The organism is Pseudogemmobacter sp. W21_MBD1_M6, from assembly GCF_052119585.1.
Classification (GTDB): Bacteria; Pseudomonadota; Alphaproteobacteria; order Rhodobacterales; family Rhodobacteraceae; genus JBGQOJ01.
In genome coordinates, this window is record NZ_JBGQOJ010000008.1 from 1 (window position 1) to 57,325 (window position 57,325).

52 protein-coding genes and 2 pseudogenes (1 of these 54 cut by a window edge) are annotated in these 57,325 nt (G+C 58.2%); 23 read left to right on the top strand and 31 right to left on the bottom strand.

What is annotated here, in order from left to right:
* The 4 genes from ACEN2R_RS10165 to ACEN2R_RS10180 form a co-directional block, all read left to right on the top strand.
* Positions 1 to 333, top strand: a 333-nt coding sequence (locus ACEN2R_RS10165; protein ID WP_442041827.1) for an integrase core domain-containing protein, incomplete at its 5' end; no start/stop codon positions are given.
* Between the two features lie 138 nt (positions 334 to 471).
* Positions 472 to 678: a hypothetical protein gene (locus tag ACEN2R_RS10170; protein WP_442041829.1), complete on the top strand. Its 207-nt coding sequence runs from the start codon at positions 472 to 474 to the stop codon at positions 676 to 678.
* 190 nt (positions 679 to 868) lie between these two features.
* Entirely contained in the window at positions 869 to 1,216 is a 348-nt protein-coding gene (locus ACEN2R_RS10175) for a hypothetical protein (RefSeq protein ID WP_442041831.1), read from the top strand.
* Entirely contained in the window at positions 1,141 to 1,662 is a 522-nt protein-coding gene (locus ACEN2R_RS10180) for an ABC transporter substrate-binding protein (protein ID WP_442041833.1), read from the top strand. The genes ACEN2R_RS10175 and ACEN2R_RS10180 overlap by 76 nt, the downstream gene beginning before the upstream one ends.
* Before the next feature lie 115 nt (positions 1,663 to 1,777).
* Here the strand turns inward: ACEN2R_RS10180 and ACEN2R_RS10185 are convergent, their stop codons facing one another.
* Complete coding sequence (locus tag ACEN2R_RS10185; protein WP_442041835.1) at positions 1,778 to 3,220, bottom strand: NCS1 family nucleobase:cation symporter-1; 1,443 nt, start codon at positions 3,218 to 3,220, stop codon at positions 1,778 to 1,780.
* A gap of 171 nt (positions 3,221 to 3,391) precedes the next feature.
* Between ACEN2R_RS10185 and ACEN2R_RS10190 the strand changes: the two genes are divergently transcribed.
* Positions 3,392 to 4,048, top strand: a complete 657-nt coding sequence (locus ACEN2R_RS10190) for a GntR family transcriptional regulator (protein WP_442041837.1) — start codon at positions 3,392 to 3,394, stop codon at positions 4,046 to 4,048.
* 125 nt (positions 4,049 to 4,173) lie between these two features.
* Here ACEN2R_RS10190 and ACEN2R_RS10195 read toward each other — a convergent pair whose 3' ends face one another.
* The 4 genes from ACEN2R_RS10195 to ACEN2R_RS10210 form a co-directional block, all read right to left on the bottom strand.
* Positions 4,174 to 5,031: a metal ABC transporter permease gene (locus tag ACEN2R_RS10195; protein WP_442041839.1), complete on the bottom strand. Its 858-nt coding sequence runs from the start codon at positions 5,029 to 5,031 to the stop codon at positions 4,174 to 4,176.
* Entirely contained in the window at positions 5,031 to 5,915 is an 885-nt protein-coding gene (locus tag ACEN2R_RS10200) for a metal ABC transporter permease (protein ID WP_442041841.1), read from the bottom strand. The genes ACEN2R_RS10195 and ACEN2R_RS10200 overlap by 1 nt, the downstream gene beginning before the upstream one ends.
* On the bottom strand, positions 5,912 to 6,796 hold the full coding sequence (locus tag ACEN2R_RS10205; protein WP_442041843.1) for a manganese/iron ABC transporter ATP-binding protein: 885 nt from the start codon (positions 6,794 to 6,796) through the stop codon (positions 5,912 to 5,914). Before ACEN2R_RS10205 ends, ACEN2R_RS10200 begins: the two co-directional genes overlap by 4 nt.
* A gap of 93 nt (positions 6,797 to 6,889) precedes the next feature.
* Positions 6,890 to 7,792 (bottom strand): metal ABC transporter substrate-binding protein, encoded by a 903-nt coding sequence (locus tag ACEN2R_RS10210; protein ID WP_442041845.1) that lies wholly within the window; start codon positions 7,790 to 7,792, stop codon positions 6,890 to 6,892.
* A 131-nt stretch (positions 7,793 to 7,923) separates the two neighbouring features.
* Between ACEN2R_RS10210 and ACEN2R_RS10215 the strand changes: the two genes are divergently transcribed.
* Positions 7,924 to 8,346 carry a Fur family transcriptional regulator gene (locus tag ACEN2R_RS10215; RefSeq protein WP_442041847.1) on the top strand — a complete coding sequence of 141 codons (423 nt, stop codon included), beginning with the start codon at positions 7,924 to 7,926 and terminating at the stop codon, positions 8,344 to 8,346.
* Positions 8,347 to 8,589: 243 nt separating this feature from the next.
* Here the strand turns inward: ACEN2R_RS10215 and ACEN2R_RS10220 are convergent.
* The 3 genes and pseudogenes from ACEN2R_RS10220 to ACEN2R_RS10230 all read right to left on the bottom strand — a co-directional run bounded on the left by ACEN2R_RS10220 (position 8,590) and on the right by ACEN2R_RS10230 (position 11,672).
* A pseudogene (locus ACEN2R_RS10220) lies at positions 8,590 to 9,187 on the bottom strand (LysE family translocator).
* 493 nt (positions 9,188 to 9,680) lie between these two features.
* Complete coding sequence (locus ACEN2R_RS10225) at positions 9,681 to 10,493, bottom strand: SDR family oxidoreductase (protein WP_442041849.1); 813 nt, start codon at positions 10,491 to 10,493, stop codon at positions 9,681 to 9,683.
* Positions 10,494 to 10,508: 15 nt separating this feature from the next.
* Positions 10,509 to 11,672, bottom strand: a complete 1,164-nt coding sequence (locus tag ACEN2R_RS10230) for a phytanoyl-CoA dioxygenase family protein (RefSeq protein ID WP_442041851.1) — start codon at positions 11,670 to 11,672, stop codon at positions 10,509 to 10,511.
* A 90-nt stretch (positions 11,673 to 11,762) separates the two neighbouring features.
* Between ACEN2R_RS10230 and ACEN2R_RS10235 the strand changes: the two genes are divergently transcribed.
* The 3 genes from ACEN2R_RS10235 (at position 11,763) to ACEN2R_RS10245 (ending at position 14,001) form a co-directional block, all read left to right on the top strand.
* The gene (locus ACEN2R_RS10235; RefSeq protein WP_442041853.1) at positions 11,763 to 12,779 is read left to right on the top strand and encodes a LacI family DNA-binding transcriptional regulator; all 1,017 of its coding nucleotides are present in this window, start codon (positions 11,763 to 11,765) and stop codon (positions 12,777 to 12,779) included.
* A 331-nt stretch (positions 12,780 to 13,110) separates the two neighbouring features.
* Positions 13,111 to 13,656, top strand: a complete 546-nt coding sequence (locus ACEN2R_RS10240; RefSeq protein ID WP_442041855.1) for a YaeQ family protein — start codon at positions 13,111 to 13,113, stop codon at positions 13,654 to 13,656.
* Between the two features lie 81 nt (positions 13,657 to 13,737).
* Complete coding sequence (locus ACEN2R_RS10245) at positions 13,738 to 14,001, top strand: IS1096 element passenger TnpR family protein (protein ID WP_442041856.1); 264 nt, start codon at positions 13,738 to 13,740, stop codon at positions 13,999 to 14,001.
* Between the two features lie 58 nt (positions 14,002 to 14,059).
* Here ACEN2R_RS10245 and ACEN2R_RS10250 read toward each other — a convergent pair whose 3' ends face one another.
* From ACEN2R_RS10250 to ACEN2R_RS10265, 4 genes are read right to left on the bottom strand one after another with little or no spacing between them, the layout of a single operon-like run.
* Complete coding sequence (locus ACEN2R_RS10250; protein ID WP_442041857.1) at positions 14,060 to 14,359, bottom strand: AtuA-related protein; 300 nt, start codon at positions 14,357 to 14,359, stop codon at positions 14,060 to 14,062.
* Complete coding sequence (locus ACEN2R_RS10255; protein ID WP_442041859.1) at positions 14,346 to 15,692, bottom strand: acyclic terpene utilization AtuA family protein; 1,347 nt, start codon at positions 15,690 to 15,692, stop codon at positions 14,346 to 14,348. The genes ACEN2R_RS10250 and ACEN2R_RS10255 overlap by 14 nt, the downstream gene beginning before the upstream one ends.
* On the bottom strand, positions 15,689 to 17,548 hold the full coding sequence (locus ACEN2R_RS10260; RefSeq protein ID WP_442041861.1) for a TRAP transporter permease: 1,860 nt from the start codon (positions 17,546 to 17,548) through the stop codon (positions 15,689 to 15,691). The genes ACEN2R_RS10255 and ACEN2R_RS10260 overlap by 4 nt, the downstream gene beginning before the upstream one ends.
* Positions 17,549 to 17,552: 4 nt before the next feature.
* Positions 17,553 to 18,521, bottom strand: coding sequence for a TAXI family TRAP transporter solute-binding subunit (locus tag ACEN2R_RS10265; protein ID WP_442041863.1), 969 nt, complete (start codon positions 18,519 to 18,521; stop codon positions 17,553 to 17,555).
* Positions 18,522 to 18,642: 121 nt separating this feature from the next.
* On the opposite strand from ACEN2R_RS10265, the gene ACEN2R_RS10270 reads away from it, so the two are divergent.
* A complete protein-coding gene (locus ACEN2R_RS10270) occupies positions 18,643 to 19,545 on the top strand; it encodes a LysR substrate-binding domain-containing protein (protein WP_442041865.1) in 903 nt (300 codons plus the stop codon).
* 64 nt (positions 19,546 to 19,609) lie between these two features.
* On the opposite strand, the gene ACEN2R_RS10275 is transcribed toward ACEN2R_RS10270, so the two are convergent.
* Positions 19,610 to 20,083 (bottom strand): hypothetical protein, encoded by a 474-nt coding sequence (locus ACEN2R_RS10275; RefSeq protein ID WP_442041867.1) that lies wholly within the window; start codon positions 20,081 to 20,083, stop codon positions 19,610 to 19,612.
* A gap of 181 nt (positions 20,084 to 20,264) precedes the next feature.
* A complete protein-coding gene (locus tag ACEN2R_RS10280) occupies positions 20,265 to 21,527 on the bottom strand; it encodes an MgtC/SapB family protein (RefSeq protein WP_442041869.1) in 1,263 nt (420 codons plus the stop codon).
* A 217-nt stretch (positions 21,528 to 21,744) separates the two neighbouring features.
* Between ACEN2R_RS10280 and ACEN2R_RS10285 the strand changes: the two genes are divergently transcribed.
* Positions 21,745 to 22,581: a CHAD domain-containing protein gene (locus tag ACEN2R_RS10285; protein WP_442041871.1), complete on the top strand. Its 837-nt coding sequence runs from the start codon at positions 21,745 to 21,747 to the stop codon at positions 22,579 to 22,581.
* Between the two features lie 94 nt (positions 22,582 to 22,675).
* Here the strand turns inward: ACEN2R_RS10285 and ACEN2R_RS10290 are convergent, their stop codons facing one another.
* The 6 genes from ACEN2R_RS10290 to ACEN2R_RS10315 all read right to left on the bottom strand — a co-directional run bounded on the left by ACEN2R_RS10290 (position 22,676) and on the right by ACEN2R_RS10315 (position 30,608).
* Positions 22,676 to 26,032: an error-prone DNA polymerase gene (locus ACEN2R_RS10290; RefSeq protein WP_442041873.1), complete on the bottom strand. Its 3,357-nt coding sequence runs from the start codon at positions 26,030 to 26,032 to the stop codon at positions 22,676 to 22,678.
* A complete protein-coding gene (locus ACEN2R_RS10295) occupies positions 26,029 to 27,528 on the bottom strand; it encodes a Y-family DNA polymerase (RefSeq protein ID WP_442041875.1) in 1,500 nt (499 codons plus the stop codon). Before ACEN2R_RS10295 ends, ACEN2R_RS10290 begins: the two co-directional genes overlap by 4 nt.
* Positions 27,470 to 28,042, bottom strand: coding sequence for an ImuA family protein (locus ACEN2R_RS10300; RefSeq protein ID WP_442041877.1), 573 nt, complete (start codon positions 28,040 to 28,042; stop codon positions 27,470 to 27,472). Before ACEN2R_RS10300 ends, ACEN2R_RS10295 begins: the two co-directional genes overlap by 59 nt.
* Positions 28,032 to 28,709, bottom strand: coding sequence for an SOS response-associated peptidase (locus ACEN2R_RS10305; protein WP_442041879.1), 678 nt, complete (start codon positions 28,707 to 28,709; stop codon positions 28,032 to 28,034). The genes ACEN2R_RS10300 and ACEN2R_RS10305 overlap by 11 nt, the downstream gene beginning before the upstream one ends.
* Before the next feature lie 127 nt (positions 28,710 to 28,836).
* A complete protein-coding gene (locus tag ACEN2R_RS10310; protein WP_442041881.1) occupies positions 28,837 to 30,210 on the bottom strand; it encodes a DegQ family serine endoprotease in 1,374 nt (457 codons plus the stop codon).
* 92 nt (positions 30,211 to 30,302) lie between these two features.
* Positions 30,303 to 30,608, bottom strand: a complete 306-nt coding sequence (locus ACEN2R_RS10315) for a hypothetical protein (RefSeq protein WP_442041883.1) — start codon at positions 30,606 to 30,608, stop codon at positions 30,303 to 30,305.
* A 373-nt stretch (positions 30,609 to 30,981) separates the two neighbouring features.
* Here ACEN2R_RS10315 and ACEN2R_RS10320 point away from each other — a divergent pair, with 373 nt between their 5' ends.
* Together ACEN2R_RS10320 and ACEN2R_RS10325 are read left to right on the top strand one after the other, a co-directional pair.
* On the top strand, positions 30,982 to 31,380 hold the full coding sequence (locus ACEN2R_RS10320) for a hypothetical protein (protein ID WP_442041885.1): 399 nt from the start codon (positions 30,982 to 30,984) through the stop codon (positions 31,378 to 31,380).
* A 384-nt stretch (positions 31,381 to 31,764) separates the two neighbouring features.
* Positions 31,765 to 33,828 carry a hypothetical protein gene (locus ACEN2R_RS10325; protein ID WP_442041887.1) on the top strand — a complete coding sequence of 688 codons (2,064 nt, stop codon included), beginning with the start codon at positions 31,765 to 31,767 and terminating at the stop codon, positions 33,826 to 33,828.
* Between the two features lie 18 nt (positions 33,829 to 33,846).
* On the opposite strand, the gene ACEN2R_RS10330 is transcribed toward ACEN2R_RS10325, so the two are convergent.
* Positions 33,847 to 34,758: an MBL fold metallo-hydrolase gene (locus tag ACEN2R_RS10330; protein ID WP_442041889.1), complete on the bottom strand. Its 912-nt coding sequence runs from the start codon at positions 34,756 to 34,758 to the stop codon at positions 33,847 to 33,849.
* Between the two features lie 423 nt (positions 34,759 to 35,181).
* Here ACEN2R_RS10330 and ACEN2R_RS10335 point away from each other — a divergent pair, with 423 nt between their 5' ends.
* The 6 genes from ACEN2R_RS10335 (at position 35,182) to ACEN2R_RS10360 (ending at position 42,832) form a co-directional block, all read left to right on the top strand.
* Positions 35,182 to 36,297: a polysaccharide biosynthesis/export family protein gene (locus tag ACEN2R_RS10335; protein ID WP_442041891.1), complete on the top strand. Its 1,116-nt coding sequence runs from the start codon at positions 35,182 to 35,184 to the stop codon at positions 36,295 to 36,297.
* Positions 36,298 to 36,309: 12 nt separating this feature from the next.
* On the top strand, positions 36,310 to 36,753 hold the full coding sequence (locus ACEN2R_RS10340) for an arsenate reductase/protein-tyrosine-phosphatase family protein (RefSeq protein WP_442041893.1): 444 nt from the start codon (positions 36,310 to 36,312) through the stop codon (positions 36,751 to 36,753).
* Between the two features lies 1 nt (position 36,754).
* On the top strand, positions 36,755 to 38,944 hold the full coding sequence (locus ACEN2R_RS10345) for a polysaccharide biosynthesis tyrosine autokinase (RefSeq protein ID WP_442041895.1): 2,190 nt from the start codon (positions 36,755 to 36,757) through the stop codon (positions 38,942 to 38,944).
* A 5-nt stretch (positions 38,945 to 38,949) separates the two neighbouring features.
* Complete coding sequence (gene nusG, locus ACEN2R_RS10350; protein ID WP_442041897.1) at positions 38,950 to 39,480, top strand: transcription termination/antitermination protein NusG; 531 nt, start codon at positions 38,950 to 38,952, stop codon at positions 39,478 to 39,480.
* 358 nt (positions 39,481 to 39,838) lie between these two features.
* Entirely contained in the window at positions 39,839 to 42,199 is a 2,361-nt protein-coding gene (locus ACEN2R_RS10355) for a calcium-binding protein (RefSeq protein WP_442041899.1), read from the top strand.
* Between the two features lie 36 nt (positions 42,200 to 42,235).
* The gene (locus tag ACEN2R_RS10360) at positions 42,236 to 42,832 is read left to right on the top strand and encodes a hypothetical protein (RefSeq protein WP_442041901.1); all 597 of its coding nucleotides are present in this window, start codon (positions 42,236 to 42,238) and stop codon (positions 42,830 to 42,832) included.
* A gap of 260 nt (positions 42,833 to 43,092) precedes the next feature.
* Here the strand turns inward: ACEN2R_RS10360 and ACEN2R_RS10365 are convergent, their stop codons facing one another.
* Complete coding sequence (locus tag ACEN2R_RS10365; protein ID WP_442041903.1) at positions 43,093 to 44,193, bottom strand: class I SAM-dependent methyltransferase; 1,101 nt, start codon at positions 44,191 to 44,193, stop codon at positions 43,093 to 43,095.
* Positions 44,194 to 44,438: 245 nt separating this feature from the next.
* Between ACEN2R_RS10365 and ACEN2R_RS10370 the strand changes: the two genes are divergently transcribed.
* Positions 44,439 to 45,257: an NAD-dependent epimerase/dehydratase family protein gene (locus ACEN2R_RS10370; protein WP_442041905.1), complete on the top strand. Its 819-nt coding sequence runs from the start codon at positions 44,439 to 44,441 to the stop codon at positions 45,255 to 45,257.
* 27 nt (positions 45,258 to 45,284) lie between these two features.
* On the top strand, positions 45,285 to 46,421 hold the full coding sequence (locus tag ACEN2R_RS10375; protein ID WP_442041907.1) for a glycosyltransferase family 2 protein: 1,137 nt from the start codon (positions 45,285 to 45,287) through the stop codon (positions 46,419 to 46,421).
* Here the strand turns inward: ACEN2R_RS10375 and ACEN2R_RS10380 are convergent.
* The 9 genes and pseudogenes from ACEN2R_RS10380 to ACEN2R_RS10420 all read right to left on the bottom strand — a co-directional run.
* Positions 46,353 to 46,670, bottom strand: a pseudogene (locus ACEN2R_RS10380) (GtrA family protein); the annotation flags it as partial. The gene ACEN2R_RS10375 and the pseudogene ACEN2R_RS10380 sit on opposite strands and share 69 nt — an antisense overlap.
* Positions 46,657 to 47,496, bottom strand: a complete 840-nt coding sequence (locus ACEN2R_RS10385) for a glycosyltransferase family 2 protein (protein ID WP_442041909.1) — start codon at positions 47,494 to 47,496, stop codon at positions 46,657 to 46,659. The pseudogene ACEN2R_RS10380 and the gene ACEN2R_RS10385, both read right to left, overlap by 14 nt.
* A gap of 4 nt (positions 47,497 to 47,500) precedes the next feature.
* Positions 47,501 to 48,271, bottom strand: coding sequence for a cephalosporin hydroxylase family protein (locus tag ACEN2R_RS10390; protein WP_442041911.1), 771 nt, complete (start codon positions 48,269 to 48,271; stop codon positions 47,501 to 47,503).
* A complete protein-coding gene (locus ACEN2R_RS10395; protein WP_442041912.1) occupies positions 48,268 to 49,104 on the bottom strand; it encodes an NAD-dependent epimerase/dehydratase family protein in 837 nt (278 codons plus the stop codon). The genes ACEN2R_RS10390 and ACEN2R_RS10395 overlap by 4 nt, the downstream gene beginning before the upstream one ends.
* Positions 49,104 to 50,330 carry a methyltransferase domain-containing protein gene (locus ACEN2R_RS10400; RefSeq protein WP_442041914.1) on the bottom strand — a complete coding sequence of 409 codons (1,227 nt, stop codon included), beginning with the start codon at positions 50,328 to 50,330 and terminating at the stop codon, positions 49,104 to 49,106. Before ACEN2R_RS10400 ends, ACEN2R_RS10395 begins: the two co-directional genes overlap by 1 nt.
* A complete protein-coding gene (locus tag ACEN2R_RS10405; protein ID WP_442041916.1) occupies positions 50,327 to 50,869 on the bottom strand; it encodes a dTDP-4-dehydrorhamnose 3,5-epimerase family protein in 543 nt (180 codons plus the stop codon). Before ACEN2R_RS10405 ends, ACEN2R_RS10400 begins: the two co-directional genes overlap by 4 nt.
* Positions 50,866 to 51,987 (bottom strand): CDP-glucose 4,6-dehydratase, encoded by a 1,122-nt coding sequence (rfbG, locus tag ACEN2R_RS10410; protein WP_442041918.1) that lies wholly within the window; start codon positions 51,985 to 51,987, stop codon positions 50,866 to 50,868. The genes ACEN2R_RS10405 and rfbG overlap by 4 nt, the downstream gene beginning before the upstream one ends.
* Positions 51,948 to 52,715 carry a glucose-1-phosphate cytidylyltransferase gene (rfbF, locus tag ACEN2R_RS10415; protein WP_442041920.1) on the bottom strand — a complete coding sequence of 256 codons (768 nt, stop codon included), beginning with the start codon at positions 52,713 to 52,715 and terminating at the stop codon, positions 51,948 to 51,950. The genes rfbG and rfbF overlap by 40 nt, the downstream gene beginning before the upstream one ends.
* A 374-nt stretch (positions 52,716 to 53,089) precedes the next feature.
* On the bottom strand, positions 53,090 to 54,928 hold the full coding sequence (locus ACEN2R_RS10420) for a hypothetical protein (protein ID WP_442041922.1): 1,839 nt from the start codon (positions 54,926 to 54,928) through the stop codon (positions 53,090 to 53,092).
* A gap of 268 nt (positions 54,929 to 55,196) precedes the next feature.
* Between ACEN2R_RS10420 and ACEN2R_RS10425 the strand changes: the two genes are divergently transcribed.
* Together ACEN2R_RS10425 and ACEN2R_RS10430 are read left to right on the top strand one after the other, a co-directional pair.
* Positions 55,197 to 56,849, top strand: coding sequence for a glycosyltransferase family 39 protein (locus ACEN2R_RS10425; RefSeq protein ID WP_442041924.1), 1,653 nt, complete (start codon positions 55,197 to 55,199; stop codon positions 56,847 to 56,849).
* Positions 56,850 to 57,143: 294 nt separating this feature from the next.
* Positions 57,144 to 57,325, top strand: the start of a protein-coding gene (locus tag ACEN2R_RS10430) for a cryptochrome/photolyase family protein (RefSeq protein ID WP_442041926.1). Its footprint extends 1,399 nt past the window's final position; only the first 182 of its 1,581 coding nucleotides appear in the window; the start codon lies at positions 57,144 to 57,146; its stop codon lies beyond the right edge, outside the window.

The window sequence follows — 57,325 nt, forward strand, 5'->3', positions numbered from 1 at the left end:
GGCGGATTGATCCATCACTCGGACCGCGGCGGGCAATATTTGTCCATTCGATACACCGAGCGTTTGGCCGAAGCTGGCATCGAACCATCGGTCGGCAGCGTTGGTGACAGCTACGACAACGCCCTCGCGGAAACCATGAACGGTCTCTACAAAACCGAGCTGGTTCACCGCCAGGGCCCATGGCGCAACATGCAGGATCTGGAAATGGCCACCTTCGGCTGGGTCGACTGGTTCAACAACCGGCGCCTGCTTGGACCCATCGGAAACATCCCGCCAGCAGAGGCCGAAGACAATTACTATGCACAGCGCGACGTGTTCGATATGGTCGCGTGAAATGAAGCTATAGGTCTCCGATAAACTCGGAGCGATTCAGATTGTTATTTCTGCGAGAAGCCTTTGAGGAATTATCGCCGTATTTTTTTCGCCTAAAGGCTCGATTAGGTTCTGTTTCGCCGTGTGACGGATCGCCTTGTGCGTGCCTTTTCCGTTGACACCAGTCGCCAGCGTATGGACTCGACCACGCTGCGTTTGGCCATGCGCAGTTTGACGTGGCTCGGGATCGTCGTTGAGACCATTTCGAAACTCGCGCGCGAACTTGCGCGGTTTCATCCCGCGCTGCATGCGCTGATCGATGGCTATATCATCCGGATATGCGTTGCTGGTTCAGGTTCTGCATGAGCAGTTCGAGGTTACGGAAGAAGAGGAGGGCGATATGCCCCCGGCAATTGCCACCCCGCGCAAACCAGGGGATATGCCTTGCGACGGCATCAGTACCCGGCCGATCCGGATGCCAGTTACAATGCGCACAGGGGTTTGGGCTATATGGCGCAGATCGTTGAAACCTACGCCGAGGATGATGACCCTGCGCATGAAACGGCCCCCTCTGTCGCCCGATCTGATCACCCATGTGGCGGTTCACAAGATGACGGTGCATGACGGACACTGGCTGCCAGATGCACTGGACGATCTTGCTGATCGTTCGCTCGCGCCGAAAGTGTTGTTGGCCGATTCCCACTATGGCTCGGCTGACAACATGACCTTGGCCCAAAGGTGTAGCATCGATCTGACGGCACCGGCACGGACGGCCAAAGGCGGCTCTTCTGGGCGCCTGACCCTCGATGAGGTCGGTCTGGTGCTGGAGTGTCCCAGCGGTCTCGCACCGGCCTCAACGGCAGCGTTGATTTCACGCTCGAGGTCAGCACATGGGAAGGCGTGAACTCTGTTCTTCTGGATCGTCCCCAGCGCGCGTTCCGCTATGCCGATTATGGCGTTCCAGACCAGCATACGACCTTCCTTGGGGGCAATGGCAAATGGCTTGCGCAGAACCCCGAGACCGCCCTCGCCTTTGTGCAGGCCGCGCAGCGCGGCTATGATTTTGCGACCCGTAACCCCCAAGAGGCCGCAGAGATTCTGATTGCAGAAACGGCAGGCATGCTGACGAATCCCGATCTGGTACGGGCCTCGATGGCGGCCTTGGTCGATGGCGGCTATCTGCAAGACCCCGACGAACCTGTCGGCCTGATCGACGACGCAATGTTCGCCAACATCACCGGGTTTCTGTTTGAGGCCGGTATCATGCGCGGCGAAGACGGCAGACCGCTTGATGTCATGCCCGATGTGTCGAACTGGTTTACCAACGCGTATCTGGCGCAGGCAGACTGAAGATTGACGCGGAATGACAGGTGGCATTGATGTGCCATCTATCATGTCTCTTGGCGCGGTTTCAGGGGCCGCTTCTGGCCGGCGAAGCCGCAAGGCTCCACCGGCCAAACCATTGTTAAACCTTCACGTGGTTCTTCGCCAACACGTGATAGATAGCGCCGCCAAGGAGTGCGCCAATCACCCAGTTGAAGCCGGACAATATTGCGAACCACGGAATCCAGACGGTCGCGACAGAGAAGATCGCCGCGACGCCGAACGCCTTGACCGCGACGCTGTTCCAGCCGTTGTCATAGTGATAAATCCCGCTCTCCATATTGTAGAGATCAGCTTCGTTTAGCTGCTCTTTACGGTGGGCATAGTAGTCGACGATCATGATGCCGAAGATTGGTGCGAGCACCGCGCCAAGCGTGTTCACAAATCCACTGATCCCGGCCTGACTGATGAAGCTGACCCACAAGCCGCCGATCACCAAGGCAAACAGTGATGTGATCAAACCGGCCATACGAAAGCTGATCTTTTCCGGTGACAAATTAGCGATGCCGTTGACCGCCGGGACAAAGTTGGCGACCAGGTTGATCCCGACCGTTGCCGCGAAAAAGGTAATCGCGCCGATAACTCCCAGAAGCACGCTGTCGGTACGTTCGATAATCTCGGTCGGGTTGATGATTGCCTCGCCATAGACCACTGCTGCACCGCCGGTCGTCAGAAGCGCCAGTGCCGAGAACAAAATCATGTTGATAGGCAGACCGGCCAGGTTGCCCAATTTCATTGTCCGCTTGTCCTTGGCATAGCGCGAGAAGTCGCTGAAGTTGATCATGACGGCGGCGAAATAGGCGACCATTGTGCCGACGATGGCAATGAACCCTTTGAACTCGGTCCAAGCCGTGCCTTCGGGATTGGCAAAGATCGTCGCTGTGGCCGAAAGTAGCTGGCCATCAGAGCGCTGCCAAAGCACAACCAGAAGGCCGATCATAACCAGATACACAAAGGGGCCGGCAATGTTCAGGAAAGTTTCAACCCAATTCATGCCACGCCAGAAGATAACGATGTGAAATCCCCAGACAATTATGAAGGAAATCCAGTCGATACCTGAAAGGCCGAGAATTTCCGCTCCTCCGCTTGCACCTGTGATTGAACGGATCAGCAGGGCCACCGCCGTCGAGGCAAAATAGACCTGAACGCCGTACCAGAACACCGCCACAATTGCGCGAAGAATGGCAGGGAGCTTTGCACCTTGGGTTCCAAGGCTCGCGCGGGCGAAGACCGGATAGGGGATGCCATATTTTTCACCCGCAGCACCAGACAAGTTGACCATCCACATGACAAAAAACGCTGCCGTGATCAAAGCAGCGAATGCGGTCCATCCACCGACGCCGAACGAAATGAACAGCGACGCCACAAGGGAATACCCAAAGAGCGACTGTATATCGTTTGCCCAGATGTTGAAGATGGCGAACCATCCCCAGGTTTTTTCATCGGCACCGGCTGGATTGAGTATGTTTCCCGCCGGGTCCATCGTTCCGCCATGCGCGACATGCGTGCCATCAATTGAAGCCATTTCTTCCTCCCTGTATCCGCATACTCGCGGTAGAATTTCGATTCTCTGCAGATGTCTGCACAAATTGAACTTGCAACTAACATGTTAATAGCTATTTTAGATGATATACTATAAAATATATCAATAAGCACTTTACGGATTTAATTGAAAATGTCGCTACGGGGTGAATGAATGAGTGAGCATGTTGAAGGCACACTATCAGCAGATAAAGCTCAACGCGCGCTTTGGGCTGCGCTTCGAACGGGAAAACTGCGCGACGGCCAGTTCCTCTCGATGTCGCAACTGGTCGACATTCTTGATTGTCCGATTGCGGCTATTCGCGAGGCTGTGAAACAGGCCAGCGCACTGGGTTTGGTGTCCACATTGCCGAAACGCGGCGTCAAAGTCATGGAGGCGCGCCCCGAAACCATTCGGGACTGCCTTGATTTTCGGATGGTGTTGGACATGGAAGGCGCGCGACGGCGGATCGCTAACGGTGCATTCTCGGAATTGAAGTCCCTGCGGGCGCAGCACAATGAGATGTTGCACGCGGCCCATAATGGCGCGGGAAATGACCTTCCGCCAAAGGCCATTGAGGTTGACTTGGCCTTACACAACTATCTGGTCGAGGGGCTGGCCAATCTCCAGTTGGCGTCCGCCTATGACGCCAACCGGATACGCATTGCAATCATCCAGAATGCGCGCCCGTTTGTTCAAGACCGGATTGTATCTGCAATGGAAGAGCACCTTTCAATCATTGATGCCGTCGAAGACCGTGACATCGGTGCCGCTGAGCACGCAATCCGATATCACTGCCAACAGACCCAGCGTTGGTGGGGCGTTGCCTGACATCCGTAAGGGATTGGTCGTCGCCCTTACAGAAAGCATGGCTTTTGTGGCCGACCCCATGACATGACACCTGCCGCTCGTTTATTGGTGCTTACCTGAGCCCCGATGGTCTTTGCATGTAAGCGCTATGAACCGAGTGGCTCTTCGGCGTGCTGCATAGACGTGCGACGGGTCAGCATCTGCCGCCTGACAAACGCGATGATGAACAAAGCCGACAGGAAAAGAATAATGGTCGGTGCGGGCGCGCTGTCCAGAAAGAAACTGGCATAAGTTCCCAGCAACATGGATGTCATGCAGACCAGAACCGATACCCAAAGCATGGTCGAGAACTTTCGCACGATCAGGAATGCAATCGCACCGGGCGCTATCAGCAACCCGATGGCGAGGATAAGGCCCGCAGCCGTCAGTGTTGCAACGATCGTCAATGAAAGTGCCGCCAGTAACCCGTAGTGTAGCCAGTTGACCCAAAGGCCCGACGCGCGGGCCTGTGCGGGATCAAAGCTATGCAGGAGCCAGTCTTTCCATTTCAGTACCAGCATCAGACTCACGCCAGCCGAAATGATCCCCGCCGTCCAAAGCTCATGCGACTCGACGCCAAGCATGTTGCCAAAAAGGATGTGGTCGAGATGCGCATTCGTTTCAATCGAGACATATAAAACGATGCCCACACCGAACATTCCCGAGAACACAACGCCCATCACCGTGTCCTCTTTCACGCGACTGTTGCTGGCCAAATAACCGGTCGCGATTGCACAGGTCATGCCGGCGGCAAAGGCCCCCAGGATCAGGGGCAGACCGAGGATATAGGCAAGAACGATGCCCGGCAGCACCGCGTGGCTGACGGCGTCACCCATCAGGGCCCACCCCTTCATGACCAGAAAGCAGGACAAAAGAGCGGTCGGAATCGAAACGATGATTGAGATCAGGAAGGCATTCTGCATGAACGCGAACTGAAACGGCAACATCAGGGCTTCAATGTCCATCACTTGACCTCCGCAGCAGGCGCGCCGTGCCCGCGTGCCAAGGCTTTTTTCGCCTTTCGCTTAGCGGCGAGCAGCCCGTGTTTGGGCGCAAATACGAACGCGATCAGAAAGATCGTGGTTTGCAATGTCACGATGATGCCACCGGTCGCGCCATCCAGAAAATAGCTGATATAGGCCCCGAAAAAACTGGTCATTGCGCCGATCGCAACCGAGACCATAATCAGACGGGGAAAGCGGTCGCACAGCAGATAGGCTGTCGCACCCGGCGTCACCACCAAGGCAATCACCAGAAACGCCCCCACAGTTTGCATGGCCGCAACCACCGACGCCGATAACAGGATGAAAAAGATCGCCTTAAGAAGCCCGGGGCGCAGACCAATGGTCCGTGCGTGGTTTTCATCGAAAAACGTGACCATCAGATCTTTCCATTTGGTCAGCAATATCGCCAAGGATACAAATCCAATAATCGCCAATTGCAATGTGTCTTCTGGCGTGATGGCCAGGATATTGCCCATGGTAATGGTCTGTATCGAAACGGACATCGGGTTGACGGATACAATGAACAGCCCCAACCCAAAGAAAGACGTAAAAATCATGCCGATGATCACATCGACCTTCAGTCCGGATCGCTCGGACAAAAACAACATCGCGCCCGCAGCAAGCCCCCCTGCTATGAATGCGCCCAAGGCGAATGGCAGGCCGAGAATGTAGGCGCCGGCCACGCCCGGCACGACCGAATGGGACAATGCGTCACCGATCAATGACCAGCCTTTCAGCATCAAGTAGGCCGACAAGAAGGCGCACACCCCGCCCACCAGGGCGGACACCCACATGGCGTTCGTCATGTACCCGTAGGCAAAAGGCTCCAGCATGTAGTCGATCATGGCGTGCGATCCGTGCGTTGGGTCTTGTCGCCGTATTGCACAAGAGGGCGTTCATCATCGGTGAAGATCGTAACCGAGCGGGCGTCTTCGTCATCGTGCAGTGCGTCGCCGCCCAACGTGAAGTGGCGTAGCACACCGCCAAACGCCACTTCGAGGTTTTCGCGGGTAAATGTGGTGTCCGTCGGGCCGTGGCTCAGCACCGTGCCTTTCACCAGAATGGTACGGTCACAAAATTCCGGAACCGACCCAAGATTGTGCGTCGAGACCAACATGACGCGGCCTTCCTCACGCAATTCGCGCAGCAGAACGATGATCTGTTCTTCGGTTTTGACGTCCACACCCGTGAAGGGTTCGTCGAGTAAGATCACCTGTGCGTCCTGCGCCAGAGACCGGGCCAGAAACACACGTTTGCGTTGCCCGCCGGACAGCTCTCCAATCTGACGATCCCTGAAATCCTGCATGTTGACTCGGCGAAGCGCTTCGTCCACCGCTGCATGATCCGCCGTCTTTGGCCGACGCAGAAATCCCATGTGGCCATAGCGGCCCATCATGACGACATCTTCGACCAGAACCGGGAATGCCCAGTCGACATCTTCGGATTGCGGAACATAAGCCACCAGGTTTTTGGCCAATGCCTCTCGCACATCGAGGCCCAGGATTTTGATATTGCCCTTGGCGGCCGGGACAAACCCCATGATTGCTTTGAAAAGGGTCGATTTGCCCGACCCATTCACACCAACCAGCGCCGTCACGGTGCCGCGTGGCACCTCGAAGCTGGCATTCCAAAGGGCGGTATGACCGTTTCGATAGGTAACCGTCACATCCTGCGCAGTGATCCCCGCACTGTCGGCGCTGAATCGGCTATCTGGCTCATCGTGCATATTGTTTCCTTTGGCCAGAAAGCCACCACTTTGTTAGTGCAAGCGACCGACGCCAATGCTGCCGCAGGTCTGTTTGTCTGCTTGTAGAACGCGTTAGTTCATCGCCGAGGTCAACCCGTTTGCAACTGTGCTGGACGTGATCCTGAGAAGGTCAAGATAGGTAGGTACTTCGCCATCCGGCTCGCTCAGGCTGTCAACATAGAGCACTCCGCCGTAACTCGCGCCCGTTTCGCGCGCGACCTGTTCTGCGGGGGCCGTATTTACCGTGCTTTCACAGAAAACAACTGGAATGTCGTTGGCGCGTACGCCGTCAATTACGGCTCGAACCTGCTGGGGCGTACCAATCTGGTCGGCGTTCATCGGCCAGAGGTAAAGCTCCTTCATGCCTAAATCACGGGCGAGATAGCTAAACGCCCCTTCGCAGGTCACCAACCAACGGCGATCTTCGGGAATAGACGCAATTGCGGCCCGCAGCGGGTCAATAGTCGCCCGAAGCTTGTCTTTGTAGGCACCTGCATTCTTTGCGTAATTTGCCGCATTTTCGGGGTCATGTTCCGTAAATGCTTCAACGATATTGTCGATGTAAATCAGCGCATTATCCAAGCCCATCCAGGCATGTGGATTGGGTTTACCTTCGTAGCTTCCGGTTGTAATCGGGATCGGATCGATCCCGTCGGTGAGCGTTACGGATGGCACGTCCTTCATGTTGGACAGGAATTGTTCGAACCAAAGCTCAAGGTTCATTCCGTTCCAAAGGATCAGATCTGCGTCGGAGGCGCGCACGATATCTTGCGGCGTCGGTTCATAGCCATGAATTTCAGCGCCTGGCTTGGTGATGGACACCACATCGGCGGCATCGCCGGCGACATTGGCCGCCATATCGGCAAGAACCGTGAACGTCGTGACAACTTTCATTTTGTCGTCGGCATAGGCGCCGGTTGCAAAGATCGCTGCGACTGCCGTGATCGATGTCGTTTTGAGGAATCGAGATAGCATTTGGTGCTCCCTTGAGTCGGCTGCCTCAGTTGTAAATGCAAATCATTCGTAACTGTCTAGTGCTATTGAGGACTATTTGCAATTGGGCTTTTGATTGATTATGAAATCCTACACCTTTGTGGGAGCATAGCATGAGCGCTCATCTTGACGAGATAGATGGCATGTTGCGCGACGCGGGCATGCGCGTAACCCAACAACGCCGGACAATCATTTCGGCGCTTGCCCAAAGCGACGATCACCCAAGTGCCGAAGACGTCTTCGCCCGGGTCAAACGGCTGGATAGCAGCGTGTCGTTCGCTACCGTCTACCGCGCGCTCGCCACGCTTTCGGATGTGGGGATTGTGCAGCGCGTCGCAGTTGACGATGGTCCCGCGCGGTTTGAAATGGCGTCCGACACTGATCACGATCATCTTGTCGATGTCGATACGGGCGAGGTGGTTGAGTTGGCCTCCGAAGAATTGGCAAACCTGCGATTACGTCTGACTGTTGAGCTTGGCTACGAAATCCTCAGCCAACATTCTGTGCTTAGGGTGCGGAAACTCAAAAGAACCTGAGGCAATAAAAATGCTGCGCTCTGTTCGAACGGCGGCTTTCGGGAAATAGACAAGTGAATTCTGGAGGGTGTCGAATGTCGGCTCAGATGAAGGCTTTCTAAATGCTTAAGCAAGGGCAGCATTTGAATCAGCCGTTCAACGCGCTGACGCGCATCGGCTCTATATTCGCAACGGCTATGCTGTAATAGCATTCCGTTTTGAAAAACCATATGAGCGGCCTATCAAGCCAAGCGGAGAAACCATTCAATTTGACGGTAACGCCTTGTAACCTTTGAATATAAACAAAACACCAATCGCAAACAGGCCCAGCCCGCTAAGGGTTTCGATGCGAATGCGCCGCGCCACTGTGCGCCTGAATGTATGCATCGCAATGAGCGAGTACCCAAAGATAAAAGCCGCATCCAGCGACACGAAAATCGCGCCATAAATCAAAGATTGCAGTCCGGCGTTGTGTTCGGGCGAGATAAATCCGGGAAAGAGTGCGACGAAGAAAATAATGGCTTTGGGGTTGGTCACACAGGCAAAGAAGTTTGCAGAAAATGGCTTCGTCAGTATGCTTTGTGCTCCGAAGGGATTTCACTGCCAAATACAGAATGAAGACGCCCCCTGCGATTTGGAGGTAAGGCAAGACAATCTCCGACATCGCAATCAGGGTCCGCAAACTTGCCACGGCAACCAGAATATGAACCACTGATCCGAGCGCATCCCCAGCAACAGTGATCGCCGCCGCTTTAGGACCGAAGCGAACGGCTTGTGATGACGCAAGAGCAACCGACGGGCCCGGCGTCACAACAATCAGGAGAGTGGCGGTTAGAAATCCTAAGAAGAGAAACGCATCCATTGTTGGTCCAATCGAATGTGATTGGCGCAAAGCCAAGTCTGTTAAATATCCAAGGAAGATATAAACTGGCGAGCCTCAAAAGATAGGTCCATTTTTTGCCGAAAGGGGGACAACGCAAGAATCCGGCATTCGCGATCACGGCGGCGGGATGGCCATTCGGCAGCTGTCGCAGGCGGAAGGGATTTCCGAGGCGACGCTGCACAAGTGGCGGGCTGAGGCGCGCGGCAAAGGGCAGCTTCTGCCCGATTTCGACGCTGGGCCCGAAGGCTGGTCGTCGAGCGACAAGTTCGCGGCGGTGCTGGAAACGGCGGCGCTCAATGAGGCTGATCTGGGCGAATACGGCCGCAAGCGTGGGCTTTATCTTCGAGAAAACGACGGCGTAGGGCGGGGACGTATAGGTCAGACAGATAGCTCCTGTTATCGGATTGAGAAGGTCCGAAGTGCAATCGCAGCATTCTGCAGTCACCGCCATTCTGAATTGCAGTGCGGTAGGCTATTCGAGCAGAACGGCAGGAGCGGGGGCTTGACCATCATACCCACCCCAGACCGATTGGTCGAAATGAATAACTGCGCCAGTCATCATGCCGCTGTCGTCCGACACCATCCAAAGCACCGCTTTGGCTACTTCTTCAGGGTCTAGCAGTCGCCCAAACGGTAGACCTGCCTCAGCCTTGGCCTGCCAACGCGGATCACCCGTCTCTGCCATCTGAATCGCCTTTTCATGGTCCGACAGCATCCATCCGATATCCAGCTGGTTGACCCGCACCCGGTTACGCATCAGAGCAAAGCCTGAATTTCGCGTCAGCGTGGCCAGCGCGCCCTTGGAGGCGGAATAAGCGGCAAGGAACGGCTGTCCTGCGCGTTCAGAGGTGGAGCCGATGTTCACAATGCGGCCATCGACACCCGCCCGAGCCATGGATTTTACCGCGTCCTGCATCAGAAAGAACGGCGCACGGACGTTGACGGCAAAGATCTTGTCGAACAGCTCTGGCGGGGTGTTCAAAAGATTGCCACGGTCCGTCAGCCCTGCCGCGTTCACCAGAATATCGATGCGACCGAAGTGCGCATCAGCGGTGGCCACAATACATCTGACGTCTGCTATTTCAGCCAGATCGGCGGCAATCATCAGCACAGGCACGCCACTGGATTCGGTGATCTGGCGCGCCACTGCCTCGCCTTTGGCCTGATCGCGGCCCACTATGGCGATCCCAGCGGCACCTGCCTTTGCAAACAGACGCGCAATAGCGGCACCCAAACCCTGTGTGCCGCCGGTAATAACTGCAATTTTTCCGTCAATTCGGTTCATCACAACACCCTATGACTAGTTCTTTTGATCAAGCGCGTCCAGCAGGGCAAAGAACTCTGCTTCGCTTTGACCCTGCGCCAAGGCTTCGCGCAGATAGTCGGCCTGCGTTTTGGGCGCGATTCCCCCGATGGGCGGGTTACTGTCCAGATTGGTTGGGAAGGGATAGCCCTCAGCCACGGCCGCAACCACATTCGCCACGTTCGTATCCGTCGCCTTCAGCACTGGATAAAGCGCCTTCACCATGCGGGTGCGGTTCACTGTTTCCATCGCACGCCCAAAGGCTGATGATGCCTGCAACAGATTTACCATGCGAAACCGGTCCGGTGTATGGTTTGTGCCCGCGCCATGCATCACCGCCGGATTGAAGAACACCACATCGCCCTTGTTCAAGGGTAACTGCACATAGTTCTCGGAAAAACAGGCCTGAAACTCGGGGCGCGAAAAGGCCAGATAGCCCTCAAAGAACCGCTGCGAGAAGGGCAGCAGCATGGTCGGCCCGGTTTCCACCGGCATGTCGCAATGGGCAACCGCCCCCTGAAGCGTCAGCGTTGGCGACACGGCATGAATATGGGCGGGGAATTGCGCCATCCGGTCCGCGGACATGAAACCAAGGTGATAATCGCGGTGCGGAACCTGTGCCGCGCCGCCGGGGTTCACCCGGTTGACCTGCGCCGTCATCTGATAGGCTGGCCCAAGCCAGGCTTCTGACGCCATGGCGATGCTATTTGCGCTGAAATAGGCGGCAAAGTTGGCCGGATCGGCAAGACAGTGCTTTTCCAGCGAATTCCAGATGCGATCATTCGCGCCCGGCTTGGCAAAGTGGTCGCCGCCACCTTTGGCGACCTGCTTTTCTGATGCGATGATCTGCTCAAAGACCACGCTCGCACGGTCAATCAGGGCGTGGTCCGGCACACCCTGACGGATCACGATGATGCCTGCGCCCTGCGCAAAGACATGCGCCCATTCCTCCATCAGGGCCTGGCGGCTGGCCGGATCGGTGGCGGCGGCATCCACCTGCACCCCGTCATAGATCGGGATGTTGCGCACAATCTCGGCGGCATGCGGGGTGTCGGCGGGGTTGGCCTGCTGGCTGACAATCTGGCGAAAAGTCTCGAAATCGCCGCTGTCAGCCGTTAGCCAAATTGGTGCGCGCTGTGATTTAGGCGTCTGGATGTTCATGGGGGCCTCCTCCGGGGTTGGCCTATCATTGACCAACAAATGCATGTCCGGATAGTTGCTTTTCACCTCAAAAACACCTCAAGTATCACTATGGCATCCAGATTCACCATCAAGGAAATCGCGCATCAGGCAGGGCTTAGTCTTGCGACGGTCGACCGGGTTTTGCATGGCCGCGATCATGTGCGGGCGCTGACGCGCGAAAGGGTGCGTGCCGCCGAGCAGGAGCTTGAACGGCAATATACCACGAGCCAGCTGCGCCAGACGCGGGTCACGATCGACATTGTCATGCAAGCGCCGGACCGGTTTTCCTCGGTTGTCCGCGCCGCATTCGAGGCGGAGTTGCCCCTGACGCGCCCTGCAACCTTTCGCGCCAGATTTCATCTGGCAGAAGTCATGGACGAGCCTGAAATCATTGCTCTTTTGCGGGCCATTGCACGGCGTGGCACCCAAGGCATCGTGCTGAAGGTGCCCGCCACGCCACGGATCGAAGCCTGCCTTGCCGATCTGGTTGCCCGCAAGATCCCGGTCGTCACCTATGTGACCGATGTCGCCGCCTCCTTGCGCCTGGCTTATGTCGGCATGCAGAACGCCCGCGCCGGGGCAACTGCCGCCTATTTGCTCAGCAGGATGGCTCCGCCGGATGCGTCACGCGTGTTGATCACCATGTCGAGCCAAAAGTTCGAAGGCGAAGACGCGCGCCGCACCGGCTTTGCCACCTATCTTGCACAGAAGAGACCCCATCTGGCGATGACCACCGTTTCTGAGGGATTTGGCGTGAACCGGCCCACGCGGGCGCTGATAGGGCAGGCGCTCGAGGATCATTCCGATATCTCTTGCGTCTATTCGATTGGCGGCGGCAATCTTGCCATCCTTGATGCCTTTGCGGCGGTCGGACGGCCGATCAACGTGTTTGCCGCTCACGACCTTGACCGGACCAACACCGACCTGCTGAAGTCAGGACAGGTCAGTTTCGTGATCCATCACAGCTTCCGCCAAGATGCCCGCCGCGTATCACTGCATTTCAGCAAGCACTACCGGCTGATCGACCTCGATACCCAAATCGAAGACACCGAGATCAGCATCGCATGTCCGATTGTGTTGGCATGACGGCACCCGCGACGGGAGCCGTGGCAATCAGCGCAAGCGTCGCGCACAAAAGAACGGTTTTGGCCGTTGTCATGAGGTCACCCACCTGAACTTCGCTATTTGCTGACTTACGCCAAGTCGTCGACGGCCTGACGGTAAAGTCGGCTGATTTTGCCCATCGCGCAAGTTTTCTTCGCACCGACCGATGTCCGGGGAGGTGGAGACGCCCAAGTTTGGGCAGATAAAGCCGCCGACACCTGCTCGACCCACTACAGCGGTGACACCTTTATCTGCTTTCGCAAGGTCACCAGACGCAGTAGGCATCCCAATCTTTGATGTTTTGGGAAAAATCATGGCGCAGAATGCCACAATTTATAAAGTTGAACTGTCCGTCTCTGACATGGATCGTCACTATTATGAGACCCATAAACTGACCCTTGCAAAGCATCCCTCAGAGACGGATGAACGGCTGATGGTGCGCATCGTCGCTTTTGCGCTCAATGCCCATGAGCATCTGGAAATGACAAAGGGCCTTTCAACGGATGATGAGCCAGACATTTGGCAAAGAAGCCTAAGCGGCGAACTTGATGTCTGGGTGGCCTTGGGGCTTCCCAGCGAGAAGGTGTTGCGTCAATCCTGTGGCAAAGCCGATAAGGTGATTGTCTATCCTTATGGCGGCAAGACGGCCGAGATATGGTGGGACAAGATCAAAAACAGCACCACCCGTTTTGAAAATCTTCAAGTGATAAATTTCTCCGAGACCGACACGGGCGCACTGGCAAAACTGGCAAGCCGCGCGATGAGGCTCCAGGTCAATATTCAGGACGGCGAAGTGATGGTCAGTGTCGGCGACAGCATCGTTTACGTTACCCCGCTAAAATGGAAAAGTGCTGCGTAATTCACGGGTGCCCGCTGCGGCACCAACCCAAAGACCTCCGCCCATGGCGGCACGCCAGTCAACCAGATGAAGCGGGCTAAGATGCAGAAGCGCCGGTTCCCTGGTTATGCTGACTTCCTCGAAGCCATGGCTGACCCGAAACACGAAGCCCATGCCGACATGCTGGAATGGTATGGGCGACAGTTCGATCCTGATGAGGCAGCTATCGACCGTAGCGGATGGCCCCATGCCAGGGTAGATTACCTTCGGTGCCGGGGAGGGGGCATTGGCTTTCAAATAACCATTCGCAATTTCGCTGCCGACGCAGCCAGCAGCGCGCTTGAAATTGAGGCAAGGTACCATTGAATGATCGACGGCTTGCTACAGGTCCGTTCTGGGCGACGCTGGATGCAGCAAGGCCATCTCAGATTTCCATTTCGAGCAGAACCGACGCAAGACATTTGCCATGCGCGTCCAGAACCAGAGATCTGGTGACGCCGCCCGTCAAAGCACCTTTGAAAACGAAATTCATCGCGTGGAGCTGTGGAAGTGTGTATCTCGTGATGTCTTTTGAAAAAGAAGCGCCAAAATGGGCAGCCACTTTCTCGACAGTGATTTCTCTTTCCAGCTGCGTCCAATCTGCAGGTTCATAGGCGATAATTGAGATGTTTGAAGTGTCGCCCTTGTCGCCGGTTCGGCCATGTGCAAGCTCATGCAACTTCATTTTGCGTCTCCATCATCTCAAAGGCTGTCGATATTTCCTGTATCGGCATCAAGGTCGAGGCTATTGCAACGATCTCTCGGACGCTCCGGGTGACGCCACCTCCTCCGGCTGGACCGCAAAGGTAGAGGCTTTCCACCTCTTCGGCCACCAATTCGGCAATGGACGAGGTTTCGCAACGGGCGGCAAATCGCATGCGGACTTCGTGCGGTGCGGCGGTATTACAGCCGGCGGCGCGCAGCACGGAATCATAGCCGATCAGGTCGTACCTGCTTTCCAACAGGGGAATCCCGGCGTTCTCAAGCCGCTCCTGCACCAGTGCGGCGGCCAATTGTGCGCGCGCCACGCAATTGGTTCCGGCATAACTGATCTGGCCTTCGCCCTTCCAGCCATCCCTATAGCCAACGGAAATCTTCAGATAGCCGCTGGCAGGCTTACCATTTGCACCTGATACAGCCACCCGATCAGGGCCAATTTCCTGAATGGTGACATTCGAGAAGTCTGCAACAACATCCGGTTGAAAGTATTCCGCAGGATTGTGGATTTCGTAGAGCAGTTGCTCGGTGCAGGTGGCCCGCGTTACAAGGCCTCCACTGCCAACGACCTTCGTAATGACAGCGCTTCCGTCCTCGCTGACCTCGGCCAAGGGAAAACCGATTTGTGCAAGGTTCGGCACGTCCTTGACGCCGGGGTCTGCGAAATAACCGCCCGTGATTTGCGCAGAACATTCCAGCAGGTGCCCGACAAGAGTGCCTCTGCCCAGTCGGGTCCAGTCGTCCATCGCCCAGCCAAAGTGATGCACAAGGGGGGCAAGAAATAGCGCTGGATCAGACGCACGCCCGCAGATCACGACATCTGCCCCTGCATCCAGTGCTGAAACGATCGCCGTGACGCCGATATAGGCATTGGCCGAGACGAGCCTGTCACCAAGGTCAGCCGCCGCCTTGCCAGTTTCATCCAGGTGGTAGGTTTCTATGCGGTCAAGGACGTCATCGCCCGTGACCGCAGAGATTCTCAGCTGATGCAGCCCCAGCTCGCTGGCAATTTTCTGCACCAGCCGCGCTGCGGCCCGCGGGTTTGCGGCCCCCATATTGGTGACAATGCGAGTGCCGTTACGCGCCGTTATAGGCAATACCGCGCGCATACGCCGTTCCAGCAAAGGGTCGTACCCAGCGGCAGGATCCTTCAGTCGGGCCTGCTGTGCCAGCGCGATGGTCCGCTCGGCCAGGCACTCGAAGATCAGAAAATCCAGCTCTCCCTTTTCCGCCAGTTCGACCGCCGGCGCGATGCGGTCCCCTGAAAACCCGGCCCCGGCCCCAATTCTTAGAACTCTCATGCCAATACCTTCCGGTTGTTTGCGCCGATCAAGAAAAGGCCAGCAAGTGCCGCGAGCGCGATGAAGGGCGTCACGGGATGTGGCCAGATCGCAACGGCGATGACTCCGACCAGAAAGGCGATGTCGATCCGGCGCGATCCGGTCACACGGGTTCCCGTAAGCAGCGCAGGGATTGCTATGACAAGCGCCAGCCCTGCGGCTATTGCCTCGACTGCGTCGAACCAGCTGCCCTGCAGGGTCATTCCCGGATAGAGTAGAAACAGGAACGGCACGACATAGGTCACAGCGCCAAGGCGTACCGCCTCGCCTGCGGCAGGCAGCCAGTTGGTTTTGGCAATGCCCGCCCCGACAAAAACCGCAACACAGACCGGCGGTGTGATGACTGAGATCGTGGCGAAGTAGAATACGAACAGATGCGCCGCCAGCGGGTCAACGCCGACCGCCGTCATCGCCGGGGCCAGCACGGCGGCCACCAGGACATAGGCGGCGGTGGTCGGAAGGCCCATTCCCATGATCAGACAGACGCCGCCCACGATCAGTGCTACGAAGGCTACGGAATCGCCCGCCATCGTGACGATCAGCGAGGACAGCGTGACGCCGATCCCTGTGAGGTTGATCATCGAGACCAGTACCTGCGCACCCGCCAGCAGAACGCCGATGATCACCATGCCTTTGCCCGCATCTTCAAGCCCGTCAACGACCTTGGCAACCATATCGCGGGGGGATAGCTGTCCTGCCTGTGTCATGACAAAGGCGACCAGTAGCCCGACAACGCCATAGAAGGCAGCAGTCGAGATCGACCTGCCCAGCCAGATTCCAACGCCAAGGCCCCCCAATGCCGCCAGTATCGGCAGTATGCGGCGTGGCGCAACGATGGTCGCCCACGCCGGCAGGTCCTCTTCAGGCACCACCGCAAGGTTGCGGCGCACAGCGACAAAATGCACGGTCATGAACACGGACAAGTAAAACAGCACGGCGGGAATGATGGCGCCAAGGATGATGGTCGAGTAGGGAATACCCAGTATCTCGGCCATTACAAATGCGGCCGCGCCCATGATCGGCGGGGCAATCTGCCCTCCGGTCGAGGCCACAGCTTCCACCGCTGCAGCGAAGGGGCGAGGGTATCCCAGCCGGATCATCATCGGGATAGTAAAGTTGCCGGTGGTGGCAACATTGGCCACGGCTGATCCCGAGATCATGCCGAACAGTCCGCTGGCAATGGTTGCAATCTTGGCCGCGCCGCCCGGCTGGCGACCGCCCAGCCGCATCGCAAGATCCATGAAGGCTTGCCCGCCGCCCGAATGCAGTAGCAGGGCTCCGAACAGGACAAAGGCTGCTATGACCGTAGCGGCCACTCCGGTGAGCATGCCCCAGATACCAAGATCCCCCAGAAAGATCGTCTCGGTCACAAAGGCGCTGTCAAAACCACGGTGATGCAGCGGACCGGGCAGAAGATTGCCAAACAAAGCATAACCGACCCCGATCAGCACGAGGATCGGAAAGACCACCCCGACCGTCCGGCGCCCCAGTTCGAGCACGGCAAGCAACAGCCCTGCCGTCAGTGCCTTGTCCAGTGTTGTGGCCCAAGGCAGGGTTGTCATGATCTGATCATAGTTCCAGACGACATAGCCGCAGGCCGCAACCGTGATCGTGGTCAGGGCCAGATCAATGACCAACCCGACCGGACGCCAGGATTTCCCGACGCCCAGAGGGTAGAGCGCAAAACCGAGCGAGGCGACCAGTGCCAGAAAGATCGCCCTCTGGATCAGCCCCTCAAAGGGCCCGGTCGCAGCCGTGTAGAAAACGAAAGCTCCGACAAGAACAGCCAGCCCTTTTTGAATGCGCTCTGGTTTCATTGGATCAACCGTTGTCGGGCTGAAGTTTTGTGGGCAGATCAATGCCCTGCTCTTTGAACCAGCGTGCGGCACCGGGGTGCAGCGGGATGGTGCCGAATTGCAGGGTCATGTCAGCAATGCTCGCCCCTTTGAGGCTGGCCATTGCGTTGGCCTGTGCGGTCTTGTCCGCCATGATTGCAGAGACGATCTTGTAGGCCGTCTCATCATCCATCGACGCAGGGGCCGCCACACCAACACCGAAACTCCAGGTGGTATAGGCCGGAATGCCGTCTGCCGCACCTGCGGGAATCTCGACAACCGAGATGTCTGGCATTTCCGCGCGCAGTTTGTCGGCCTGTTCTGCCGAAAGACCAAGAATGCTGATGCCCGTGGTTGTGGCGATGTCCATGGTGGAACCATCAACCTTATTTCCAGAGCCGGATTTGACATAGCCCGCCACGCGGTTGTCCTTGATCGAATTGACCATGTCGGTGGTCGATCCGCGAACGTATTCCGCAGTTAGACCCAGCGTGGCAAAAACCGCCTCTGTGGTCGATTCCGTAGCAGACCCCTTGATGCCGGGGTTGAACTTGACGCTCGCCAAACCCGCCAGATTGTCAACACCCGCATCGGCTCGTACGACCACGTTCTGCGGTGCTCCAGTGTAAACCCAAAGCAACCGCAAGTCTTGCGCATTGCCGTCGAATTCATTTGTGCCTGCATTGGCGTGCTGTGCAACATTTGTGGTAACAAGACCAAGGTCGATCTGGTTGCGCGACATGCGACGGATATTGTCCATGGTGGCGCCGGTTTCGACAACCGTCGTATTAATGCCTCCGGCATTTTCGTTAATGATCTGACCAACTGAAACGAAATAAGCATAGTGACTGGACGAGGCCGAGGTCGATCCGATCAACAGATCCTGAGCCTGAGCCGACATTGCCATGCCCGCAAGCATGGTTGCGCCAGCAAGGGCGCGCAAAGTATATTTCATGGTATCCTCCCTAAGTTTGCCCTGATCGAAGCACTCTCCCGTGTCCCGCAGTCAGGTTGCTGGTGGGACTATGGCAAAAACTATCTGTTGCAAGAAGTGTTAAAAATGGGACAATTAATGCATGAATCGCATCAATCCGACATTTCTTGATTTTCAGGCCGTGCTGACCCTGTCGCGGGAACCGTCTTTTCGCGCGGCGGCAGATGCGCTTGGCCTGTCTCCATCCGCGCTATCAAGGCAAATCACATCGCTCGAAGGGCGACTTGGAACACGGCTGTTCGACCGGGACACGCGCAACGTCCGCATTACCGATTCTGGCCGTACGTTCGCGCGCATCGCCGAGCGAATGGTCAATACGGTGGATGATGGAATGACCGAATTTGACTCTTATCAGTCCGCGCGGCGGGGGCGCCTGACGATTGCTGGCCTACCGTCGATCACCGCCAGCCTCTTGCCGCCAATCCTGCGCAACTTTGCCGCCGCACATCCGGATATAGATCTCAGAATCATTGATGCTTTGTCAGGCAGTGTTCTGGATGCCGTCGAAACGGGAGTGGCCGACATAGGCTTCACGGCGGGCACGGTTTCGGCACGGTCGCGACTGTCATTTCAGCCATTGATGGAGGATGAGTTCATCGCCTTGGGCATGCCTGACGGTCCATTGGCCGAGGATCGCGTTTACGCATGGGCCGAGCTGGTGGCTATGCCCTTCATCGCGATGGCCCCCGGGACCAGCGTGCGCGAACTCATCGACGGCGCATGCCTGCGGCTTGGCCACGCCCTCAGCCCTCGTTTCGAGGTTGCGCATCTCGCAACAGCAGGGGCGCTTGTCTCTGCGGGTCTTGGAATCACAGCCTTGCCTAACTTGACGCTTGCCGTTCTGCGCCACGAAGATCTTGTGATACGCCATATCAGAGATTTTGGCGCCCGCAGGCGGATCGGACTTGTGCGCCGTTCGGGCCGAACGCTATCACCATCTGCGACGGCGTTCCTCGAACATATACGGGGATCACGATCGGGCTGATATTCTGTGGCTTTCGAACGAAGGTAGAAAACGTAGTCAGTTAAGGGACTTGTCGCGGTGCTGGTTAAGGTAGCCCGACATCGACTCTGGTAACGCCCGGGTGAACCAAAAACATCAGGCTGGTCTCTCCCAACTCTTTGGCGACGGGCAGCCGGTCCTGCGGTGCGAAGTCCGTTCCGTCAAACGCCCTCTTCAGATACATTTCCGAGCAGCTGCCCTGAAAGCAGGGCAATCCCTGGTTGATGAAATGTTCAACCAATCCGTCGCGGGTCATTTCCGCTGGAAGGTTGTCGGGCTGCACGAAGGCATAGAATTTATAGTAGGCCTGTTTGCATTGAGACGCAGCCGCACATGTCCCGTCGCAGCCCGCGCATGTGGGGGAGGTCAGGCGCAACGGCCCGTCGGTGCCTGCAAACGGCGAAAGGACCGCGTCGATATCTCGCGCGTTCTGCGTCCGTGCCTCATGCCACGCGGGCATCCGCTTTAGCTGTATGCGCCCGAAGGCCGATTGCATCTCTGTCAGGGGGCTGGAAATCAACCGAGGTTCTCGCACGGTATCTGGAGAACGGCGCTGATACGGATTGGCAGAAGCAATGCCACAGCGTAGGCCATAGGCAGGAAGATGGTCGCGGACCTGTCACCCTCTTGTTCCGGACCTCATGGCCATGTTTCGTGTCCACCAACAAACGACAAAACAGCCGCGGATGCAGCACGAATACCTAAACGCCGAGCCAGAGGCCGATGCTGCCGACGCCGATCACTGCCGCATAGACGGCGATTACCCTGAGCCCCAGATGCGTGTTGCCCGCAACCATGGAAATCCCGCCCTTCACCGCCGTATTGACCGACACGGCAATGAAGATCGCGATCGCGGCATGTCGCGCCAACAGGTCCTCGCCAACCAGCCGTGATACAGAGATCGTCAGGGCGTCCACATCGCTGATGCCCGACAGCGTTGCGGCGGCATAGACACCCCGCATGCCCAACCAGTCCTTGAGATAATGAACAACAAGCAGAACAACCGCCAAGATTGCGCCAAATGCCAGTGCCGTGGTCAATTCGAAAGGGTTTGAGATACTGCCGATACGGCCCTTCGGGCCCTGCTTTCGATCAGTGGCACGGTAGACAAGTGCGGCACCTGCCAGACCGGTCAGGGCCATGGCACCCATAGGCAGGGCCAGCGGGACGATCAGGCTGGGTTCAAACACGCCGACAAGCGCGAGAATTCGAAGAAAGGTCACAGATCCGGCGACAATTATGCCTGCCGCTGCAATGTCGGTCATGCTGTCATTTGCGCGCGCGAGACGCGCAAGCGCCAAGGTCGTCGATGTCGATGAGGCAAGGCCGCCGAAAATGCCTGTGGCAAGGATACCCACACCAGCCCCTGCAAGCCGGATGGCAAAATATCCGACAAAGGACAGACCCGCCACGATGACGACCGCCCACCACAATTCATAAGGATTAAGGACCGCGCCGGGGCCGTAACCCTGATCTGGCAAAAGGGGAAGGACCACCCCGGAAATGAGCGCAAGCTTGAAAACGGCTTCAAGTTCCAGCCGCCTGATATGTCTGATCCAGCTGTGAAGCTTGGGTTTCATCGACAAGAGCAAAGCCGCCACAACAGCGACCGCAACGGCGGGGGCCATTTCGCCCAGCAGAGAAACCACGCCAAGCACGAACGTCAGAAGAAGGGCTATTTCGGTGGTAAAGCCCAGGTCGTTGTCCTCCTTCACGCTGACCCAATAGCTGACCGCCAGAAGCGCCCCGAGCGCGAGAAAGGCCAATGCAGGAAAAACCGGTGTCGTCAAAACGGCCAGCCAGCCGCAGATCCCACCCAAAAGCCCCGTCAGCGCAAAGGTCCGGATGCCGGCGGTGCGATCGCCTTCGGCGGCCTTCCGGCCATGCCAGCCGCGCTCCAGCCCCAGCAGCAGGCCAATGGCCAGTGCCAGCCCAAGGCGTATGAAGATATCAAAGTGATCCATGTTCGCCCATATCGTCTGTCAGAAACCGACTGTGACAGTGTGCTGTACTGCGAGGGAAAAATCCCCCTGAATCGCGAACGTCCTGCTAAAATGTCGCTTCCTGTTCAGGGCAGGGCAGGGGCAGACAGGTCTTGTCCCTTTTCCATGGGTGATAAACATGACCCTTGCTGTATAAAAAAGCATCATGAGCAAATAGAACATTTCAGGATAGCCATTGATGGTCTTGTCTTCCGGCACCACCCTTAACAAGGACATGAGCGCATCCGATGCGCTCTGTCTGATTGTCGAGGCGGCCAGCAGAGATTTCGATTTGCACCTGACAAAACTGATGACATCTGAGGACCCGGAAGGGCCGCATGGCGCGCGTGTTGCCCTAAGGCGGCTGCGGTCGGCGCTTGCAGGGTTCGCACCCCTCATCGACAAAACCGTGCTGACGATGCTGAAGTCCGACGCACGGACGTTGTTCCGCCACCTTGGCACGTTGCGCGATCTTGATGTGCTTGCACAGGGGCTGGCCGCCGCGCGGGCGCAGCGTGTCCCTCAGACCGAACACGCCCAGATCCGCACCAAAGTCCGGGATTCCATGATCACCTGCCACGCAGAGACATTCGGGGCACGGCTGCGCAGACTTTTCCAGTCGGATGACTGGAAGCGCAAGGGGAACAAGGCGCGACACTGGCAAAAGGCGCCGGTTCGCAAGATCGCCATTCGGGCGCTTGGGCATACATGGTCCAACTGCACCAAGAATGGAAAATCCGTAAAGAAGATGTCGCAGACTGATCGTCACGCGTTTCGGAAAACCCTGAAGGCGCTGCGATATCTGACCGAGTTTTTTGGCGATCTGTGGCCGGGGAAGCCCAGAGAAGACTTTTTGGAACAGCTTAAAAAATTACAGGACTCGCTGGGCACGATCAACGATATCGCCATGATCTGTCAAAAATCTGAACCGACCAAAACGGAACGGGCGCTCCTTGATGCCCGGATGCACGATGCTTTGAAATTGGCCAAAAAGGACTGGGGCAAACTGCGCAAGCATGCGCCATTCTGGGCATAATCGGTCCGCCGTAAAATCTGTCGCCGCCGCGCCTGGCCGTGACCGCGCCGATTGATCCGGCGGCTGCAAAGGCCGTATTCAGGCAGTTCACGGATCAATGGAAATCCCGGCTGGGGAACAGCTTTCCGGCTTGCTCTCGCGGGTGGCGGGCGGTTGACCTGATGCGGCCCCCGGCGGGGTGCTTCGTTTCATCGGCGCGTCCGTCATTGATGTCGCTCGTCACCGGACGGCCCAAGGTCGCCAGCAGATGCGCCATATCCTCGACCCGTTCGGCGATCAGGTGAGTGACCGGCCCCTCGTGTTGGATGCGCCCGGTGACGCAAACCAGCCTTCCTGCGATCACCGCCTTGCGGAAGGCCTTGTAGACCTTCTCCCAGACGATGACGTTGGCTGTGCCGGTTTCATCCTCCAGGGTCAAAAAGATGACACCCGAGGCGGTGCCGGGGCGCTGGCGGGTGATGACGAGGCCCGCGACCGTGACGCGGCCCCTGGCACTGGACAGGCGGTCATGCGGCAGGCTTTCGGGCAGGTTAGGGCGCAGCAGTTCCATCGGGTGTGCGCGCAAGGAAAGGCGCAGCGACAGGTAATCCTCTATCACCTCCTGGCCCAAGGTCATCTGGTGCAGGGTCACCCCGGGCTCTATTCCACCTTCGCCGTCTGCCCCAAAAAGCGGTAGCGGCGCGGGGGATTTCAGCGCCTTTGCGGCCCAAAGCGCGTCGCGGCGGGTCAGGCCAAGGGCGGCGAAAGCGTCGGCTTCGGCCAAACGCTCCAGCGTGGCGGGATGCACGCCCGCCCTTCGCCAGAGGCTTTCAACATCTGGATAGCCGTTGCCACGGGCCGCCACGATCCACGACGCGTCGTCTTCGCGCATTCCCTTGATCTGGCGAAAGCCCAGCCGCAGGGCCAGCGCCCCGTCGGCGCGTGGCTCTAATGTGCAATCCCACAGCGAATGATCAACCGAGACCGGACGGATTTCGACCCCATGGTCGCGGGCATCGCGGACCAGCTGTGCCGGGGCGTAAAACCCCATCGGCTGGCTGTTCAGCAGCGCGCAAGTAAAGACCGCCTGATGGTGGCATTTCAGCCAGCCCGAGATATAGACCAGCCGCGCAAAGCTGGCGGCGTGGCTTTCGGGGAAGCCATAGCTGCCGAACCCTTCGATTTGTGCAAAGCAGCGGCTGGCGAAATCGGCATCATAACCGCGGGCAAGCATGCCCGAGACAAACCGGTCGCGGAAGCTGCCGATGGTGCCCATGCGTTTGAAGGTGGCGAGGCTGCGACGCAAACGATCCGCCTCGGACGGGGTGAAGCCTGCGGCGACGACGGCGATCTGCATCGCCTGTTCCTGAAACAGCGGCACGCCGTAAGTGCGCGCCAGCACCTCCATCAAGGCGGGGCCAAGGTCTTCGACCTTTTCGCGGCCCATGCGGCGATTGATGAAGGGATGGACCATGTTGCCTTGAATCGGGCCGGGGCGCACAATGGCGACCTCGCAGACCAGATCGTAAAACGTGCGCGGTCGCATCCGGGGCAAAAAGTTCAGCTGCGCCCGGCTTTCCACCTGAAACACCCCGATGGCATCGGCGCGGCAGAGCATGTCGTAGACCGGCGGGTCTTCGGGCGGGACATTGGCAAGGGTCAGGTTCTGGCCCTTATGACTGGCCAATAGGGTGAACGCCTTGCGGATGCAGGTCAGCATGCCAAGCGCAAGGATATCGACCTTCAGCAGGCCAAGCGCGTCAATATCATCCTTGTCCCATTCGATGATGGTGCGCCCTTCCATCGCGGCATTCTCTATCGGGCAGAGTTCGTCCAGCCGGCCATGGGTGATGACAAAGCCGCCGACATGCTGGGACAGGTGGCGTGGAAAGCCGATGATCTCGCCGATCAGGCGCACGGCCAGCTGCACCCGTCGGTCCTCGATGGACAGGCCGGCGTCGCGCAACCGCTCCTCGCCGGGGGCGGCAGACGCCCAGCCCCAGATCTGGCCGGACAGCCGTGCGATTACATCCTGGCTCAACCCCATGACCTTGCCGACCTCGCGGATGGCAGCGCGCGAGCGGAAGTGGATCACGGTGGCGGTCAGGCCTGCGCGGTCCCGGCCATAGCGGTCATAGATCCACTGGATCACCTCTTCGCGGCGTTCGTGTTCGAAATCCACGTCGATATCCGGTGGCTCGTCGCGCTCCTTCGAGATGAACCGCTCAAAGATCAGGGTGATGGATTCTGGTGGAACCTCGGTGATGCCCAAGAGGTAGCAGACGACCGAATTGGCCGCCGAACCGCGCCCTTGGCACAGGATGCCGCGTGAGCGGGCAAATTGCACGATGTCATAGACCGTCAGAAAGTAGGGCGCATAGCTGACCTCGCCGATCAGGGTCAGTTCTTTTTCCACGCGGTGGGTGATCTTTGGCGGTGGTCCGTCGGGATAGCGCCAGCGCACCCCCGCACGGGTCAGGCGTTCCAGACGGGTCTGGGCGGGCTCGCCGTCCCTTGCCTCGTCGGGGTATTGATACCGCAGATCGTTCAGGCGAAACGCGCAGCGGTCGGCGATCTCGACCGTGCGGCGCAGGGCGGCGGGATGGCGGTGAAACAGCCGCGCCATTTCGGCCCCCGATTTCAGGCGACGCTCGCCATTCGCCAGCCGCTGCGTGCCGATATTGTCGATGGTGCACCCAACCCGCAGGCAGGTCAGCACATCCGCCAGCGGGCGGCGGACCGCGCGGTGCATCAGCACATCCCCCACCGCGACCATCGGCAGGTTCGCCCCTTGCGCCAGCAGCGCCAGCTGGTCAAGACGGCTTTGGTCGCGGCCGTCATATCGCGGTGCGGCACCAAGGAAGCTTTGGCCGGGAAATGCGCGGGCGATGGTCAGCAGATCGGCGCGGAAGGTCGCCGGATCGGGGTCTTCCAGCGGATCGGGCGGCAGCGCGATCAGAAGCATACCCGCCCCCCATTCGATCAGATCGGCCCGTTGCAGGTGGCATTCGCCCTTTGGCGCGCGGCGCTTGCCCAAGGACAAAAGCCGCGTCAGGCGCGACCATGCCGCCAGATCGGTCGGCAGGGCAAGCCACTCCACTGCGCTGTCGGTCATGACCAGACGCGCGCCCGCGATCAGCCTTGGCAGGGGCGCATCGGCCAGAACCGGGGCCAGGGTGCCCCCGGTGAAATGCGGCACGGTCTGGCGGCTGGAATGATCGGTGACGCGCTGCGACCGGGTCGTAGGGCCCTCTTGTGCCGCCTCGGGCGTGGCCTCTGCCTCGTTCCGCAGCCGGGCCAGCTCCTTCAGCGCCGAAAAGGCCCGCACGACCCCCGCCACCGAATTGCGGTCGGTGATGGCGATGGCGGCAAGGCCCAACTCGGCGGCGCGGGTGACCAGTTCTTCGGGGTGCGATGCCCCGGTCAGGAAGGTGAAATTCGAGGTGACGCAAAGTTCGGCATAGGGGGTCATGCAAATTCTCCTTGCACAGACCAGTCCTGTCGCCCGTTCGCGCCGTCCCATTTCTGTTTCTGCGGCGTGGTGAACAGCCACAGCCGCGGGCCCTCGCGTGTCTCGATCCGCCAGTAATCGCGCAGACCGCTGCGCCAGGCGGGATCGTCGAACCACCATTCCGGGGCGATCCGTTCCGGCCCTGTCGCGCGCAGGGTCGTAAAGCGCATCCGCCGCCAGCGGAAACTGGCGGGCGGGGTGCCCGAGATGGCTGTCGCCGGCTCGGGTGGAAAGAGGATAATGGGGCGTATGGGGCCGGCGCGGGGCGGCAAGGGCTCGGATATGGAATAGGCGGCGGGGGCAAGCAGAAAGCTGCGTTCCGGGATCAGGCTGGTCGCAGGTAACAGCCGCAGCACCCGGTCAAAACCTATGCGATTGCCGATGGATGACAGCAAATCAGCCATCGCATCCTCATGCCTGATCGTTGGGCCGCCCCCGATCTGTTCAGGTGCAAGGCTTTCGGTCAACGGGGCGGTCAACCGCAGCGCGTCGATGCCAAAGCCGGAATCGACCTCGCCCACGCCCTTGGTGAACAGCGCCGCGATCCGGACAGGATCATGCATCGGGCGGGCGAGGCCGATCTCGATCTGCACCGTGCCGCGATCTACCCGGCGCAGCTCCAGCCGCACCCTTCGCGCGCCCATGCGGTGCCGGGCCAGCTTGGCACACAGCCGGTCCAGCAGGCGCGACAGGCCCGCCATCACATCCGATTGCTGGCCGATCGGTTCTGGCAGGGTCATCCGCACCCCGAAATGCGGGGCGTCAGGTGTGGCCGCAACCGGTTCGGCCTGTGCCCCAAGCGCCTGATCCAGCCGCAGCACCAACCCCGTCCCGAAACGCCGCGCCAAGGGGGCGCGGGGCAGGTGGGCCAGATCGGCAATGCGCGACAAGCCAACCCGCGCCAGCGCGTCGGCGGTATTGTGATCGACCCGCAGCGCCGCGACCGGAAGGTGCCCGATCCCCTCGGCCAACCGGCCATCGGCGATGATGCCGCCGCCGTGGCGGGCAAGGGCGTAAGCCGCCCCACGGGTTCCCGCAATCGCGCTTGCAGCCTGCAACCCCGCCCGTTCCAGCCGTGCCTTCAGATCGTCGCGCAGGCCCGCTTCACCGCCGAAAAGATGCGGCACGCCCGAGATGTCGGCAATCAGCCCGTCCACGCCGTCGTTCGCCACCATCGGGGCATAACGCCCGGCCCAGCGGCGCAAGCTGGCCAGCGCCGCAGCCTCGCGCGCCAGATCGGCAATGCGCGTGGCAAGATCGGGACAGATGGCGCGGGCATCGGCCAAGGCCATGCCACGCGACAGCCCCCGCGCCGAGGCTGCCGGATTGAGACAATGCAGGTGATCGGCATTGCCCGACCGATGGGTCAGGGCGAAAGGCCCCTCAACGGGGCGGGCCCTAAGACTCGTGTCGCTCGCGAGCCTCGGAAACCATATGGAAAGTAGCCGACGTGCCATTCCAGTTCAGTGCCCAGCTTCCTAATGTTCCTCTTTTGTTCTTAATAAGGCGCCAGCGGTGCAGAGTCGAGTGTTCAGCTGTCGCGGCGATCGGTTCACACTGCCAACGGGTTTCGGCGGCATTGCTGCCCGCATCCTGATGAATCAACACGAGGCCGGTCGTGCCTCCTGCCTCTGCCGCAAGTTGCAGCCGGCGACCGGCAATCAGCGACAGTGGCTGTTTCGGCTCGGCAATCACCAAAGCAACGGGCGCCGCGCGCAATGCCTCTTCGGCACACCACAAAAGATCGGTTTCCCCGACCGGGCGCAACAGGTGCAACCGTTCACCCACGCCCTGCGGCAGGCCGCGCAACATCGGTGTTTCCGGCACATATGACGGCACAATCCACACCAACGGCCCCGGATGCCGCGCAGCCTGAAACAGCGCAAAAGCGCGGCGGCCGCGGCCCTCGGCCTCGTGCACACGCCGTTGGCGCAGCAGGAAGGGATCGTCGGGGGTGACTTCAGGCCGCATCCTCGCGCACTCCTTCCGCTACGATCTGCAGCATACCGTCGGCCAGGGGTCGCTGCAGGTGCAGCGCCTCTGCCGCCGGTGCGGTCAGCCAGCGCCGCCATTCTTCCGGCCTCGTCAGGATGACCGGCATCGCCTTGGGGTGAACCGGTGCCACCTCGCGGTTGGGCGGGCAGGTCAGGAACCCGAACAGCTCCGCCGTGATCTCGCCCTCCTTCACCTTGCGCACCGAGGTCCATTCGGTGCGGAGACCCGCGAAAAACGCCAGCGGACGATCTGCGCCAAGGGCAAACCAAACCGGATGGTTGCGCGGCGCACCGGGGCGATTGTCGATCTCGGAAAAACTGGTGAAAGGCACAAGGCAGCGGTGCTGCACGCCAAGCCAGCGTTTCCAATGCGGCGAGGCCACATTGCGGATATTGGTCACGCCCGGATCGCGGTGCTTGCCCTCCAGAAAGACCTGCGGTGTCGGCATGCCCCATCTTGCCCTGGTCAGTTGCCAGCCACCTTCGCCATGGCGGATGATCGGGGCTGCATAGTCAGGGAATATCCCCGCCATAGGGGGCAGATTGCCCACCAGATCTTCGAATGCTTCGCCGTTCTCGACCATATCGTCAAAGACATGCCGCATCGCATCCTGGCTTTTGGTCTGGGAGTAGAGGTTGCACATGGAAGCACCTGAGGAATCGGGACGCGGAAGAATAAACCGGAACATTGCCAGAACTTCCAGCGCGACGAAAGCCCCCTATATGCCTTATCCACGCGGCACAAAAACGCGCCTGAACCAGTCCAACCTGTCACCTTACGATCAAATAGAGTGTGCTGCCGTTGCGATAGATCGTCAGGGCGACCGGGCCCTTTTGATCAGGCAGCTCCGCATAGAACGCGGCTGTATCGGTGACGGGGACATTGTTGACAGCCGTGATCACGTCACCGGTCATCAGGCCCGAAAATGCCGCCGGACTGCCGGGGGTAACGGCGATCACGGCCACACCTTTTACATCTCCAAAGCCGTCCATTCCCGGCGTAAGGGGCCCAAATTGGGCACCGGAAAGGGCTTGCAGGTCAGGCGCAGGGGCTGCGGCCTCGTCTTGCTCCTGGCCTGCCTGAATGGTCGCGGCAACCTCCATCTCGGTGCCATTGCGCATCAGCGAAAGCCGCAGTGTCGTCCCTGCCATCACCAAGCCAATCTGGTTTCTGAGATTGCTGGAACTCTCAACCGGGTTGCCGTTGACGGCTGTGATGATGTCACCGGCTTGCAGCCCGGCGGCATCTGCAGGCGTGCCGGGCAACACCTGCGTCACGATCGCGCCGCGTGAAACGCCAAGCCCCAAGGCATCAGCCAGATCCGGGGTCAGATCCTGAATCATTATACCCAACTGTCCGCGCCGGATTTCCCCGAACTGGATCAATTGGTCCATAATCGAGCGCGCCATGTTGATGGGGACGGCAAACCCTATGCCGACATTTCCGCCAGATGGGGCGATAATAGCAGAATTGATCCCCACAAGTTTGCCGTCAAAGGTGACCAACGCGCCCCCTGAATTCCCCGGATTGATCGAGGCGTCCGTTTGGATGAAATCCTCATAGCCTTGGGGGTTGATGCCGGATCGATCCAACGCACTGATGATGCCAGAGGTGACGGTCTGGCCCAGTCCGAAAGGGTTTCCAACGGCAACGACAAAGTCACCCACTTGCAGGCGGGATGAATCCCCCATCGGCAAGCCGAAAAGCGCGTCTGCCGTGATCTGTAGCAAAGCCACGTCAGTGGCCGGATCGGTTCCGATGACGGTGGCCGCAAAGTTGCGGCGGTCTTTAAGTGTCACGGTGATGTCGACGGCATTTTCAATAACGTGATTGTTGGTCAGGATATAACCGCGGGCCGGATCCACGATAACGCCAGATCCCGCGCTGAGGCGCCTGCGCGGCTCAATCGTTTCCGGCAGGCCAAAGAACTTCTGGAAGAACGGATCATTGAACAGCGGATTCATCTGTGGCGGCTGTTCACTGACCACCGAGATATTGACGACAGCGTCTGTGACTTGCCGCAAAAGCGGCGCGATCGTCGGCACTCCGCGTTCGTCCATCTGCGCATAGGACTGCGCGTTGCCGGTTAGCGGTGCAATGACAAGAAACAGGATCGCGATTGCGGAATGGAAATGACGGATCATGACATATCCCTTTTTCTACAGACCTTCGATGCCATGGCAGATTGTCAGGCAATCATATGTTTCAGGTTTGATCCCATAGGCGGCAGGGCACTTCATTGACGCATGTCACTGGAGTGATGAATAACCGCCCGGCGGTTAGTGGCGGGTGTCACAGAACTTGCCCATTTCAGTATCAGATGACCCACCATCAGCCCGATGGTCGCGACGGCAAGGCCAAGCACCAGACCCTTGCCGACATCGGCCGACGAAAGAGCCCGCTGCATTTCCTGACCCAGACCCTGCGTGACCTTACGGCGCTGCCTGCCGCCCATATGGCCGTCGGGAAGGCCAGGATGGCAGCGCCCATGCCCTTGTGCGCGGTCAAGGGTGATGGCCATGAGCACTGTCATTCTCGTCATTTTTCGTTCCCTCTTTCGTGCAAACGCACCCGCACAAAGTCCTCGGGCGCGCCGCTTTTACAGAGACAAATACGACCGGCCCGGCGCGCGCATGGGCCGCAAAGAAGCATGTCCAGTAACAGCACTCGGATGCGCGGCCGCCCGCATTCATTGCTTGACGGAAAGACTCTCGATCAGGCTTACTGCAACCTGCCGATGTCCGAAGCGGTGGCGGCGCAACCAAGTTGGAAAATTATTTAGACAACGCCCTGATACTATTCAAACAAATCGAACCACCTTTAATCTCACTATTCATGTTCACGTTGGAAATTGATGCGCGATAGCGCTTTAGGGAAGACTTCGCGCCTATCAATACTCATTTCGGAGACCACCAATGACCCAAATGGCCCAGTTTTTACCAAGACTTTTGATACTCGTTTGCGCAGGCGCCATTGCAGGATGCGTTCCCACCACTGTTGAGCAAAGGCCCGCATCCAATACGACGTTGCCACGTCTTACGGGCGAGGCTGCTGCGGTTGCAAAACTTAAACCTGCGCTCGCGATCAAAGGGCTCCAAATGCAACCCGTGCCAGCCTCACGCGCCGATGCACTAACGCAGTATTGCACCGGCAAGGCCGAAGTGCTGGTGTTGTCGACCGATATGACCGACTCTGAGGTGACCAAATGCTGGGCGGCAGGTGGCCGTTGGAGTGCTGTATCGTCTGAGGGCTTGAACGTTTATCTTGCGCCGGATTTCAACGCCCGGCACAGCACCTTCGATTGGTGGGCATAACGGACCTGCACCGGTTTTATGCCTTCCGGGCGCGCATGTCTGGCGGCGCTGGGGCGGAAACCACGTGGTAGCCGCAGCGCTTATGGCCCATCCAAAAAGGTCACCTGTAATTTACATGGCCCTGCAATATGGAGACCGCAAAAAATGATTTTCAAAACCAACTCCAGAAATCCGACGCCAGAATCCGAGAAAGCATGCCCCGAAATGCGCAGGGCATTCGATGTTGGCTTGGCCGCGTGCCGGCTGACGTCATTGATTGTTTCAACAGCCCTTGTTCTTGGACCTTTTGCTTATCCGCAAGTTGCGGTTGCAGGCGCCGATAATCTGGTTTGGCAGCGGGCACCACGCCTGGAATCGCTTCCTGATCCCGCGAAGGCCACCCGATTGGTTCAGGAAAACCTTGCCATCGCCGGATTCGAAAATCTCATCAGTATGCTGGATGGCTATCGCACCATTTTTCCCACGCTCGACGATCTTTCCACACAATTTGGCAACGATCCGACGGCTGCGTTTGCCTATGTGCGAGATATGATCCGCACCGAACCCTATGTCGGAACTCTGCGTAGCCCGATGTCGGTCATCGCGGCCTCTGGCGGAAATACACAGGACAAGTCAGAATTGTTGATGGTGCTGCTGCGCAAGATGGGACTGGATGCCCGTATCGCAGAAGCGCCGTTAACCGATGCAATGGCCGAACAGTTGCGTGTTTCAAGCTGCGGCGTGGTACTGACCGCAGACGAAAACATCGGGACGTTGATCGGGCTTAGCGAGGCGACAACGATCCGTGCAATTGCGCGTGCGCAGCGCGACTATGGCCGGTTGCTGGATGCCGTTCCTTCGATCACAGACGCGACGCCTGCCTTGTCTGCGCAATTTGGCGACCGCCATTACTGGGTGCAATACCGAGACGCCAATGGCTGGCGCGATCTTGATCCCTCGGTGCCTGACATGCAGGCTGGTGCGGCTATGGCGCCCCCCGAGGCGCTGTCGGAAGGCGGAGCCAATCCGCATCTTGTTACGGTCTCGGTGGTGATCGAGACGCTAAGGGACGGAAAACTGCGCGAACAATCGGTGCTGACACAAGAGTTCGCCGCGCGCGACGCCGATGAAAAGATGATCCAGCTTGGATTCACGCCCGCGGGGGCCGGAATTGCGGGAGTGCTTAGCGACAAGCTGTTGGATGCAATCGACCTGTCACCAAAACTTAAGCCAGTGCTTATTGTCGATTTCATCCCGACCCTGGGAAAAGAATTTTCACAACCAAGCCCCTTGGCCGCAGGTGGGCTAAGCGGCACAAGTCAAGAGGACGCTGTCACCGCCGTTTGGCTTGATATCAGGTCGGTCGCACCCGAAGGCATAACACGCACCGCCCGTCGGGCTGTGATGGACCTGTTGCCCTTTGCAGAGCGCCAATCCAACCCAATTTCCCCGGATGCGATCCTGAACCCGGTCGCGGGTGTTCGGTATCCGCAGGCTTTGGAAGGGGTGACTTTGATCGTTACGGCGAACGGCGGGATGGATGCGCGAAACGATGCATACCGCCTGGCCTATATACAAAAAACCTGGAACGAGACCCTCACCACATTGCGTGACGGGACAACCGATCCCGAGCTCCTCATGTGGATAAATTGGACGGCGGCGCATAGTTTGGCAACGGGTGCAGAGCGCACAACACGAGACCTGCGGACGCAGGATGGTAAAACCTGCGGGTATTACGGCCATGCGAATGTCATGCTGTCCAGTCTTCACCCTGTCGGTCAGGACGCTTATAAATCGTCTATCGACTGGGCAATTGACGGGATCGACTTGACCTCTGCCATAGCCGACCCTGATCCGCGCGATTTGCAGGCACTGCGGCTGTGGTATGGGTCTGTGCGTTCTGCGATCGAAACCGAATGGGTCGCGTCGGGGGCAGATGCGTCGCAAGCGGTATCTACGAGCATTTTGCTGGATGGCCCGTTGATGCGCCTGCCCCCGGATGCCGTTGCCAAAATGGGTTCTGCCATGGCGCAGCGCGATCAGGAAAATGGTTATCTGCTCATGGGGGCGGCAAATGGTGCATCTTCCGCCTGGTGGCGGGTCGATCCGACCACTGGGGCGACGGATGCGCGTTTGTCCGGGCTAGGGAACAATGCGTGGACCTTCGGTCTGAACTACGTCAGCGCGTCGAAGGCCGCAGGCGAGATTTATGTGACTTCCAAGGAAACGCAACTCTATATGGCGCTTGCTCGCAGGACGATTACAGACAGGCAGTTTGCCCAAGCCATGAAAGCCCTGAACTACTATAAGAATTTGGGCGCCAAGAGAGGCCAACAAGAATATCAAGCAATGCTGACGATCGGGTTCTTGACGGGTGCCGCTGTCGGTAGTGGTGTCGGGCTTGGGCTTTATATCAAGTTCAGCGATGCGTGGGGCTATCGTCATGTGCCCTCTAGCAATGACAAGTGAACTGGAACTCTGAAGCCGTCAGTCCCACTCCAACTGTTGGAAAACGGCCTGCGCGTTGCGGCCGGCAAGTGAATCGAACTGGCCGAGATAGGCAAAAGCGGATTGGTCCACTTCAACCGACCCGATGATGTCTCCGCCGTTTTCGATATAAGTGCGCATCCGGTCCCGCAGGTTTGTCAGGTAATCACGCGTATCCGCCTGCGCCCGCTCCAACGTGGTCAGGGGGCCGTGCCCCGGGATCAGATGCAGGGGGGCCAATGCCTCTATCGCGGCAAAAGCTTCGAGCCATGAGGCGCTGTCGGAAAACTCCATCACGCCCGGAATGCGCCCGACATAGACGATGTCACCGGTGAAGACCGCGCGCTGATCAGGAAGCCATACAAAGCTGTCGCCGGGGGTATGGGCCGCACCTGCGTGATGTATTTCAATCTGACGCCCACCAAGATCAAGGACATGATCGGTGTCAAAGACAACATCGGCGTAGGAAGGCCGGGTTCCTTCCAGACCATTCCCGACGAGTTGCGACAGCACGGTCAACTGCAACGAACCGCGCGCCTGTTGGTCAGCGACAGCTGCAGCCGACGCGATCACTGTCGCCCCTTGTTCCTTCCAATAGCCATTGCCGAGCCAGCGGTGGTCCTGCCCGCCGGTGTTGATGACATAGCGGACGGGCTGATCGGTCAGGCCGCGCACCACACCGTGCAGCATCGCCGCCCCCGCCCGTGTTCCACCCGGATCAACCAGAACCGCGCCTTCGCTGGTTTCGATCAGGCCGAAGGTGGCGTTGTTGCCCAAATTCTCAGGATCGCGCTGTTCGGCGGGGCCTTCTATGGCCCAGACACCTGCGGCGACAGGCTGGACGGTCAGAACATCTGCAAAGGCTGCCGCAGGCGCAAGCAAGGCGAAAAGGATCAGGGAAATTTGTTTCATCATAAATTCAATGGTTATGCGGGTTCCGGCCCGATGCAAGCGCAAAGCGACAGGTGTGATGATGCCTGCGCCCCTCAGGCCGGCTATTGCACCAAAATCCCTGACGGACGGGGACACAAACGTACCAAGCCCGATGGTTCCGGCGGTTTTGCCGTTGCGGATTGCGTTCGTCCCTGCTGCGTAACAACCATCGGTCGCACGACGGCCTGCTATGGACTGGTGTTGTGGCAAAGCCATCTTATCGTGGAAACTGACTGGAAATGCTGCCTTTCAATTGCAATGGCCCCTACTGAATGTTACCCGTTTGATAAAATAAATGTGAATCAATCAGGTATTAGTCTGTGGTTGGAAACAACCTTTGGTATAAACGCCTGCCGCGTCGGGATATTTTCGATGTGGCGGCATAAAAAAGAGTACGCGGTAGTGGCATATCAAGCAGGCAGCGGAGGCCATGATTGCGTAAAATCAGCCCGCTCGATCAAACTATATCTCGGGCTTGTGTCGGTTCTGTTCCTGCTTTCCGCCTGCACCGAAGGATTTGTGCGCTTTCCGGTGACGGAAAAGTCGCAGGAAAACGTGTCGCAGGATGTGACCATCATCCGGCTTGACGCGTCCAACATCGCCAGCTTTTCCAGCCCCAGCCATGTGGCCCGCGCGACCACCTTGCCGAATGGTCGCGGCTGGGAATACCGCGTGGGTGTGGGCGATGTCCTTAACATCATCGTCTTCGATCACCCCGAACTGACACTGCCCGCCGGACCACAGCGCAGCGCCGAGGAAAGCGGGTTTCTGGTTCAGGCCGACGGAAGCTTTTTCTATCCCTTCATCGGTCAGGTGACCGCCCGCGCACGATCGGTTGCCGATATCCGTGCCGAGGTGACAACGCGTCTGGCGGCATTTATCCCCGATCCGCAGGTTGTCGTCCGCATTGCCGCCTTCAACTCGCAGAATGTCGTCGTGACCGGAGAGGTCGCCGCGCCCAGCAGGCAGGCCCTGACCACCACACCGCTGACCCTGGTAGAGGCCGTGAACGCGGTTGGCGGGCTGAAGGACACCGCTGATGCGCGGCGCGTCACCGTCCAGCGCGGCGGCACGCTTTACAACGTCGATCTTGACGGGTTCCTCAGCGCGGGCATCCGCCAGAACAACCCTGTTCTGCGCTCTGGCGATATCGTCAGCGTTCCCCGCCGCAAGGCCGAAGAGGCGTTTATCCTTGGGCAGGTCCAAAAGCCCGCCGCGGTTGATCTGTCGGTCGAACCCGTGACGCTGACGCAGGCGCTGACCCGTCAGGGCGGGTTGGACGAACTGCGTGCCGACGCGCGTGGCGTGTTCGTGTTCCGGGCCGACGGGGCAAGGATGACAGTGTTCCAGCTCGAGACATCGTCGCCGGTCGGTCTTCTTCTTGGCACCCGGTTTATTCTGGAACCGCGCGATGTGGTCTATATCACGCGCTCGCCGCTCCAGCGTTGGAACGACACGATCAACGGGCTTTTGCCGTCGGTGCGTGGCGCTTCGGTTGTTGAAGCCCTCGGAAATTAAGAGGCGTTTCCCATGAACAGGATTCTTGTGGTTTGCGTCGGCAACATCTGCCGCTCGCCTGTCGGAGAGCGTATTCTGGCCGCGCGCCTGCCAAAGGCGACGGTCACGTCGGCGGGCATCGGCGCGCTGGTCGGGCATGGTGCCGACAGCACCGCCGCCGAGGTCGCCGCAGCGCGAGGCGTGTCGCTTGACGGGCATGTCGCGCGGCAGTTCACCAGCCGGATCGGCGAGGAAAACGACCTGATCCTTGTGATGGAACCGGGCCACCGCCGCGAAATCGCCAAGCAGGCGCCGCATCTTCTGGGCAGGATCATGCTGTTCGATCATTGGACCGGCGGCACCGGCATTCCCGATCCGTATAAGCGCCCGCATGAATATCACGCAAAAACATTTGATCTGATCTTGGCTGCAGCCGGGGCATGGGCAACACGTTTGGCAGAAAAGGCCCCCGACTGACATGAGCACACACACAACGATGCAAGCCCCCCCCGAAGATGACGAGATTGATCTGGGGCAACTGGTGTCCCGTCTTTGGGCCGGCAAAGGCTGGGTTTTTCTGGCCATGGTTCTGTCTCTGGCAATCGGTCTGGCCTATGTCTTGGTCACGCCGCCGACCTATCAGGCCGACAGCCTGCTTCAGCTCGAGGAAAAAGGGGGTCAGCTTGCCCTGCCAGAAGCGCTGGCCGGTATGGCGGGCGAGACCCCCAAAAGTGTCGCCGAGATAGAGATCGTGCGGTCGCGCATGGTTCTGGGGCAGGCCGTTGCCGACCTGAAACTGGACTGGCGGGCAGAGCCGCGCGAGGCACCCGTGGTCGGGTATGCACTGCGCCGCTATGCCCTGCCAATCCCCGAGATCGGCCTGCTTGCGCCCTATGCACGGACAGAGGAACGCATCCGGCTGGACCTGCTGGAAACGCCGCCCGAATGGGTCGGAAAAGACATCGACATCATATCAGACGGTGAGGGCGGGTATCTGGCAACCCTTCCCGATGGGCAGCAGATCAACGGCCGTGTCGGACAGACAGTGCGCGTGGCAAAGCGCGGTTTTGCCCTGCGGATCGGCGACCTGATCGGGCAAAAGGGGCGCAGCTTTGTCATCAGCCAAGGCAGTGAAACTTCGATGATCAACGGCCTTCGCGCAAACCTGAGCGTGTCGGAAAAGGGCCGTCAATCCGGCATTCTGGAACTGCGCTTTACCGATCAGGACCCGCAAAGGGCGCAACAGATCCTTGGCGCGATTGCCCGGGCCTATCTGGGCCAGAACGTCGCGCGCAGTGCCGCCGAAGCCGAAAGCAGCCTTGGCTTTATCGCCAGCCAGTTGCCCGAGGCAGAGCGTGCCGTGGTCGAGGCCGAGGCCACCCTGAACCAGTACCGGCAATCGCAGCAATCGGTTGACCTTGCACTGGAGGCGCAAAGCCTGCTGACGCAGGTCACCCGTCTGGAAAACGAGATTGAGGCGCTGAAACTTCAGGAAGATGAAGTTTCGCAACGCTATACCAGCAACCATCCGGTCTATCAGACCCTGCTGAACAATCGCGCGGCCCTCGAAGAGCGCCTAGCGGTTCTGCGCACAGAGGTCGACGCCCTGCCGCGAACCCAACGCGAGATCATCAACCTGACACGCACTCTGGAAGTGGCGCAAACCGTCTATACCCAGTTGTTGAACCGGCGTCAGGAATTGCAGGTGCTTCGGGCCAGCAATATCGGCAATGTCAGGATCATCGACAGCGCCCGCGCCGCGCCGAATGCCATTGCCCCCCGCAAATCCCTGATCCTTGCGCTTTCGCTTGTGCTGGGTGGCATGGTCGGCGTGGGGTTGGTTCTGGTGCGCCACTGGATGCGGCGCGGGGTGCAGGGCGCGGACGAACTGGAACAGATCGGCCTGTCGGTCTTTGCCACCGTCAATCTGGCCCCCACGCCCGCCCGCGGCACTATGCGCAAGGGCACGCTGCCGATCCACGCGCTTACGCATTCCGACGACCTAGTGACCGAGGCGTTCCGTTCGTTGCGGACCAGCCTTCATTTCGGCATGCTGGACGCTGCAACACGCTCTATCTCGTTGACCAGTGCCGCGCCGAACGCGGGTAAATCGTTCACGGCGGTGAACCTTGGCGTGGTCACGGCGCAATCGGGCCAGACGGTCTGTCTGGTGGATACCGATTTGCGCCGCGGTCATCTGCGACGCTATTTCAACGTGCCAAAGAACCAACCCGGCCTGGCAGAGGTGATAGCAGGCGAGGCAACGCTTGACGATGTGCTGGTCGAAGGTCCGGTGCCCGGCCTGATGTTCCTGCCGACGGGCCGCTATCCGCCGAACCCGTCCGAGCTTTTGATGCGGGCAGAGTTTTCCGATCTGATCAAGACGCTCGACAGCCGGTTCGACCTGACCATCTGCGATGCGCCACCGGTTCTGGCTGTGACCGATCCGGTGATCATCGGGCGGGCCGTCGGTGCGACGATTGCCATCGTGCGCTATGATGACACCCCGATGGCCGAGGTGCAGGCCGTGCGCCGCACGCTTGACGCCGCCGGTGTGCGCCTGACCGGTGCCATCCTGAACGGCTTTGACCCGCGAAAGGCCAAAGGCGGGTCCGGTTACAGCTACGGGTATAGCTATCGTTACGATTACAAAAGCCTGAAGGACTAGCCGGTTTGAAAGGCCTTCCAGCCCATTGCGGACTGCCGCCGCTCCCTTGGTTTCTGGTGCAGATCAAGCCGAACAGTTTCCAGATCGCCAGGCGCAATCTGGAGCGGCAAAAGCTATCGGTGTTCAGCCCGCAACAGGCAGAGACCCGCCGCACCGCCGGGCATTTCAAAACGACCCTCCGGCACCTGTTTCCGGGGTATCTGTTCACCAGTTTCGACCCTGAAAGCGGGCCTTGGCGGACGATCAACCACACTTACGGCGTGTCGCGAATGGTCAGCTTTGGCACACAGGCACCAAGGCCGGTGCCCTCGGGCATCATGTCTGCACTCTTTGCGCGCTGTGATGACGCCGACCTGATCCAGCCGCCCGCCGCGCTGATCGCGGGCGATCAGGTTCAGGTCACGGCCGGCCCGTTCGCCGACTTTGTTACAACCGTCGAAAACGTCAGCCCCGACAGGCGTATCTGGGTTTTGCTGGACATTCTGGGCCGCGCCACAAAGGTCGCGATCGAGCCCGAAGATCTAAAGAGACTGTAGCGCGGGCGGCACCAAACCGCGCCAGACCCAAATTGCCTCCTTTCATTTCCACGAAAAATCGCGCCATTAAACCATGGGATCAAATTCCCAAGGTGGCACAAAATATGTCACAGGCCCGCAAGCATTCCACATTCCGTTGATTTTGATCAATGATGATCAAAGGCATTCAAAACATCGTGACCCTCAAGTCGATGATGAATGGAGTCGGGTCGATGTCAGGTTTTGGCATTCCCAGTGATCGCCCCGGACAGATCGTCGACTCGTTTGGATGGCCCCGTGGAAAGAGGCCTTTGTGGTTCCGCAGTATGGAACACCGAGGCATGGAAACCGGCCAAAACTTTTAGGATGGAGACGGAAATTGGCAACGCAAATAGATCCAAGCAAGGTCGATGACTGGGACGAGCCTTTGAACAAGGATCCGGTATTCACGTCATCCCATGTTTTCAGCACGTCGGATATCACGGTTACATTCGGCGGCTTGACCGTTGGTAACGCGGAAAATCCGCAAGGCGTGTTCGACACGATCGACGATCCGGCTGACGACACCGACACCAAGATCACCAAGGAAGGGGTTACCCTCTATCCGATCGACAGCGAATTCGGTTACTATGTCTCGGACTTCCAGAACGCGACAACCAAGGTGCTGGACGGCGATTATGCCGAAGGTTGGGCGGGTGATCTGAAGGACGCCGGTGGTGCCCAGATCGGTATCGTCATCTCTGACTCGCCCACCGACACATTCAAGACGCCTGCGGTTCTGGGCACTTGGCTTGCGGGCCTTGGCGGCAACACCGTAAAGGCGTCGACCGAGCATTATGTCGTGATGCAAAACATTCTTTCGGACCAGAAATATCCCGGCGATCCGGATGCTCTTTATCCGCTCGACAACGATCTGTACCTGATCGGAGGCGCCTACGACGGGATGCTCGTGGCCGATGCCATTACTCTGGCGGGCGACGTGAACGGGGACGGGGTTGCGGATATCAAAGACGTTCTGGCCCCGAACGAGACCGAGATCGACGTCAACATCGCAGCCAGTTCCGACTATTCGGTGACACTGAAGGATGACGGAAAGCTGCTGTATCGTTGGGGCAACACGATCAAAAAGCCCAATGATGTCCGGCTCGAGGCCACGATGGATCTGCCCGACGAGTGGAGCGAATATAACCCCGAGACCTCGTTGCGCACCCTTTACAAGGTGACTGCGGCAGAGTTGGTCATTCATCACACGATCACGAACAACCCCAATGATCAGGTCCGTCCCGAAGATTTCGAGAACGAGGCCGCAATCGGCACGCTACCGACCTACACGATTGTCGCGGACTACAATGTGGACGGGGGCGGTGCGCGCGAAGTCTGGATCACGACCGATGACTATTATGCGGGCGACGGCACGCTTTACCCGGCCGGGACCATTTTGCGCGACGCCAATCTTGCGGCCTTGTGGGCTGGCAGCGAACTGGCCGCGCTGGGTGCCGATGATGGCGCGGCAGGCTTCACCAACGCCTGGTACACCACGATGGACCGCGAACCGTTCGAGCCAGTTCTGAACGAAGACGGGACTGAATATGCCGGCTCGGGTCCGCGCTGGCGGCTACAGCCCGACAAATACGGGCAGGATCTTCCTTCGGTCGTCATTCCGATCGATCCAAGTGACTTGCCGCCTCCGACGCAGGACGAAGTGAAATACGACGTCGGGGCCGAAACGCAGACCGTTCTGAACCTGCTTGACTGGGGGGCTCCGGTCGCGCCGCTGTCGATCAGCGCGGGCTGGCAGGACAAGCCGGGCGAGGTGTCGATCAACGGTATGAACTACACTGACGGGTTCGACATTGCCGTTTACATCAAGGGCGACATCAAGCCCGCGACGATCTACAGCGCTGAACTTCTGGTCGATTATGAACAGGTCACGCCCTATGGTGTCGGCGCCGAGATCATCGGCACGGACGGGGCGGACTATCTTGTCGGTATCGGGACGAACACCTTCACCGGCGGGGCAGGAAATGACCTTTTCGTGGTCAGCTATGGCTCGTCTCTTGACGGCGTGGCCCTGACCCAAAGCATAATCACCGATTTCATCGCAGGTGAGGATACTGTGGGTCTGATTGGTCTGGGCGTCAATGACATCAACTTCGCCGATACGGTGTCTCAGGTCCTCGTCGAGGGCGGTCTCGAAATCTACATCGACAGCGATGGAACGGGCACGGAAGAGACTGCCACCCTCGTGGCGACGCTCAGCAATGTCGGTCAGGAACTGGTGATGGAGACAGACTTCCTGATGTCCAACCCTGGCCCAGCGACCGAGCCGGGCACGATCGACCCCAATATCGTGATCGGAACGGCGGCCTCTGAAACGCTGACAGGTAGCATAGGCGACGACATCATCTCGGGCCTTGCGGGGAACGATACCCTTTACGGGCTTGCCGGGGATGACGTTCTGGACGGTGGCGCGGGTGTCGATCGGTTGTTCGGCGGTCCGGGGGCGGATGACTTCGTCTTCGCCGACGGGACACAGCTCGACATTGTCTACGACTTCGAGGACGGCATGGACATGATCCAGCTTGCCGGGTTGAGCGTCGATGATGCGGTGATCAGCGCCTATCGCACCACGGGCACGCTCATCACGATCGGTGACGACCGGATGATCCTGCGCGATGTGGACCATACGCTTATCACTATCGACGACTTCATCCCTGACGCGACTCTGCTCACCGTCTGAACCAAGCCAGCGAACGAATATGCAAGGAATAATGCAATGAAAGACAAAATGAAATATTGTGCGCTGGTTGCTGTCGTTGCGGCGCTTGCCGGATGCGGCGGCGGCGGCACCGATGCAGCTGTTACGTCCAATCCACCCAGCTACGCCGATCTTACCACATCGGCGCAAGCGGCCGCTGCTGGCTTGATCGACCTCGACACCGGCACCCTTGCGGGGGCCGAACGCACGACGCTTCCCAACAGCGGCGCGGCCACCTACACGGGCTATGTGGGCGGCGACGTCAACGGGGCCGGGCTTATCGGTGAACTGTCCCTGACAGCCGACTTTGCGACAAGCGGCGTCACTGGTTCGGCGACCAACTTCCAACACGAAACTGCGGGTGCCTATACCGGCACCCTTGGCCTTCAGGGCGGCACCATCTTGGCGGGCGCTCTGGTCGGCGATCCTGACAAGCTCTATGGCACCTTGCAGGGCGACCTCGTGAACGGCGGAACGACCTATGCGTCTGATATAGCGCTCGACGGTTCTTTCCTTGGCGGGACCGGAACAGATGTTCCCGATGCGATTGCGGGGCTTGCTGACGGAACGATCGGGGGGGATTTCCTTACGGGTGCCTTCATCGTGAAAAAGTAGGTTCCAAGGATATGTCGGGATGCCGATCAGACGGATTTTCCCGACGTATTCCCGAATTCACAACATGGCGAGGCCTCAGCACAGTTTTGCGCGGGGGCCTTTCCAATCAATCAAAAGGCGGCTCACGGTACGGCAGGTTGGTCTGGACAGCCATGACACACCTGTCACCACGACAGGATGGAAGAGACAGCATGGACCTGTCGCGCTTTGGTGATCAGGCGCTTTATCTTGTTTACAATCAAACACCTAGTGGTGGGTGTTTACAGGCAGACAATGCGGGGTTTTGTGGCGCTCATCCCGGCGATGTCGTGTCGTATCTCGTCCAGGTAATTTGGGTTCATCACGATGACCGTGTCGTCATCGGTCAGACCCACCGCGTCGGGGGCCTGTATTTCAATGCCGGTGAGGGGCATGAAACATCCCTGTTTTTGGCGGTTCAGGTCGATGGCAAAGCCGATCTCCTGACCTGCCTGCCGCATGATCAGTGCGAAGGTCACGCCCTTCGAGGCCGTGCCCCATATCCCAATTCGGCCATTTGAGGTCCGGTTTTGCAGCGTTCTGGTCCAGGTGTCGATGAGGCGGCCCGCCTCCTCGACATAGCGGGATTGGCGCGCAATGGCCTGTTCGACGTCTGATGGGCTGTCTGGTGTTGCGGCGCCCTTTCGTATTTCGGCCCACAGATACTGGGCACCGTAAACGGCACGGACCTCGCCCTTCAGGCCATGCTGGCCAAACATCGACCGCAGGGCGTGCGGCGTGAACAACGAACAATGCTCGAAAAAGAAGTCATAGAAGGCGGCGTTTTCGAATATCCAATCGACGGAAGGTGTTTCTATAAACAAAACCTGATCGTCCCGGCGCAAAGCATTGGAAAGACATTCCGTAAACTGGCGGGGTTCGGCAATGTGTTCGATGGTGTGGCGGGAGCAGAAAATATTGGCATCCCGAGAAATCTTGGAAATGGAGTCGGACGTAAAGAACTCTCGATGAACAACGGCGCAGGCGGGAAGCGGGGTTTTCCCGGAAAATGACGGATCAAATCCAACCGCAGAGTGAACCCGCCCTTCAGAGCGTTCGACCACCAGCCGCAAGAAATCCGCTTCGCCGCAGCCGATCTCTACGTAGTGAATAGGTGTATCCCCCGGGATAGCGGCAATCACATCGTCGGCACGCGCCTCCAGGTGGGCCCGGTAAAAGGCCGAGCCGAGCACATCATTGTTGTAGGTCTCGTCATATTGGATCAGGTCGTCAGAAAATGCGTCGTTCCATACGAAGCTGCAGGTCGCGCATTGGGCCATCGCCAATGAGGCCTTTGGAAAGTCCAAAGCAGCTTGGCGGCTGGGCAGGGTCGTGTTTTGCAAGGTCGGAACCGGTGAGCGATGCAAAAAGACCTTGTGCTCAGCGACTATGCCGCAGGCGGGGCAGGGCTTGCTGGACGTGGATGTGGGTAATGAATTGCCTTGAATCTTCGACATTTTTTGGTTTCATTTGATGCGCGGTATGTATCGGCGTTTGATTTCCTGACTCGTTTAGGTAACATCCAAGCGTGTAATGCAACCAAAAAAAAGCGCTCAAAAGGCGCCTGTATGCAGTAGTTAGGAATTCCATGCCCGCTCAGTCAGAACGGTTGTTCGTTTTCGGCGCCACGGGGCGGATTGGCGCGGCGCTTGTGAACGAGTCGCGCAAAGCGCTGGTTGAGCCTCTAGAGATGGACCGAACTGCGTTGCACGCATGTAAAAGCGTGGAGGCGGCGCAGGCTTTGCTGAAGTCCGCCGGGTTTTCCGCGCAAGATACGGTTATTGTTGCGGCTGGCGAAATCAACCCGCGCGCCGGGGACGAGGTCTTGCACCACGTGAATGTTGTTCTGGCGGGCAATGCGGCCTTGGCTGCGACCGGACTGGGCGGAAAAGCTGTGACCTTGGGAACTGTTCTGGAAACCAAGTTGTCGGTGGCGGCGCAGAATGCCTATGTGGCTGGCAAGGTCGCGGTCGCGGATATGTCGCGGGATCGGTGGCTGCACCTTCGTCTGAATACGGTCTATGGCGGCCCGGAACCCCACCCCTTTATGTTTATCGGTCAGGTTTTGGAAAGCCTTCGGTCCGGGCGCCGCTTTTCCATGACCGACGGCAGGCAACGCCGGGAATATCATCATGTCGAGGATGAAGTTCGCGCAATCATGATGCTTGCACGACGTGAGCGGGCAGGGGTTTTCAATCTGAACAACGGGTGCGATACCTCGCTTGCGGAACTTGCACAGGGGGTGTTCCGGCATTTCGGTAGGGAGGATCTGCTTGGGATCGGGGACCTGCCATCCCCTGAGTATGAGGCGTATGATCTTTCGGATGCAAGTGAGGTGACCCTGGATCCGGGGCCATTTCGGGACACAGTTCCCGCAGTTTGCACGTGGTTGGAGCGGCACGTCTGAGATCGTGTGACAAAGAGGACGGTTCTAATGCAGGCGACGGAAAAACTGATCACGATCCTCGTGCCCGTCTATAACGAGGAAGTGTCTTTACCCTTTTTTCTCGAACGCATCGACAAGGTGGTAGAGGACATACGGTCAAAGTTCGGATTTTCGGTGGAACTTGTTTTCACCGACAATTGCAGCTCTGACGGGACCGCCACAGTGCTGGAGCAAGCAGCAATAAGTCGCCCTTATCTCAGGGTGTTCCGCTTTTCGCGAAATGTCGGTTTCCAGCGTTCGATCATATCGGGCTATGCCCTTGCGCGGGGCGATGCCTGCGTGCAAATCGATTGCGATCTTGAGGATCCTCCCGAGTTGATCCTTGATTTCATCTCTGCCTGGCTCGAAGGCTACAAGGTGGTTTACGGCGTCCGGCTGTCGCGTCGCGAAGGTCTGTTGATGCGGGCGACACGGGGATTTTTCTATCGCATTGTCAATATGTTGTCCGAGGACGACACCCCGGTCAATGCCGGGGATTTTCGGCTGATAGACCGGCGTGTGATCGACATCGTCTGTCAGGTCAATGATGCCGAGCCCTATTTGCGCGGCCTGATTTCGAATCTGGGGTTCCGGCAAAAGGGGATTCCCTTTGATCGGGACGCACGAGTGGCCGGGGAGACAAAGTTCTCTTTGCGACAATATGCGTCGATCGCGATCGACGGGATCCTTCAATCCTCGATCCGGCCTTTGAACATATCGCTTTGGGTTTCTGTCTTTGCATTCCTTGTCAGCATGACGCTGGCATGCTTTTATATTATCAGCAAGTTGCTTGGAAACATTCAGGCCGAAGGCTTTGTCACGCTCGTCGTTTTGGGGCTGCTTCAGTTCAGTGTGCTGTTGTTGGTCATCGGGATCAACAGTATCTATCTTGGCCGGGTTTACCGTCAGGTGTTTCGCAGACCGATTTCGATCATCGAAGTGACCCGCAATGCGCCATTTTTGTCAGAGACCGACGGACTTGTATACTGGCCAGGAGAGCCTTCGCCGCTACGAGGAAAACACAAGAACGCGCTGCAAAACAAAGGACAGAGGCACGACGATAAAGACTGCGGCAGCACCTGCCCAGATTTGGGTGAAGCCGAAGTTGATGAAAAGGGCGATAAGGCTGACGTTAACAAAATATAGCCCGCCCCATAAAATGACATATCGAATAAACGAGTTTCGGCTGCTGCTGCGAAAGACCAGTTTTCGGCTGCTCCAGTGTCCGACAGTGATGCCGACGATCAGGCTGATCAGCGACGCCAGTGTGAAATGCAGGCCGATCCACGACAGCCCTGCGTAGATGCTGAAGCCCAGCAAAGTGTTCAGGGCACCAAAGATGCAAAAGCGAAAGACAATCGCGGCAGAGTTGTGGATGGTTTTAATCCAGGGCATGGGCAGTCTTGCGTTGGCGCCATGGCACCACAACTTGGAAGAAGACAAATTTCTGGGTGAGAACCAGCCAGAAATTGACGGTTTGCATGATCCGCTGACCCGGTGACAGGCGCAGTCCTGATATCAGTTCGGCCTGGCGAAAGTCGCGCAAGGCCTTTCCCATCAGGCTGCGGGTAAGATTGCCGCCGGAATAGGTGTTGGCGATGGCCAGGGATGGAATATGCCCGCATTTTCGTCCACGCGCCGTCATATAGCTATGGAGAATATCCGAGGCATAGCTTGCGTCGGCGGCATACTGAAAGGTCAGGCCGGTATCCCTTTTGTGAAGAAGAGGAATGCCAAACCGATTTCGGGTCGAGACCAGAGAGGCGATGAACGTCTGTTCGGGATCAAAAACGGACCCGCGGCGGAACCGGTTGTTCATGATCGGGCGTCCGGCACCGTCCTGGAACTGGATGTCGGAATAGACACTGACGATTTCCGGGTCGGTTTCCATCAATGCAATCGCCCGCGAAAAGGCAGAAGCGTCGATCAGGTGGTCGTCGCTGCAAAGAAAAATGTAATGGGGGCGTTCTACAAGGTCGAACAACCGGTTTATATTTGCTATCATCCCGATATTCTCTGCATTCTGCATAAGAACGATCCGGCTGTCCTGCGCGGCAAGTTTCGTAAGCTTCTCGAACGTGCCATCGGAGCTACAGTTATCGCTTACCAAAACCCGCACATCCACCCCGGTTTGAGCAAGGCAAGAGCGAACAGCCCGGTCCACATTCAGGACGTCGTTGTAGACCGGGATGAACACGTCGATTTTGGCAGGGTCGATCATGGATTTACCCAAGGCGTCGCAGGAACCCGTTCGGTGCGACCGAGATCAGGATTTTCAAGTCGATTTGTCTGTCGATTTCGAAATCGCCGTTCTCTTTCAGAAAGGCGTGCACCGCAGTCTTTGGATTGTCGCCAGGGCCCCATGGGCGATCCGGATACATCTCTTCCCCCACGTCTTCGATGATGGTGTCGAAAACAACGCAGTAGCTGCCCTTCGACGTCAGTGGCGCATATGCCCGAAGCTCTTCGAGAACGTGGTCGTGCGTGTGGTTGCTGTCAAGAAACACCAGGACACGTTCGTAGCCTTTCGCGAAATCCTTTACCTGGGACACAATGCTGGGGTCGATGCTTGACCCTTGGATCATTTCAATCCGGCTGCGCATGGGATGTGCGTCGATAGCCTGCCGGTTGTGGGGGCGGATGTCGATGTCGATCCCCAGAACCTTTCGCCGGGACGCCGCAGGGTCAAGGGATGTCCCCGCTTCTATCGCGTCGCACATATCCATCATGGCCAACATTGCGGCGCTCATGACCAGAGAACCGCCATGCGCGATTCCGGTTTCTATGATCAGATCGGGGCGGATGTTCCAGATCAGTTCCTGCACCGCGACCATGTCTTGCGGGTACTGGATGATCGGTCTGCCGAGAAACGAGAAGTTGTAGGAGTATTTCGGCTTGGTGGATGCAACCATGAAGCTGTGCGCAGCAGACTTCAGCTCTTCCTCCATTTCATAGGACGCGATCCGCTCGGCGGTTTCCTGTTCAAAGTCTGTCATGGTCTTCCTCTCTGCAAAGCCTGAAATGTCGGGATGCCCACAACAAAAGGGGGGTCTGACGGGTTCTCGGGTCGCGCACCAAAATTCAACAAATGTTCCGCTCCATACAGTGCCGCAATTTCTTGCGCAATGTTCCGGACGGTTCTGGGGGTTCCGGTGCAGATATTCGCCATTCCCTGATGTTTGCCCAGGCTTGCCGACACAATTTGACGACCTGCCTCGGCAACATCCATATAATCGCGAACCTGATGCCCGCTTGTCAGGTCCAGTGTCTCGCCGCGGGCGAGGGCGGTGTGCAGCATCGGGAAAAGCCGCGCCGGATGCTCGCCCTCTCCATGCAGATAGAACAAGCGACACCATGCCGCCCGCTTGCCAGCCGCCTCGGCCATAGCCACTGCGGTCAAGCCAAGGCTGACCTTGCAGGCGGCATAGGGTGTCTGGGGCGCCAACTGGTCTTCGGTCGTCAGGGGCGCCGTTTGAAAGGCGTATTCGAAACATGTCCCCAAGCCGGTCCAATGAGGCACATCCGAAGACAGGAATGCCTTGAGCAAGGTCAGGCTGCCTTGCAGGCAATCGAGGTTCCGGAGAGAAAGTTGGTAGGCACCCGGTTCCACATACCAGGCCGCGTGGATGACCCTGTCGATGCCATCCATCTGTTGCAGCCACCACGCTTCGCTTTCCGAAAAGATGTCGGGTGAAACCACGATCTCGGTCTCTTGCGGCAAGTCTTTCGGGTCGCGGACGATTGCGCGGACCTTGCTGCCCCGCGCGGTAAGCTCTGCCAGAATTTGACGTCCGACAAACCCGGTCGCCCCGGTCAGCAGGACCCGCATTATTCGTAGACCTTGATGTCGGGTACTGCCGTGACAAAGCGGGTGCCACGCGCCCGGAGTTCACTGTGCTGGGCCAGAATTTCGTCAATCAGGTTCCAGGGCAGCACCAGAACATAGTCAGGCTGGTAGTCGGTCAAGGCTTCGGGCGGGTATATGGGGATCAGGCTTCCCGGCAGACGCTTGCCTTGCTTGGACGCGGCCGCATCACAGACAAAAGGCAGCAGGTCTGGCGTGACCCCGGAAAAATTCAGCAAGGTGTTACCCTTGGCCGCGGCACCATAGGCTGCGATTTTGCTGCCGTTTTGTTTTACCTTATTCAGGAATTCAAGCAGCATGTCCCGCGTGGCCTCGGCGCGCGCCTGAAATCCCTGATATGGGGGCAGGCTGTTCAGGCCGAAATCGGCCTCCTTTTTGCGCAGCTCATCAACCCTTTTGTGGACTGGACGTTGGGGGTCGGTATGCCCACCAAAGACCCGCAGGCTTCCTCCGTGGGACAATATCTCCTCGACATCAAAAACCTGAAGCCCATGGCTTGCAAAGATCTGCTCGACCGCGACAAGCGACAAATAGGAGTAATGCTCGTGGTAAACCGTATCGAACTGGCCATGCTGGATCATCTTCAGAAGATGTGGAAACTCCAATGTTATCGTGCCATTTGGCTTTAGCGCGCGGGCCATGCCAAGGGTAAAATCATTGATATCAGGCACATGGGCATAAACGTTGTTGCCAAGAATCAGATCCGCCATTCGGCCCTCTGCCGCCAGCTTTGCCCCGTATCCGGCCCCGAAGAAGACCTGTTCGGTCGGCACGCCAATCCGTCTTGCGGCTTCGGCGGTGCTTAATGTGGGCTCGATCCCCAAGCACGGGATCCCTGCCGCCACAAAATTCCGTAACAAGTAGCCGTCGTTTGACGCCAGTTCGACCACAAAGCTATCCTGATCCAGTCCAAGGCGTTCAGTCATATCCTGACAATAGATCCTGGCGTGTTCGAGCCAGGATTTCGAGGTAGAGGAAAAATAGGCGTAATCATCGGTGAAAAGCTCGTCCGAGCGCGCGTAGTCCTCGGTTTGCACCAGCCAACATGTGTCGCAGACCCGGATGCGCAGCGGGATCTCCATCTGCTTTTCCGGGTCTTGCTGTGCGTCAAGGTAGTTGTTCGAGGGAGGGGCTTCGCCCAAATCGAGGAACATGTGCCGGAGCGGGGTGTTACAATGGCGGCATTTCATGGCGTCAACGGCTCCTGCTCTGCCATCGGGGCAAAGGATAAATCCCTTTCCGAAATAACGGAAACGGGTAATGGAAGGTCAATCCCGACATCGTCGAACCGGACTCCACCCTGATGGTCGGGACTATAGGGTCTGGAGTGCCAATAAAGAAGACTGGTGTCATCGGCGAGGGTCTGAAAGCCATGCGCGAACCCTTCGGGAATGTAGATCAGGCTGGGAACATCGGCATTCAGCTCAATGGACCCCCACTGGCCATAGGTGGCCGCGCCTTGCCGCAGGTCGACGAAATAGTCGATGACCGAACCGCGCGTGCAGCGAACCATTTTAATTTCGCTTTGGGGCTCGCGTTGAAAATGCAGCCCCCGCGCCGTGCCGCGCTTTGCGCTGCAGGATTGGTTCATCTGCACCCAGTTCGTGCAAAGCCCCTGTTCTGCCCATTTTTCCTGACAATACAGCCGGGCAAAAGAGCCGCGCGCGTCCCCATTCGGTTCGAGTGTGACGAGTATTATTCCAGGCAGGGAGAGCGGAGTGAATTTCATAGGGCGTCCTGTGCAAACCGGGTCACCTGTGCCTGGGTGATCGTCGGGATGTCGGCCCCTTCATCCGCCCGTTTATACCATTCCATCGTCGCCTCGACGGCCTTCTCGAAGGACCAGACCGGGGACCAGCCCAGAACATGCCGGGCCTTGTCGATCGACAGCGCCAGCAGGTTCGCCTCATGCGGGGCGGAGCCTTGCGCGGCGCTGATGTCCGTCCATGATCCGGGCCAATGCCGCAAGCCCTGTGTCACCAGGTTGCCGACCGAGCGATGGTCCGAAGATTCTGGACCGAAGTTGAATGTGTTCAAGTGCTGCAATTGATCTGGCGTGGCGGACAGAAGGGCCTCCGCAAGGCACAGATACCCGTTTAGCGGGTCGAGAACATGTTGCCAGGGGCGGCTGGCGTGCGGGTTTCGCACCGCGACGGGGCAATTCCGGGACAAGGCGCGCACCATGTCGGGAACGATCCGGTCCTCTGCCCAGTCGCCGCCGCCGATCACATTGCCAGCCCGGGCTGAGGCGATGCGAACCCGGTCCGGTGACGCGAAGGATTCCGCAAAGGAATGGATCGCCAACTCGCATGCGGCCTTGCTTGCGCTATAGGGGTCCTTGCCACCAAGACGATCATTTTCTCGGTAGGAGTGGACCCATTCGTGATTGTGATAAACCTTGTCCGTAGTGATTGCGACGACACTCATCGGGCGGCCTGACTGCTGTTGCGCGCGTCGGGCCGCCTCCATCAGATTGACTGTGCCCATCAGGTTCGAGGACCAGGTTTCAAGCGGGTTATCGTAGGATGGCCGCACCAGCGCCTGAGCCGCCAGATGAAAGATCACATCTGCTCTGCTCGTCACAATCGCTGATTGCAGCTTCTCGATATCCCGAATGTCGCCAATTTGATGATTGCGGATCGTTTCCCCGATCTTTGCCTGGTGAAAAAGCGCAGGCTCGGTTGCTGGCGCAAGGGCGTATCCCCAGACATGGGCACCAAGTTCGCCAAGCAACAGGCTAAGCCACGATCCTTTAAACCCGGTGTGCCCGGTGATGAAGACGTTTCTTCCGGCCCAGCTCATCTTGTTCACGACCAGACCTGCCAGGGTGCTTTGCCGCTTGCCCATTGTTCTTCAAGGCTTACCCGATCACGCAGCGTGTCCATCGCCGCCCAGAACCCGTGATGTTTGTAGCCGGACAATTCGCCTTTCTGCGCCAACCGTTTCATCGGCTCAAGCTCCCAGACCGTTTCGTCCCCATCGAGGAAATCGAAGACGCTGGGTTCCAGCACGAAAAAGCCACCGCTGATCCAGCGACCGTCCCCGGCGGGCTTTTCCTGAAAATCAGTCACCAGGCCATTTTCCAGTTCCACCGAGCCGAAGCGGCCAGCCGGCTGAACACAGGTGACGGTCGCAGCGCGATCGTTCTGCCTGTGGAAGCCGATCAAGGCTTTTATGTCGACATCCGAGACCCCATCACCATAGGTCATGCAGAACGTGTCGTCGATATAATCGCGAACGCGCAGCAGCCGGCCACCGGTCATCGTTTCCTGACCGGTATCGATCAGGGTTACCTTCCAGGGCTCGGAACTTCGCTGATGCACCTTCATTTCGTTATTGCTCAGATCAAAGGTGACGTCCGAGGCATGCAAGAAGTAATTGGCGAAATACTCCTTGATGACATACCCCTTATAGCCGCAACAAATCACGAAATCAGTGATCCCGTGTGCCGCATAAATCTTCATGATATGCCACAGGATGGGTTTGTTTCCGATCTCGATCATCGGTTTGGGCTTGAGGTGGGATTCCTCGCTTATCCGTGTGCCGAACCCGCCGGCAAGAATGACTGCACGCATTTGGGTCAAAGCCCCCTGGTAAAAATAACAAATTGGTCTGTTTATTCGTAAGTTTAATACTCAGCCAATGGATGAGAGTGAAGATAATTCTACTCATTTTCCATATTTGCAGCCGACAAATTTAGATCGTAGCCACCACCACCCGCTTTCTGATGTCCGCGCAGGGTCGTCTGCTTTCAGATGAGACGCAAATGTAAAATAGAACCGGTTCGGTTTGTTTGAACAGGTTTCCGGCGTTTTCCATGTGCAGCTTGTCTATCCGGGGCATCAGTTTCAGATCGGCATCCGACACCGGGCGCGGCCTTTAATAGACGCGGCACCGGCTGTTCAGATTTCCGGAACCACCTCTAATGTCCCGCGAAACGGGGATGCGGTCATTCGATGTTGTCGCAGTGCAGGACTGACATCTTGTCAGGCTGGACATCAAGCAGAGTACTCATCCCCCGCGTCGCCGCGCGACGACACAGTTCCCTTGCCCGTTCGTTCGCATTTTCAGGCAAGGGAGAGGCGAGCGCACGATCCACCGGATAGACATGGTATCCATGCCCGTCGTTGCGGGGGCAGCGGTCGGTCGGGGGATGGCCCTGCAGCATCGGTATCCCGGTTGCCGCCACAAGGCCCATAGGTGCTGCCCGGCAATTCGGGGAGCCATCCCAAAATTCGTGGACCTGGTGATCAACAAAAATGCCGTCAATCAACGCATTTTGATCCTGCACGTATTCGCGGATCTTTCCCGTTGGGGTTTCCGAGACCCATGTGCGACTTAGCAACAGATCGGGTTCAAAGGCCCGCAGCAGCCGTCTATCCAGCTTCACAACGCTCAGCAAAGCCACCACGACGAGCAGAGCCCAGGACAGACCCCCGCGGAACCGGTGTGCGGGCGTCATCAAGGCCATGACCGGTAGAAACAGCCAGATGATCTGGTTGATGAAGTATGCCGTCGATCCTGCCCCTGCATTGAAGATTGCAGAAACCACCACCAGCGCCAGCGAGGCCCACAGACAGGCCTGTGTCAGCGGGGCGAGGGCGGTCGGTTTTGTCTGGTGCCGGAATTGCCACCATAGCAGGATCCCCACAAGAACCAGAGACGGAATACTGAATTGCGGATCTTTGAAAAGGAAGACGAAGGGTTCGACAGGCACGCCCAGCGTTCCGGGACCGGACAAGAAATAAAGCATTGAGATCGCAAAGGGCAGGCCGGCTGACAAAGTTCCCAGCCCGAAACCCAAAGGGCGCCACCCGCCCCGCACCACGAAAAAGCTGCCAACCAGCGCCATCGCGCCAAACCCGCTGGGCATTTTCACAAGGCTGCACAAAAGCACCAAGCCCGCCAGGATCAGGATATCCCAGGGGCCCACCGATCTGCGCAATTGCACGTTGACCAGAATATGGAGAATGGCAAAAATCAGCAAAAGCGAGGCTGCATAGGTTTCCGAGGCAAAGGCCTGCCAGAGCCCGATGGACATGATGATGAACACCCATCCCAAGTCGCCGAGAAAGGCAATAAATGGATAGGGGCCTTGCAACAATCGCAACCTGCCCATGAGAGACAAAACCGCATAAGTGAGCAACGGCGTTGCAAACAGTGGATAGAAGGAACCGAACACGGCCTCGACAGACAGGCCAAAGCCGCGCGCCTGACCGGCCACCAACAGATGGTTCAACGCGTGATAGTTGAATGGCACGACTCCGTCGATCCCAAGGGACACCACCCCGTAAGAGCCAAGCATTTTAGCCAACGCGACATGGAACAGCATATCCATCGGCGCCCGGTTCGATGCCACCAGTTCGGGCAGCAATGGCAGCCAGATTGTTGCCGCATGTCCATTGAGGTTGAAAAACAAGAGCAACAAAGCCAGCGCAAACAGAGCGATCCCCTGAGCCGGGCGCAGATTGCTGTTTCGCCAAATAGAGACGGCGGCCAGCCCGGCCGCAACCAAGGCAAAAAGGCCGAAAAACACGAGGTCCATTATCAGCGCGGCACACAGCAACAAAAGCAATCCGTATGGACGGGCCCCCGGTTCCCGGATCAAATATCCGAAACCGATAACAAGCGCGGTCCCGCACCCCATTCGAACATAGCCGGTCAGTTCTGCGGCATATATATCCGCGGAAAACGCCAGCCGCATGAAAATGACATAGGACAAGCCGGCCAGCAGAACCAGTAGCGAAAATAGCTCTGCATAGGGTGGAGCAAGGCGAGGAGGGTTCATTTAAACGGCCTTCTTTTTTATCACGTTCTGAAATATCTCGACCAGTGGTGGCAACAGGGTTTTGGCCGGTTCTTTATAAACTTTGCCGTTAGGCTTCTGATACATCGCATGACGAGACTAAAGCATAAAAGGTTTGCACCGAAATCGAATAATCTGGGCGTAGACGAACGAAGCCAGCACCTGCCTTCCGGCGTTTGCGGTGCTTTTTCCGATAGCCGGCTTGTGATTTATCCTGCAGAAACGATTTGTGTTCAAAGGATAGTTGAAAATGCCGATCTGGTCCGCACAACCCTCGATACGAATGATCCTCGTCATGGCGTTGCTCGGCGTTGCGGCCATGCGCTTTGTCATGCTCTTCACATTCGAGGTCAATTGGGACGAGTTTCTCAACCTGTCCATGCTTTACGATCATCAGCGTGGTGAACTGCGCGAGCTATTGCAGACCGGATTCATACACCTGCTGCACTGGGTGCCCTATGTTTCGGGCAATGAGGTGGATCAGATCATCGCAGCGCGTGTTCTGGTCTTTGGCGCAGGCATACTCACATCACTTGCGATCTACCGGACGGCACATGCGCTCGCGTCGTTCGAGGCCGCGCTGTTTGCCGTGCTCAGCTATTGGGTTTTCAGTTTCACACTTCGTCACGGCGTATCGCTCAGGACCGATCCATTGGCGGCCTGCGCGATGATGTGCGCGCTTTCGCTGTCCATTTCGGGCGTATTGCGGCCCCGGCAGGCGATAGTGGCTGGCAGCCTTGCGGGGCTGGCCGGGTTTTTCACGATCAAGGCCGTGTTCTTTATTCCCGCTTTGATCATCATCACGGTGATCCGCGGCACAAGGGCGCGGTCTTTCACATATGGCCTGACGTTGCTCGCGACAGGGGGGATAACGGCCTTGATCAGCTTTGTCGGTCTGATCGCGGCTCATGCGCTTTCGTTTGATCAAATCGCTTCGCCCTTGGCATTTCTGGACCGCACCACGGGGGCGACGCTTGGTACGGTCGATTATGCCGTGTTCAAAAATTACGCCAGCTTGGCCATTCGGCAAAACATCCTGCTGGTCATTATTGTCATGATCGGAGCAGCGGGGGCCGTTCGCCGCCTGCGCAGTCGCTCTGAAAGGGGGGCGGGGCTCTATGCGCTTGCGCTTCTGACGCCGCTTCTTAGTCCAGTGTTCTATCGGGACTTCTATCCCTATTTCTACCCGTTCGTTCTGGCACCGGTCATGGTTGTTGCCAGCCTCGCGTTTGATGATCTGCTGCGGCGCTTTGGCGGGCCCGTCCTGTCGGCCCTTGTATTGGCGATGCTTTTGTCGGGCGGCATTGTCTTTGCCAATGCATTGCAACAACCGCTTGCACAACAACGTCTTACGCTTGACGTGATCCACAAACTGTTTGCCCCCTCGACCACCTACATCGACGCAAGGTCGATGGTGCCCTCGATGGCCAAGCGCGGCCCCTTCATGAGCCAGTGGGGCATGACAGATTACCGGAACCATGCGCGGCCGGTCATGCAGGACATTCTTGAACGGGACGCGCCGCAATTTATTCTAGCCAACAACTGGCGCCTTAACCTTCATCTGCTTTCGGCGGATAATCCCGTCGTCGGGATATTGGGGCTTCTGCCCGAAGACCTGGCCACCCTTAAAAACAACTATGCGCCATTCTGGGGGCCGCTCTATGTGCCGGGTAAAACGATCCTTCCGTCGGACAAGGGAATAGATGTCGTTCTATCTGGCAACTACCGGATCAACGGCGGGGGTGATCTTGCAATTGATGGGCAAAGCATTCCTGCTGGCGGCAAGATCACGCTCTCCAAAGGGCATCATGCGGTTTCATCAAGAACAGGCGCCACGCTCGTCCTTGACGTTCCAATGCCTGATGCCATTCCTCCGACTCGTCCGCTTTTTGGCCGCTTCTAGCAAGCAGTGCGGATGATATGTCATTCAAGAGACGCCATTGGCGTATCCCTTGGATTTGCAGATGTCCGCAGTATGTCGGGATGGTTTTGCGGCTACAACATGGGATTCGTATAATCCGTTTTATGTTACCAAAGCCAAACCGGCTCTTGTCTGATAATAACCCACAATCACCCACGCTTCCTTGATCGGGGCGCAAACCGGTCCATGTATCCGCACAAAGCCGGAGACAGTGATGGCAGGCAAGTCGATAATCCACGGTGACTTCATGACAGTCACTGCACAACAGGCCCGAACATGAGCGGGCGATTGCGCTTTGTTCTGGGCGATCAGCTGACGCGCGCGCTGTCATCGCTGTCAGATCTCGACCCGGACCGCGATGTGGTTCTGATGGTCGAGGTCGCCGAGGAAACCCGCTATGTCCGCCACCACAAGCAAAAGATCGCCTTTCTGCTGTCGGCCATGCGCCATTTTGCCAA

Bases quoted from the DNA above. Each gene is read 5' to 3' on its own strand.
- ACEN2R_RS10175 (WP_442041831.1), top strand. From the start codon at position 869: ATGAAACGGCCCCCTCTGTCGCCCGATCTGATCACCCATGTGGCGGTT.
- ACEN2R_RS10185 (WP_442041835.1), bottom strand. From the start codon at position 3,220: ATGGCTTCAATTGATGGCACGCATGTCGCGCATGGCGGAACGATGGAC.
- ACEN2R_RS10190 (WP_442041837.1), top strand. From the start codon at position 3,392: ATGAGTGAGCATGTTGAAGGCACACTATCAGCAGATAAAGCTCAACGC.
- ACEN2R_RS10195 (WP_442041839.1), bottom strand. From the start codon at position 5,031: ATGGACATTGAAGCCCTGATGTTGCCGTTTCAGTTCGCGTTCATGCAG.
- ACEN2R_RS10200 (WP_442041841.1), bottom strand. From the start codon at position 5,915: ATGATCGACTACATGCTGGAGCCTTTTGCCTACGGGTACATGACGAAC.
- ACEN2R_RS10205 (WP_442041843.1), bottom strand. From the start codon at position 6,796: ATGCACGATGAGCCAGATAGCCGATTCAGCGCCGACAGTGCGGGGATC.
- ACEN2R_RS10210 (WP_442041845.1), bottom strand. From the start codon at position 7,792: ATGCTATCTCGATTCCTCAAAACGACATCGATCACGGCAGTCGCAGCG.
- ACEN2R_RS10215 (WP_442041847.1), top strand. From the start codon at position 7,924: ATGAGCGCTCATCTTGACGAGATAGATGGCATGTTGCGCGACGCGGGC.
- ACEN2R_RS10225 (WP_442041849.1), bottom strand. From the start codon at position 10,493: ATGAACCGAATTGACGGAAAAATTGCAGTTATTACCGGCGGCACACAG.
- ACEN2R_RS10230 (WP_442041851.1), bottom strand. From the start codon at position 11,672: ATGAACATCCAGACGCCTAAATCACAGCGCGCACCAATTTGGCTAACG.
- ACEN2R_RS10235 (WP_442041853.1), top strand. From the start codon at position 11,763: ATGGCATCCAGATTCACCATCAAGGAAATCGCGCATCAGGCAGGGCTT.
- ACEN2R_RS10240 (WP_442041855.1), top strand. From the start codon at position 13,111: ATGGCGCAGAATGCCACAATTTATAAAGTTGAACTGTCCGTCTCTGAC.
- ACEN2R_RS10245 (WP_442041856.1), top strand. From the start codon at position 13,738: ATGCAGAAGCGCCGGTTCCCTGGTTATGCTGACTTCCTCGAAGCCATG.
- ACEN2R_RS10250 (WP_442041857.1), bottom strand. From the start codon at position 14,359: ATGAAGTTGCATGAGCTTGCACATGGCCGAACCGGCGACAAGGGCGAC.
- ACEN2R_RS10255 (WP_442041859.1), bottom strand. From the start codon at position 15,692: ATGAGAGTTCTAAGAATTGGGGCCGGGGCCGGGTTTTCAGGGGACCGC.
- ACEN2R_RS10260 (WP_442041861.1), bottom strand. From the start codon at position 17,548: ATGAAACCAGAGCGCATTCAAAAAGGGCTGGCTGTTCTTGTCGGAGCT.
- ACEN2R_RS10265 (WP_442041863.1), bottom strand. From the start codon at position 18,521: ATGAAATATACTTTGCGCGCCCTTGCTGGCGCAACCATGCTTGCGGGC.
- ACEN2R_RS10270 (WP_442041865.1), top strand. From the start codon at position 18,643: ATGAATCGCATCAATCCGACATTTCTTGATTTTCAGGCCGTGCTGACC.
- ACEN2R_RS10280 (WP_442041869.1), bottom strand. From the start codon at position 21,527: ATGGATCACTTTGATATCTTCATACGCCTTGGGCTGGCACTGGCCATT.
- ACEN2R_RS10285 (WP_442041871.1), top strand. From the start codon at position 21,745: ATGGTCTTGTCTTCCGGCACCACCCTTAACAAGGACATGAGCGCATCC.
- ACEN2R_RS10290 (WP_442041873.1), bottom strand. From the start codon at position 26,032: ATGACCCCCTATGCCGAACTTTGCGTCACCTCGAATTTCACCTTCCTG.
- ACEN2R_RS10295 (WP_442041875.1), bottom strand. From the start codon at position 27,528: ATGGCACGTCGGCTACTTTCCATATGGTTTCCGAGGCTCGCGAGCGAC.
- ACEN2R_RS10300 (WP_442041877.1), bottom strand. From the start codon at position 28,042: ATGCGGCCTGAAGTCACCCCCGACGATCCCTTCCTGCTGCGCCAACGG.
- ACEN2R_RS10305 (WP_442041879.1), bottom strand. From the start codon at position 28,709: ATGTGCAACCTCTACTCCCAGACCAAAAGCCAGGATGCGATGCGGCAT.
- ACEN2R_RS10310 (WP_442041881.1), bottom strand. From the start codon at position 30,210: ATGATCCGTCATTTCCATTCCGCAATCGCGATCCTGTTTCTTGTCATT.
- ACEN2R_RS10315 (WP_442041883.1), bottom strand. From the start codon at position 30,608: ATGACGAGAATGACAGTGCTCATGGCCATCACCCTTGACCGCGCACAA.
- ACEN2R_RS10320 (WP_442041885.1), top strand. From the start codon at position 30,982: ATGACCCAAATGGCCCAGTTTTTACCAAGACTTTTGATACTCGTTTGC.
- ACEN2R_RS10330 (WP_442041889.1), bottom strand. From the start codon at position 34,758: ATGAAACAAATTTCCCTGATCCTTTTCGCCTTGCTTGCGCCTGCGGCA.
- ACEN2R_RS10340 (WP_442041893.1), top strand. From the start codon at position 36,310: ATGAACAGGATTCTTGTGGTTTGCGTCGGCAACATCTGCCGCTCGCCT.
- ACEN2R_RS10345 (WP_442041895.1), top strand. From the start codon at position 36,755: ATGAGCACACACACAACGATGCAAGCCCCCCCCGAAGATGACGAGATT.
- ACEN2R_RS10360 (WP_442041901.1), top strand. From the start codon at position 42,236: ATGAAAGACAAAATGAAATATTGTGCGCTGGTTGCTGTCGTTGCGGCG.
- ACEN2R_RS10370 (WP_442041905.1), top strand. From the start codon at position 44,439: ATGCCCGCTCAGTCAGAACGGTTGTTCGTTTTCGGCGCCACGGGGCGG.
- ACEN2R_RS10375 (WP_442041907.1), top strand. From the start codon at position 45,285: ATGCAGGCGACGGAAAAACTGATCACGATCCTCGTGCCCGTCTATAAC.
- ACEN2R_RS10385 (WP_442041909.1), bottom strand. From the start codon at position 47,496: ATGATCGACCCTGCCAAAATCGACGTGTTCATCCCGGTCTACAACGAC.
- ACEN2R_RS10390 (WP_442041911.1), bottom strand. From the start codon at position 48,271: ATGACAGACTTTGAACAGGAAACCGCCGAGCGGATCGCGTCCTATGAA.
- ACEN2R_RS10395 (WP_442041912.1), bottom strand. From the start codon at position 49,104: ATGCGGGTCCTGCTGACCGGGGCGACCGGGTTTGTCGGACGTCAAATT.
- ACEN2R_RS10400 (WP_442041914.1), bottom strand. From the start codon at position 50,330: ATGAAATGCCGCCATTGTAACACCCCGCTCCGGCACATGTTCCTCGAT.
- ACEN2R_RS10405 (WP_442041916.1), bottom strand. From the start codon at position 50,869: ATGAAATTCACTCCGCTCTCCCTGCCTGGAATAATACTCGTCACACTC.
- rfbG (WP_442041918.1), bottom strand. From the start codon at position 51,987: ATGGGCAAGCGGCAAAGCACCCTGGCAGGTCTGGTCGTGAACAAGATG.
- rfbF (WP_442041920.1), bottom strand. From the start codon at position 52,715: ATGCGTGCAGTCATTCTTGCCGGCGGGTTCGGCACACGGATAAGCGAG.
- ACEN2R_RS10420 (WP_442041922.1), bottom strand. From the start codon at position 54,928: ATGAACCCTCCTCGCCTTGCTCCACCCTATGCAGAGCTATTTTCGCTA.
- ACEN2R_RS10425 (WP_442041924.1), top strand. From the start codon at position 55,197: ATGCCGATCTGGTCCGCACAACCCTCGATACGAATGATCCTCGTCATG.